Below are 57,671 nucleotides of genomic sequence, written 5' to 3' on the forward strand. Positions count from 1 at the left end.
ACACTCACGTGTTCTCTCAGGACCCAACAGTATGCCGATATAACCAGTTCGATGGTCGACGCAAGGGCCGGCCACACGATGAACAAGTTGGTTGTCAGTGTTCCACCCGTGAGCACCGCCGGATGACGTATGCATCCGAAACGGTTTCTGTCTCACTCCCCCGTCACCTGTGTGACGGTCCGAGTAGAGAAGAGGCTCCTTAGAAAGGAGGTGATCCAGCCGCACCTTCCGGTACGGCTACCTTGTTACGACTTCGTCCCAATCGCCGATCCCACCTTCGACGGCTCCCTCCCACAAGGGGTTAGGCCACCGGCTTCGGGTGTTACCGACTTTCATGACGTGACGGGCGGTGTGTACAAGGCCCGGGAACGTATTCACCGCAGCGTTGCTGATCTGCGATTACTAGCGACTCCGACTTCACGGGGTCGAGTTGCAGACCCCGATCCGAACTGAGACCAGCTTTAAGGGATTCGCTCCACCTCACGGTCTCGCAGCCCTCTGTACTGGCCATTGTAGCATGTGTGAAGCCCTGGACATAAGGGGCATGATGACTTGACGTCGTCCCCACCTTCCTCCGAGTTGACCCCGGCAGTCTCTTACGAGTCCCCGCCATAACGCGCTGGCAACATAAGACAAGGGTTGCGCTCGTTGCGGGACTTAACCCAACATCTCACGACACGAGCTGACGACAGCCATGCACCACCTGTACACCGACCACAAGGGGGGCCACATCTCTGCAGCTTTCCGGTGTATGTCAAACCCAGGTAAGGTTCTTCGCGTTGCATCGAATTAATCCACATGCTCCGCCGCTTGTGCGGGCCCCCGTCAATTCCTTTGAGTTTTAGCCTTGCGGCCGTACTCCCCAGGCGGGGCGCTTAATGCGTTAGCTACGGCACAGATCCCGTGGAAGGAACCCACACCTAGCGCCCACCGTTTACGGCGTGGACTACCAGGGTATCTAATCCTGTTTGCTACCCACGCTTTCGTTCCTCAGCGTCAGTTGTTTCCCAGAGACCCGCCTTCGCCACCGGTGTTCCTCCTGATATCTGCGCATTTCACCGCTACACCAGGAATTCCAGTCTCCCCTGAAACACTCAAGTCTGCCCGTATCGCCTGCAAGCCCGAAGTTGAGCCCCGGGTTTTCACAAACGACGCGACAAACCGCCTACGAACTCTTTACGCCCAGTAATTCCGGACAACGCTCGCACCCTACGTATTACCGCGGCTGCTGGCACGTAGTTAGCCGGTGCTTCTTCTGCAGGTACCGTCACTCACGCTTCGTCCCTGCTGAAAGAGGTTTACAACCCGAAGGCCTTCATCCCTCACGCGGCGTCGCTGCATCAGGCTTCCGCCCATTGTGCAATATTCCCCACTGCTGCCTCCCGTAGGAGTCTGGGCCGTGTCTCAGTCCCAGTGTGGCCGGTCACCCTCTCAGGTCGGCTACCCGTCGTCGCCTTGGTAGGCCATTACCCCACCAACAAGCTGATAGGCCGCGGGCCCATCCTGCACCACAAAAGCTTTCCACCCCAGCACATGCATGCTGAGGTCATATCCAGTATTAGACCCAGTTTCCCAGGCTTATCCCAGAGTGCAGGGCAGATCACCCACGTGTTACTCACCCGTTCGCCGCTCGTGTACCCCGAAAGGCCTTACCGCTCGACTTGCATGTGTTAAGCACGCCGCCAGCGTTCGTCCTGAGCCAGGATCAAACTCTCCGTAAAAGACTCTAGAAACAACAATCCGAAGATCGTGAATCAGTCAAATGACATCAAGTCCAAATCACTAGCAAAAAAACTCAACTAGCATTACAAAAAATCTTCTCACCCCAGACGGGAAGAATGAAGCAAGAAGATGTCACACCCACACCCAAAAGGCATGAGCACCAAAAACATTCGGCACTGACATTCATCGACACACTGTTGAGTTCTCAAAGAACACGCACACACTCTCCACCCGCAGACTCACGCCTACCAGCATCAAGGGCAACTGTTCCAGCCTATCCCAGCTTGGTCTCGGATGCAAGCTCCGACTCTTGGGGGACAAACCAATCAAAAGCTACCGTCCAACCTCGTTGTCTCCGGCCTCTCGGCTGGAGTCGGTGTCCGTGTCGCTCTGACTCGACAAAAGTTACGGCACAGGAAACTGCGCGTCAAATCCCCAGGTCGCCGAGAATCCGAACGACAAACGCCGAGGTGGTGACGCGTACAGAGAGTTATCTACCCACCAAACACTCGAATCACACCTGTGTGACTCGCACCACCTCGACGCCGTAGTGCTAGGAAGCTACGCGCACACCTGCGAAGTTCCGCTTTCCCCGACGTACGACCAACCAACGGCCGTGCAGCAGATCCTCGGGTGACGGCGTCCACTCCTCGTCGGCGATTTTCTGGTTGTTGACCGAGGCACCGCCCTCCTTCACTGCGCGACGTGCTGCGCCCTTGCTCTCGGAGAGACCGGTTGCGACGAGCAAGTCGACGATCGTCGACGGCTCTCCCGGCGCGAGGTCGGCTACCGGCGTCTCACCGAGTGCGGCTGCCAACGTCGACTCGTCGAGATCGGCAAGTTCGGCGCGGCCGAACAGTGCTTGGCTGGCCAGCTCGACTGCACGTGTGTTCGCCTCTCCGTGCACCAATGTCGTCATCTCGGCTGCCAGACGCTTCTGAGCCTCCCGCGCATGCGGACGTTCACGCGTCGCTTCGTCGAGCTGGTCGAGTTCGGCCTGATCGAGAAAGGTGAACCAACGGAGGTACTTGACGACATCGGCATCGCCGGTGTTCACGAAGTACTGGTACCAGGCGTACGGGCTGGTCATTTCCGGGTCGAGCCACAGGCTCCCGCCACCGGTGGACTTTCCGAACTTCTTTCCGTCCGCCGACGTGACCAGGGGCACCGTCAGCGCGTGGACCGACTCACCGTCCTTGCGTCGGTTGAGCTCGACGCCGGCGATGATGTTGCCCCACTGATCCGAACCGCCGATCTGGAGCGTGCACCCGTGCGTGCGACGAAGTTGGACGTAGTCGTTCGCCTGAAGAAGCATGTAGCTGAACTCGGTGTAGGACATTCCGTCGGCCTCGAGACGCGTTTTCACCGTGTCCCGCGCAAGCATCACGTTCACCGAGAAATGCTTGCCGACGTCACGAAGGAAATCGATCGCCGACAGCGGACCGGTCCAGTTCAAGTTGTTCTCGACGATCGCACCCGTCGCGCCGTCGTCGAACTCGACGAATCGCTCGAGCTGGCCGCGGATACGGTCGGCCCAGTCCCGGACGGTGTCGGACGAGTTCATGACCCGCTCCCCCACGTCACGAGGATCGCCGATCAGTCCGGTGGCACCGCCTGCCAGGACAATCGGCCGGTGGCCTGCACGTTGAAAACGCTTGAGCGCCAACAGCGGAACGAGGTGGCCTGCATGAAGGCTGGGACCGGTCGGGTCGAAGCCCGCATAAAGAGTGATCGGCCCGTCGGACGTCGCCTTCTTCAGTTCGTCCACGTCGGTGGACTGCGCGATCAATCCGCGCCAGGTCAATTCGTCGATGATGTTCTCGCTCACGCCTTCGATCTTTCCGCATCCGACGTCGAACAGGAACCTCGCCCTCGTCGGGCTCGGTCAGGACGCCGGCGCCCGCGGGCTCCGGCGATACGCCGACACCGCGTCGGAGCGCGGGATCCAGAACCTCCACGGTCTGTCGGCAGCCTTGCTGACTCCCACCCTCGGGCCTTCGGCCACGTCGGTCGGACGACCGGCCCGCCCAGCGGCGAGAACGATCCGCGACGATCCGTCGAACAGGTCCATTCCGTTGTCCGAGAGCTGGGCGCCGATGGCCTGCCCCAAGTTACCCGGCCCGCTGACCAGCTTCCTGGAAGCAACTCGGTCGCCTCTCCGGCGCCGTACTGCTTCCTCACCGTCCACCAGCTCGGCGGCTCGCAGCAACACTGCGGCGGCTTCACCGTCGGGACCGCAGGTGACGTTCATGCACAGGTGCATGCCGTAGCTCGAATAGACGTACACCCGTCCCGCCGAACCGAACATCACGCGGTTACGCGGAGTCGGGCCGCGATAGGAGTGAGCAGCGGGATCCGGCCAGGGTCCCCCTTCGGGTCCGCCGTACGCCTCGACTTCGACGACTCGCACGCGCACGTTCTCCACTCGAAGTTCGACGCCGAGCAGGTTCCGCGCGGCCTCGACGGGATGGCAGTTCAGATCCTCTGCGTTCACACAGCTGATCTTTCCCTGGCGCTTGGAGCCTTTGACGTCGACCACCCGGAAGGTCTTGAATTCATCACACAGTGATTTCATCAGCCGATGAATTATGGAGGACACCATGACGATCGCACCCGATCCGGCGGTCATCGTCGAGAACCTCGTCGTCCGGCGGGGCAAGCGCACAGTTCTCGACGCGGTGACCATGTCCATCCCCGCCGGCCACATCACCGGCCTGCTCGGCCCGTCCGGATGCGGCAAGACAACACTCATGAGAGCGATCGTCGGTACCCAGGTGGTCGAGTCGGGAACGGTCACCGTGCTGGGTAAACCGGCAGGCTCGAGAGCACTGCGCCGCAAAGTCGGCTACGTGACCCAGGCCCCGAGTGTCTACCGCGACCTCTCGGTCCGCGACAACGTGGCCTACTTCGCCGCGCTGTACGGACGCGATTCCCGTTCGGTCTCGTCCGCGATCGATTCCGTGGGTCTGGGTGAGCATGCGTCGTCGCCGGCGGGAAATCTGTCCGGTGGGCAACTCGGCCGCGTGTCCTTGGCCAGCGCGCTCGTCGCCGAGCCCGAACTACTCGTGTTGGACGAACCCACCGTCGGGCTCGATCCCGTGCTGCGAGCCGAACTGTGGTCACGATTCGAGGACATCGTCCACTCCGGCGCGACGCTGCTGGTATCCAGCCACGTCATGGAAGAAGCCGAGCACTGCTCCGAGCTGGTCCTGATGCGCGACGGTTCGGTACTTGCACAACTCGCGCCCCGGGAGCTGTTGCACCGCACGGGCGAATCGAGCCTCGAACACGCGTTCCTGACCCTCATTCGCACCACGGAAAGCGGTGTCCGATGAATGTGCACATCTACGCAGCCGGGACCACCCGGATTCTGCGTCAGCTCCGCGCCGATCACCGAACCGTCGCGATGATCCTTCTCGTCCCGTCCCTGCTCATGGTTCTGCTGTACTTCCTCTACCAGGATTTTCCCACGGCACCGGGCGCTCCCCCGCTGTTCGATCGCGTCGCCGTCAGCATGCTCGGAATACTGCCGTTCGTAGTGATGTTTCTGATCACCTCGATCGCCATGCAGCGCGAACGCAGCTCCGGGACACTGGAACGGCTGCTCACGACACCGATGTCCAAGCTGGATCTGCTGGCCGGATACGCCTCGGCTTTCTCGTTGGCTGCGATAGTTCAGTCGCTTCTGGCCTGTGCGGTCGTGTTCGGGGCGCTCGGACTCTCCACCGAAGGGTCGCCTGCCTGGGTGCTCCTGATCGCGGTGCTCGGCGCCGTTCTCGGTGTCGCGATCGGACTGCTGTGCAGCGCGTTCGCTCGCACCGAATTCCAGGCCGTGCAGTTCATGCCGGTCGTGGTCGTGCCGCAACTTTTCCTGTGCGGACTACTCGTCCCCCGAAATCAGATGCCGGACTGGCTACACGCCGTCAGCAACGTCATGCCGCTCAGTTACGCAGTCGACGCGCTGAGCCAGATCTCTACCGCCCCGAGCGTCACCGGGCGATTCTTCACCGATGTCGCCGTCGTTCTGGCCTTCACGGTCGCCGCGTTGTGCGCTGCAGCAGCAACTCTGCGGCGGCGGACACCATGACCGGCAGAGCACGGACGGGACGACGACCGGGCCGACCGGACACGCGCGACGAGATACTGAGAGTCGCTCGAACACGTTTCGCCGCTACAGGTTTCGACAAGACTTCGATCCGATCGATCGCCGCGGACGCCGGCGTCGACTCCGCCCTCGTGCACCACTACTTCGGGACCAAGCGAGACCTCTTCGTAGCGTCGATCGCCCTGCCGACCGATCCGACGGTAGTACTTCGTCCAGTCCTGGCCGCCGACACCGATCGGCTCGGTGAGGCGCTACTCACTGCGATTCTTGCCGTCTGGGACTCCGAGAACGGCCAGGCCGTCGTCGCCACGTTTCGTTCACTGATCGCAGGCGCCGACGTAGGCCTGATCAAGACCTTTCTGATGCACGTCGTGCTCGACGACATCGCACACAGAGTCGACGAACCCGTCGGGTCCGGCCCTCTGCGAGTCGCGCTCGTTGCCTCCCAGATGTCCGGTCTACTGCTCACCCGCCACATCCTGAGCATCGAACCGCTCGCCTCGATGCCCGCGCACCGCGTGGTGGCGCTGACAGCACCGACGTTGCAGCACTATCTCGCCGGTGAACTGCCCGACTTCGTCCCCTGACGATCAGGATCGAGCGCGAGCCAGAATCGACTCGTGCTCGGCGTCGTCCACATCCCTCGCGTCGTCGACGAGCAGGACCGGGATACCGTTCTCGATCGGATATGCCCGACGCAGCCGCGGGTTGTAGAGCAGCTCGTCCTCCACCAGCAACAGCGGGCCCTTGTCGACAGGGCACGCGAGGATGCTCAGCAGTGTCTGATCGATTGCCACCGATTTCTCACTTTCGTCTGTCACCGATTCGCACGGGGATCGTCCGAAACCTTACCCACCGCACGTAGCAGAGCTCAGTCCGTTCCGACGTCGGCCACACTGTCGGTGCCGAAGCGTTGCGCGGCAATCGCTTTGGTCAACCGCTTGTAGGTACTGGATTCCTCGTCGTAATACCAGGTCCGAGCACTCGGCGTTGGGATACGAGACTTTCGTAGTTCGGTTTCCCGTGGCCGATACGCCCGCCCCAGCGGAATCGCATCGACGAGATGAACGATGTCCGGACGCTGGCTCGGCAGCAGCACGCCCATGGCGTCGGTGATCGCCTTACCCGGCACCGTGCTGTCCTTCCGCACCGAGATGCCGCAGATCGCGACCTCGTCGGCATGGTCGAGTCGCCGGGACGAATCGGCACTGCCACCGATGTCCACTCCGTACACGACGACGGATCGAACCTGCGGAATCTCCCCGAACGCATCGATGATGGGTTGGGTGAACACCGGCCCGCGAGGTGTCTTCACGACGGTGTCCTTGCGGTCCACCAGCCAGAAATCTCCGTCGGAATCCCGTCGAAACAGGTTCTCGGTGGGAATCCACGAATCACCGGGCTCGAACACGCCCCGCATCAAAGGACTTGTGACCTCGCCCTCGTTGCTCGGACGCCCGAGGAGCAAACCGACCTCGCCGTCCTTGCACAGCCGAACGAAACCGTTGTCGTCCTCCTCCAACCTCCCGGTGATGGGGTCGTAGGCAGCCAGAGCCACCCGTGCACTTCCCGGCAACGGGCGGCCCTTCGATCCGATCTTCGAACCACCCACGTTGGCCAGGATGATGTCGTTCTCGGTGGAGGCATAGAACTCGAGAACACGAGCGGGCGAGAAACGCTCCATCGTTCGTTTCCACAGCCCGACAGGCATTCCCGATCCGATGAACAAACGGACCGCATGCCGGAGGTCGACATCGAGATGATCGTCGTCGAGGATGCTCTGCATCATTGCCCAGGTGTAGCTGATGACGGTCACGCCATAGCGAGAAACCTCACCGGAGAACCGAACCGGGTCGAGACCCCGCGACAGGGCAATACGCGACCCGCCGGCGAGCGCACCACCGACACTCACCAACAATCCCGCCGAATGATGAAGAGGAGCAAGGCAGTACACCGTGTCTCCGGAACTCAGCCCGGCCGCGGTGGCGGTTCCGTACGCCGACAGCGCCCATCTGTGGTTGGTGATGTAGCGAGGCTCGAGGCCCCGATCCGTTGCCGTGAACAGCACCATCGCAAGTTCCCTCGCGCGGCCCGGATTGGGCTCGAACCACGCAGGCAACCGCACCGAATCCGGATCGACGGCTTCGAGGTCGGTGACGTCCGCCCCGGTCGGTACGTCCAGCTGACGAGCGTCACCACCACCCAGAACGAGAACGTTGGCGGCGACGGTCGTCGCAGACTTCAAGTTCTCCGGGTCGGTGACGACGGTGTCGACGTCCACCGCCCTCAGGGCGCTCTCGAGGTTGCCGCCCGGAGGAAGCAGAACTGCTACTGCGCCGATTCTGGACAACGCGGCCACGGCCGCCAGCGCGCTAGGACGGGTCTCCATGAGCACACCGATGCGCGCCGACGGCCGGATGCCGGAGACGACAAGGCCCTTCACGACGTTGTCGATGCGGACGTTGACGGCCTCGTACGTGTGGACTCGATCGTCGAACAGGAAGCACTCACCCGACGGCGACCGACGTCCCTGATCAGCGATGAGCCTGCCCAACGACACCGTCGAATGCGCCTGCATCTGACCGAGACGCGCCAGTCGTGGCAACGTGCGCACAGCCTCCGACGACATCTCGCGGGTACCTCTCACCGCTCCCGTCGCCGCTGCCGCGAGCCCGCGGCCTACTCCGACACCCACCTCCGCGATGGACGCGGCCGTATGAATGATTCGATTGCTGACCGACACACCGCTTTCGGAATCGGGATGTTCGTCGTACACCATCTCGTGCACGCCGGATGGCTGCTCCCCCAGCCCTTCCCGCCACCGTATCCACTCGCCCGTTGTAGGCCACGTCTGCGCCGCGGCGGTGGTGCCGACCACCAACCCGAAGTGACCGGCACGCAAAGTGCTTTCGAAGATCTCCGCACGTGGCGCCGCACGCTTGATGCCGCGCACCGCCAACGGCTGGCCGATGTCGTCGACCTCGCCTACGAACGCGAGAACCGGAACCGACAACTCGGACAGCGTCAGCAACCGATCCTTGATGACGAATCCACCCGTCATCATGCGGTTGTGCACCACGAACTGCTTCAACAACTCGGCCACAGCCGGGCCGGACCACGCAACCCAGCCGTCCATCGCCAGAAAACGCCTCTGCGGCTCGCGAGGCAACAACGCATCACGGTCGTGCAGCTGCCGGAGGAAGTCGAGTCGAGACCGCACCGTCTTCGCCGGATCCAACAATTGGAACCCGGTCCGTGCCATCCACCCGGAGACGTCCATCCGAGTGAACACGTGATCCGCCAGAAACTCGGCACCCTTGGTCGCCACACCGGCCGGAATACCCAGTGGCAACGCCGCCAACGTGTCCACCGGCGCCCCGAACGTGATGAGACTCGCCAGATTTCGGCCACTCCGATACGCCGCAGCCTGGTAACAGAACATCCCGCCCTGCGAGTACCCGCCGAGGTGGACGTCGCGGCCGGTGATCGTGTGGACCTTGTCCACCACCTCGCTGATCGCGACAACATGATCCGCCAGAGTCCGGCTCCACCCGCCTTCCTCCGTGTCGGGCGAACCGAAGTCCACCACCCACGGATCGAGGCCCATGTCGTGAAGAATGCCGGCAGCGCCGTTCTCGGTCGTCACGTCGTACACATCGGCCGACACCATCATCGGCGGCACCAGCACGACCGGAGGCTTCGAACCCTCGTCGGCGTCGTCGGCGAAATACCGACGGAGCCGGTACATCGGCTCACGATCGACGACCTTGAACGGCGACGGATCGACCTCGGTCTCCAGACCGCCGAGACGGATCACTTCGAGGCCGTTCTGTGCAGTCGCCACCGCACGCCGCAACGGCCCGCGGATCGCGTCTGCGTTCAGTCCCACCACAACACACTCCTGCGTTCGACGCTTGTCCCCGCTCGAACCGGCCACTCACCGACCCGTCAGAAGCTTCTCATACCGAACCCCTTCGAATCCGGCGCGCCTGATTTATTTCTCTGTCAGCGAGCAGGAATTCCGTCGGCGAGCCACGCGCGAGCCTTCTCCGCAGTCGACCGCACACCACCGAGCTGGCTCGCCACCTGCACAGCAGCCGTGCCGCCCCGAGAATCTCGCGACGAAATGGAACCCTCGACGGTCAGGACCTCGCGAACCGCCGGCGTCAACGACGGATCGATCGACGACAACTCCTCGTCCGTCAACTCCTCCAACCCGACGCCGCGCCCCTCCGCAACACGAACGCACGCCCCGGCCGCCTCGTGCGCCACCCGGAACGGAACACCCTGCCTCACCATCCACTCGGCGATATCCGTCGCCAACGTGAAGCCTGCGGGCGCGAGCTCGGCCAACCGATCCACATGGAACTCCAGCGTCCCGACCAATCCGGCGAGAGCGGGCAGCAACAGCTCGAGCTGCGCCACCGAATCGAAGACCGGCTCCTTGTCCTCCTGCAGATCCCGGTTGTAAGCCAACGGCTGTGCCTTCAGAGTCGCCAACAGGCCGGTGAGATTACCGATGAGCCGACCCGTCTTTCCGCGCGTCAATTCCGCGACGTCGGGGTTCTTCTTCTGCGGCATGATCGAGCTGCCCGTCGACCACGCGTCGGCGAGCGTCACGTAGCCGTACTCCGGGGTACTCCACGACACGATTTCCTCCGCGAGACGCGACAGATCGACCGCGGTCATCGCGAGCACGAACGACGCTTCCGCCGCGAAGTCACGTGACGAGGTCGCGTCTATCGAATTCTCGGCCGACGAATCGAAGCCCAACTCGGCTGCGATCTTCTCCGGGCTCAGACCAAGCGACGAGCCCGCCAAGGCCCCCGAACCGTACGGCGACACCGCGGCTCGGCGATCGAAATCCTGGAACCTCTGGACGTCACGCAACAGAGGATGGGTGTGCGCCAGGAGATGGTGGGCCAGCAGCACCGGTTGCGCGGCCTGCGAATGCGTCTTGCCCGGCATGACCGCAGCCGGGTGCGCAGCAGCCTGCGTGGCCAACGCGTCGACGACGTCGAGGACCCCTGCCGAGACCCGCCGGACAGCGTCGCGCAGCCACATCCTGAACAGAGTCGCCACCTGGTCGTTGCGCGAGCGTCCGGCCCGAAGCCTCCCTCCGACCTCGGGACCGACCCTGTCGATCAATCCCCGCTCGAGCGCTCCGTGGACATCTTCGTCGGACTCCGCGGCAGCGAACTCACCGGAAGCGACGTCCTCGGCCAACCGAGACAAACCGTCGAGCATCGTCTCGAGGTCCGCCGCCGTCAACAATCCCGCACCGTTCAACACGCGTGCGTGTGCCATCGACGCCCGAATGTCGTACGGGGCCAACACCCAGTCGAAGTGCGTCGACTTGCTCAGTGCCGCCATCGCCTCGGCCGGACCGGACGCGAACCGTCCGCCCCACAGCGATCCTTCGTTGGTTCCGTGCTGTTCGCTCACAGTTCTGCTTTCCACATCGTTCGGATCATTCGGCACGTCGGGCCAATTTCTCGATCTTGTCCGCAAGTTCGCTGCCGGTGATCGGTTCTCGCGCGATCACGAAGATCGTGTCGTCTCCGGCGACGGTCCCGACGATCTCTCGCAGCGACGCCCGGTCGAGCGCGCTCGCCAGGTATCCCGCAGCCCCGGGTGGGGTCCGCAGTACGGCCTGATTGCCGCTCGAATCGGTCGACACGAGCAGCTCACCGAGCAGCCGGGTCAACCTGTCGGTCCCCCCTGAAACCCCGCGCACCGGATTACCGTCCTCGGGCACCACGTACACCCCGACGCCACCGTCGGCCGCACGCAGCTTGACGGCACCCAACTCGTCGAGATCCCTCGACAGCGTCGCCTGGGTGACATCGATGCCCTCCGACGCCAAGAGCGTCGCCAGTTCCGGCTGACTGCGGACCTGGTGGTTCGACAGCAGCGCAACGATCCGCGCCTGCCTCCCCGCCCGAGTCGAAGCAGTCAACGGAACCGACGACACGTCCTCGCTCACGGTCGTCGTGCCTGCTCGAGCAACCAGACCAGCAGCGCCTTCTGTGCGTGCAGACGGTTCTCGGCCTCGTCCCACACCACGCTCTGCGGGCCGTCGAGCACCTCGTCGGTGATCTCCTCGCCGCGATGCGCGGGAAGACAGTGCAGCACAACGGCATCGGACTTGGCTTTGGACAGCAGCTCGGCGTCGATCCGGTACGGCCTGAACGGGGCGACACGGTCGAGACCGTCGTTTTCCTGCCCCATCGACGTCCACGTGTCGGTTACTAGGGCGTCGGCCCCCTCCGCGGCTTCGTACGGGTCCTCGGTGAGCGTGATACGTGCGCCGGTGATCTCGGCGCGCGCACGAGACGCCTCGACCACAGCGGGCAGCGGCGCGAATTCACGAGGCGCAGCGATGGTCACGTCGATACCCGCGGTGACACCACCCAGCAACAGCGAATGCGCCATGTTGTTGGCACCGTCACCGAAATACGCGAGTTCGAGTCCCTTCAATTCGCCCTTCCGCTCGGCCAGAGTCTGCAGATCGGCGAGAACCTGGCACGGATGGAACTCGTTGGACAGCGCATTCACGATCGGCACCGTCGCTCCGGTGGCCATCTGCTCGAGTCGTTTCTGCCCGAACGTGCGCCAGACGACTGCCTCCACGTAACGCGACAGCACACGCCCGGTGTCCTGCAGCGTCTCCTCACGTCCGAGCTGAGTGCTCTGCCCGTCGACGACCACAGCATGACCACCGAGCTGCGCGATTCCGATCTCGAACGAGAAGCGGGTGCGGGTGGAGTTCTTCTCGAAGATGACGCCGACGCCCTGCGGTCCCTCCAACGGCCGCTTGGAGAACGGTGCGCGCTTGAGTTCTGCTGCGAGCGCCAACACCTCGGCCTGCTCCTGCGGCGAGAGATCGTCGTCCTTGAGAAAGTTCTTCAGTGCCATGTCAATCCGTTTCGTCGGCAGTGTCGAGAATTGTGGGCAATGCCGCGACGAACGACGCCGCCTGTTCCTCGGTGAGGACCAGTGGCGGGGCCAAGCGCAGAACGTCGGGCTGGGCGGCATTGATCAGGAAGCCTGCATCACGAGCAGCTGCTTCGGCTTTGGCTGCGACAGCCTTGGTCAGCACCACACCCAGCAGAAGACCGGATCCGCGGACGTGATCGATCAGCGGGTGGTGCAACTCCTCGATGGAATGCGTGATCACCTTTCCCAGCCTGTCGGCGTGGGACACCAGGTCGTCCTCGGCGAGAGTCCGAAGCACGGCGAGCGCGGCCGATGCGCACACCGGATTTCCACCGAAGGTCGTACCGTGCTTGCCCGGATGGAGCAGCGCGGCTGCCTCGCCGATTCCGATGCACGCACCGATCGGCAGTCCCCCGCCGAGCCCCTTCGCCAGCGTGATGACATCGGGGACGATGCCGACGGCCTGATGCGCGTAGAACCATCCGGTCCGCCCGATGCCCGTCTGCACCTCGTCGAGGATCAGCAGTGCTCCGTGCCGCGCCGTGATCTCCCGTGCGGCAAGCAGATAGCCCTCCGGCGGCACCACGACACCGCCCTCGCCCATGATCGGTTCCAGGAAGACTGCCGCAGTGTCCGAATCCACCGCGGCCTCCAGTGCGGCGACATCTCCGTACGGCACGTGCTCCACGCCGGCGGGCATCGGCTCGAACGGCACGCGCTTGTCCGGCTGACCCGTCAAGGCGAGCGCACCCATCGTTCGCCCGTGAAACGCCTTCTCCGCGGCAATGATCTTGGGCCGACCGGTCAATCGCGCAATCTTGAACGCTGCTTCGTTGGCCTCGGTACCGGAATTGCACAGGAACACTCGTCCGTGCACGCTCGCACCCAGATGGGACAGCAACTGCTCGGCGAGCGCGATACCCGGCTCGGTCGCATACAGGTTCGAGGTGTGCCCGAGCGTCGACAGCTGGGTCGTGACCGCGTCGACCACAGCGGGATGCGCATGGCCGAGAATGTTGACGGCGATGCCGGCGAGCAGGTCGAGGTACTGCTTGCCGTCGGCGTCGGTCACCACAGCGCCCTCACCGCGCACCAGAGCAACGCGCGGCACACCGTAGTTGTCCATCAAGGAATTCGACCACCGGGACTGGAGGTCGAGGGTCGTGGTGTGCTCGGTCATGAATGCTCCCCTGATAGTTCCGGCGCCGACACCATCGTGCCGATGCCCTCGCCTGTGAACAGTTCCACCAGTACCGAATGCGGAACCCTACCGTCGATGACGTGTGCAGACGGCACACCACCCTGAACCGCCCGCAGGCATGCCTCCATCTTGGGAACCATCCCGGCATCGAGCGAGGGCAGCAGAGCAGTCAGTGAATCCACGTCGATCTCCGACGTCAACGACGACCGATCCGGCCAATTCGTGTACAGCCCTTCGACATCGGTGAGCACGACGAGCTTCTCCGCGCCGATCGCCTCGGCCAGCGCAGCGGCAGCGGTGTCCGCGTTGATGTTGTGCACGACGCCCTCGGCGTCGGGAGCGATGGTCGACACCACCGGAATCCTTCCTGCCGCAATGAGATCGAGTACCGCGTCGGGATTCACCGACGTGACATCGCCGACGAGTCCGATGTCGGTCGGCGAACCGTCGACCATCACCGAACGCTTGGACGCCGTGAACAGATGCGCATCCTCGCCGGAGATTCCTACGGCGTACGGCCCGTGACTGTTGATCAGACCGACGAGCTCGCGTCCGACCTGGCCGAACAGAACCATCCGAACGATATCCATCACCTCGGGCGTCGTGACGCGGAATCCACCACGGAATTCACCGGTCATGCCCAGCCTGGCCAGCATCGCGTTGATCTGAGGCCCGCCGCCGTGCACCACCACGGGATGCAATCCGACGGTTCGGAGAAAGACCATGTCCTCGGCGAATGCGCGCTTGAGTTCCTCGTCGATCATCGCGTTCCCGCCGTACTTGACGACGACGATCTTGTCGTTGAACTTCTGCAGCCACGGCAAAGCACCGGCCAGCGTGTGCGCCTTCTGCGACGCGGTCAGGTCGAGTTCGGTCACGACGAGTACGCCGAGTTCTCTTCGACATACCCGTGGGAAAGGTCGGTCGTGCGAATCGTGACGACGGAGTCTCCGATTCCGAGATCGATCCGAACCTCGATGTCCTCACCGGACAGATCGACATCACGGGCACCGGGCGCTCCGACACCGTCGACGCAGACCGGACTTCCGTTGAACGACACGGTGATACGGTTCGGGTCCAGCTCGATCGGCGCGATACCGATCGCTGCGAGCACGCGGCCCCAGTTGGGATCGGATCCGAACAGAGCCGTCTTGACCAGGCTGTCCCGTGCCACCGTGCGCGCACCGACCAGAGCATCGTCCTCCGACGCAGCCCCGGAGACCGTGACCTTCACCCGCTTCGTGACGCCTTCGGCATCCGCCATCAACTGATCGGCCAGATCGTCGCACACCGCCAGTACCGCAGCGTTCAGTGCGTCCTGGCTCGGCGCGACACCACTGGCTCCCGACGAGAGCAGCAGAACTGTGTCGTTGGTGGAGGTGGCCCCGTCGACATCGAGGCGGTCGTAGGACAGTCGGGTCGCGTTCCGCAACGCGGTGTCCAACTGCTCGGCCGTTGCGACGGCATCGGTGGTGACAACACTGAGCATCGTCGCCAGGGAAGGAGCAAGCATGCCCGCGCCCTTGGCCATTCCGCCGACGTTCCATTTGTCGACGTGATGGAAGGCAGCCTGCTTGGGCACCGTATCGGTTGTCATGATCGCGTACGCGGCATCCGTTCCGCCCGAGATACCGCCCGCCAACTCGTGCACCACGTCGGTGACACCGGGAATCAACTTGTCCATCGGCAACCGATCGCCGATCAGACCCGTCGAACAGACCGCGACTTCACCGGCACCGGTCTCGGTACCCCAATTGCTCAACGCCGACGCGACCTCTTCGGCCGTCCGGTGCGTGTCCTGGAATCCGCCCGCGCCGGTACAGGCATTGGCCCCACCGGAATTGAGAATCACCGCACGGAGCTTGCCCGCGGTCAGCACCTGCTGGGACCACAGCACCGGCGCAGCCTTCACCTTGTTTCGAGTGAAGACACCCGCCGCAGCCGTGTCGGGCCCTTCGTTGAACACGAGCGCGAGGTCGGACTTGCCACTGACTTTGATACCCGCCGCGATACCGGCGCCCTTGAATCCGGCGGGCGCAGTGACACCCTGATTCCGGACAAGCTTGCCCTGAGGCTCCGCCGCTTCGGTAGAACTGCTCACGGTGCGACTCCTACAGTCGAAAGTCCGTCGGTCTCGGGCAGTCCGAGAGCCAGATTCATGGATTGGACCGCAGCGCCTGCCGTCCCCTTGGTCAGATTGTCGATGGCAGCGATGACGACGAGCAGCCCGGCGTCGGCGTCCACCGACACACTGAGCTGCACCGCGTTGGATCCGATCACCGCGCCCGTTTGCGGCAACCTCCCCGACGAGAGCACATGGACGAACGGCTCTGCAGCATAAGCCTTCTCGTACACCTCGACAGCCTGCGCCTCGGTCGCCGTGGTCCGCGCGGTGCACGTGGCCAGAATTCCCCGCGGCATCGGCGCCAGGACGGGCGTGAACGACACGGACACCGGCTCCGGCGACAGCGCCGACAGGTTCTGCACGATCTCGGGATTGTGCCGGTGCGCACCCGCCACGCCGTACGCCCGAACCGATCCCATCACTTCCGACCCGAGCAGATCCGCCTTGGGGGCACGGCCCGCACCCGACGAGCCGCTGACAGCCACCACGTTCACCCGCGACTCGACGATCCCCGCCGCCACCGCAGGGGCGAGCGCAAGACTCGACACCGTCGGATAGCACCCCGGCACTGCGATCCGGGTAGCTCCGATCAGCTTCTCGCGATGGCCGGGAAGCTCGGGCAACCCGTACGGCCACGTGCCCGCGTGCGGCGACTTGTAGTACTTCTCCCAGGCCGAGGCGTCGGACAACCGGAAATCTGCGCCACAGTCGATGATCACGACGGACTCAGGAAGTTGTTGCGCGATCTCCGCGGACTTGCCGTGCGGCAAGCCCAGGAAGACGACGTCGTGTCCTTCGAGTTCCGACAGCGTGGTCTCACCGAGAACGCGGTCCGCGAGGGGAAGCAGGTGCGGATGGAACTCGCCCAGCGAGGCGCCCGCATTGCCACCCGCGGTGAGAGATCCGATGACGATACGTCCCGACTGCACGCCCGGATGACCGAGCAACAGTCGCAGAATCTCGCCGCCTGCGTATCCACTGGCGCCCGCGACGGCAATCCGCAGAGGCGCACCATTCCGATCGTTCATACGATGATTATGCATCACCATGCAAGCTCATTCAGGAGCGGGGTCACCCGTCCTTCATGGACCGCCGGATCTCGTCCAGCTTCTTCCGACCCGCAGCCTCACGCTCGTTCCACTGCTCGTCGAGCGTGCGACCCGCAGGCGTCCCGTGATCCAACTCCTCGCGACCCAACGCCGTCGTCGAACGACTCTCGACCTTGTCTCGAACACTGTCCCATGTCGGGACACCCTGATCGGTGAAACCCGTCGGCGAATCGTGGTTGGAGAAACCAGAACTCACGCCCCCGCCGATGGCGCCGTCGATAGCGCTGTCGTCCACCAGCTCGGCGTCGATGACGCCCGGCCGAGGAATCTCCGTCGGAGTCCCGCCCAGCGGAGAATCTCCGGGACCGGCCGGGTCGTACCGCGGGCTCGATTCCTGTGGATCCCCCAACGGCTGGTCGATGTGAGGCTTCGTCGTGTGCGGGACATCCACGTCGGGAATGTCACCGGGCGGAACCGTCGACGGGTCCGTGTTCGCTGTATCCAGTTCCGCCAGCAGCGCCGACGCCGCCGCGTGGACGGGTCCAAGTGCCGGGCGCCCGCCCACCGCGGCGAGCACCTCGCGCAGTACCGCTACGTCGGTTCGATCGTCCGTGGTCATACTTCCTCCTGAGCAGTAGGAAAGTCGTACGACACCAGGCTACGGACTCGACACCGCTCAGCCTCGCAGTTCGGCCCCGACTGCATTCTTCGCAGCGGCGACGGCAGCGTCGCGCGCCTCGGTGGCCTGCGCTTCGGTCAACGTTCCGTCGCTACCGCGGAACACCAACGCAAATGCCAAGGACTTCCGGTCCGCACCGACCTGCTCACCTTCGAACACGTCGAACAGTCTGATGCTCTCGAGAAGGTCACCCGCACCTGCGCGCAGCGCAGCTTCGACATCGGCCGACGGGACCGATCGCTCGACGACCACGGCGACATCCTGAAGAACCGCAGGGAACGGCGACACGATCGGAGCCGGAAGAGACTCGACGATCGGGAGAGCATCGAGATTCAACTCGACAGCACACGTGCGCGCCGGCAGGTCCGCTCGTTCGAGCACCGCCGGATGCAACTCACCCGCATGCCCCACCACAACGCCGTCGACCAGTAGTTCAGCACAGCGACCGGGATGCCACGGAAGGTGCTGCGCCGCACGGAACTCCAACTGCACACCGGCGGCCGCCGCGACCGTCCGAGCCGCCGCGAACGCGTCGGACGCATCGGCTGCGCGCCCCGGTCCCCACGGACCCGAAGGATCGCGCTGGCCGGTCAGCACAGCACCGACGAACACAGGCTGGTCCGGAAGCGACCCGCGCAAGTGAGCGATCTCCTCGTCGCTCGGACGCGCGTGCACCTCTAGCGCATCGACCGGAACCGTGTGATCACCGGGGCGAACGACCTGAGCGATGCCGAACAACGCCAGATCCCGCTGCCCACGGTTGACGTTGCGCGCCAATATCTCCAACAAGCCGGGCAACACCGTCGTCGCGAGCTCGGGACGGTCCGCTTCCAGCGGGTTCAGAACCGAGGTGGTCCGGCGACGAACATCGTCGGCGGGCAGTCCCCACGTGTCGAACACCCCGGTCGGCAGGAAGACCGTCGGCAGCACCTCGACGAAGCCGGCGAACGCGAGCGACTTGCCGACAGCGCGTTTGCGCTTCTGAGTGGCCGTCAGACCGCGCCCGGCCGGAGCCGTCGGGAGCACCGACGGGATCTGCTCCAGCCCCTCCAGACGCAGGACCTCCTCGACGAGATCGGCAGGTTGCTGCAGGTCCGGACGCCACGTCGGCGGAGTCACGACCAGCTCGCCGTGGCCCGACGCGCTGACACCGACCTCGACATCGCACCCGATCTGGGTCAGACGTCGAGCGGCCGTGCCGTTCGGGTACGCGACCCCAGCGACACGATCAGGTAGATCGAGATCCATACGAACGGCGTCGAACGTGTGCGGCTCCCCGATATCGGTCAACACCGACTCGACGCGACCTCCGGCGATCTCGACGAGCAACTGCGCCGCACGATCCAACGCAGCCACGGGCAGCGCCGAGTCGACAGTGCGCTCGAAGCGCTTGCTCGCTTCACTGGACAGTTTGTGCCTGCGACCCGTACGGAACACCGCGAGAGGATCGAACGTCGCTGCCTCGAGAATCACGTCGACAGTGTTGTCGTCGACCTCTGTGGACGCACCACCCATGACACCTGCAAGAGAAATCGCACCTGAATCGTCGGCAATCACGACGTCCTCGGCGTCGAGAGTGCGCTCCACGTCGTCGAGCGTGGTCAGCTTCTCCCCTGCCTCGGCCCGCCGGACGACGATTCCGCCGCTCAGCTTGTTCGCGTCGAACGCATGCAGCGGCTGACCCAACTCGTGCAGCACGTAGTTGGTGACGTCCACCGCAGCCGAGATCGGCCTGATGCCCGCCAGCAGCAGCCTGCGCTGCAACCACCACGGAGTCGTCGCGTTCGGATCGATGCCGCTGACCTTGCGCAGCGCGAATCGGGTCGCCCCGGAATCGGCCTCGACCGTAGTGGGCCACGTATCGGCCTCGTTGTTCTGTACCGGCCCAGCTGCTGGATCCGCGAACTCCAGATCGAAGCTGCTCGCGAGCTCCCGAGCCAGCCCTCGGACGGAGAAGGCGTATCCGCGGTCGGGTGTCACGTTCAACTCGATCACCGCGTCGTCGAGCCCCAGCACGGCCTTGGCGTCGTCACCGGGAGCTGCGGTGCCTTCCGGCAACACCAGGATTCCCGACGAGTCACGCCCCAACCCGAGTTCCGCCGTCGAACAGATCATGCCGTTGGACGTCTTGCCGTACGTCTTACGGGCCGCGATCGCGAATCCTCCGGGCAGCACACTTCCCGGCAGGGCTGCGACGATAAGGTCGCCTTCGGCGAAGTTCCGTGCACCGCAGACGATTTCCTGCAGTTCCTCGGCGCCGACGTCGACATGACAGAACCGAATCGGCTTCTTGAACTCCGTCAACTCCTCGATCGACGAGACACGACCGACCACGAGTGGACCGGTGACGTTGTCCAGCGATTCCAACTCCTCGACCTCGAAGCCGACGCGAACGAAGCCTTCGTCGAGTTCTTCGGGGGTCACCTTCCACTGCGGCGCGGTGCGCTGCAGAACCTCGGTCAGCCAGGATTGTGGAACTCGCACGTCTGCTCAGCTCTTTCTACGGATCGAAACTCGGTAAGGGCAGTTCTCGAGATCAGGCGTCGACGCCGAAGGGGATGGTGAAACGAATGTCACCCTCGACGATGTCCCGCATGTCGGGAATGTCGTTGCGGAACTGCAGCGTTCGCTCCAGACCCATACCGAAGGCGAAGCCCGAGTACACCTCCGGGTCGATACCGCTGGCCCGCAGCACCTTCGGGTTGACCATTCCGCAGCCGCCCCACTCGACCCAGCCCGGCCCGCCCTTCTTCTTCGGGAACCAGACATCGACCTCGGCGGACGGCTCGGTGAACGGAAAGTAGTTGGGCCGCATACGAGTACGAGTCTCCTCGCCGAACAGCGCCCGAGCGAAAGCATCGAGCGTGCCGCGTAGGTTCGCCATCGTCAGACCCTTGTCGATTGCGAGGCCCTCGACCTGATGGAACACCGGGGTATGCGTTGTGTCCAGTTCGTCGGTGCGGAACGTCCGCCCAGGGCAGACGACGTAGATGGGCACCTCACGCGACAACATCGACCGCACCTGCACCGGCGACGTATGCGTACGAAGAACCTGGCGCGACCCCTCCGGTGCGATGTGGAACGTGTCCTGCATCGTTCGAGCAGGATGGTCCGGCAAGAAGTTCAAGGCGTCGAAATTGAAATGCTCGGTCTCGACCTCCGGGCCTTCCTCGACCTCCCACCCCATCGCAACGAACACGTCGGCAACTTGATCGGCAATGATCGTGATCGGGTGCCGAGCACCGACCGGACGACGCGTCGACGGCAGGGTCACGTCGATGGTCTCGGCGACGAGGATCGCGGCATCGCGCTCGGCGAGCAGAACCTCGCGGCGAGCATCGAAAGCCTTCTGTACGCGATCGCGCGCGACCTTCACTCGCTTACCGGCATCGGCCTTCCGATCACCCGGGATCGATCCCAGAGCACGCTGCGCCAACGCGAGCGGCGCCCGGTTGCCGATGTGCTCGATCTTCACCTGCGTCAACTCGTCCAGATCACGAGCAGCGGCAAAAGCCTTCTCGGCCCCGTCGGCGGCGGCATCGAGCGCAGCCGGCTCGAGCACGCTCGGATCTACCGGCTGGGCGTTGTCGGCTTCTTTCTTCGCCACGAGTGCTGCAACTCCTTGATGGTGTGGATTGATGTCCCTGAAGGACGATTCTAGGCGAGCGACAAAGTCATTTATGCCCGGACCTGCGCTGAGCTCGCGCGCTGGCGTAGAGGCAGATCGCCGCCGCCGTCGCCAGGTTCAGGCTTTCGGCTCGGCCGTGAATCGGAATTCTGACGCGATTGTCCGCAGCCGCTGCAACCGCGGGCGCCAACCCGTGCGCCTCGTTGCCGAACAACCACGCCGTCGGTCGGCTCAGGAGCTCGTCCGCATCGTCGAGGTCCACATCACCGTCGGCTGCCGTCGCGAGAATCGTGACGCCGGCCGCACGCAGCGCATCGAGCCCGACGTTCACCGACCGCTCGCGAGCGATCGGGAGATGGAACACACTGCCCGCCGACGCACGAACGCACTTGCCGTTGTGCGGATCGACGGCATCTCCGAGCAGAATCACCGAGTCCGCACCCACTGCGTCGGCGACCCGTATGACAGTTCCGGCGTTGCCCGGTTCGGACACCTCCACAGGAACAGCCACCAGCTGCGGGGTTCCGGCGAGAGCCACCCGGACATCCACATCGACGGTGCGGCACACCGCAACCACCCCAGGCGGAGTCACCGTGTCCGACAGGCCCTTGGCGGCGCGTTCGGTGATCGCGTGAACCGGAACGCCCGTCGTGCGCGCGAGGTCGAGCACGACACCGTTGCGGTCTGCCGAGTCCTCGCGAAAGAACACCTCGCGCGCGACGCCGGCGTGCAACGCCTCGGCGACGGAGTTGGTGCCCTCAGCGAGGAAAAGACCCGTCTTCTTTCGCTCGGAGGCGCGAAGGAGCTTCACAGCCGAAACGACCCGTGGCGTTCGCTCGGTGAGCGTGTCCACGGGTCGTTTCGGATCGAGATCGTCGTGCGTCAACCTACTCAGGCTGCTTCTCCGGCAGGAGCGTTGACGTCGGCAGGCAGTGCAGCCTTGGCGATCTCCACCAAGGAAGCGAATGCAGCAGCGTCCGAGACTGCGAGCTCGGCGAGGATCTTGCGATCGACCTCGACGCCTGCGGCCTTCAGACCCTGAACGAAGCGGTTGTACGTGATGTCGTTGGCGCGAGCTGCGGCGTTGATACGCGTGATCCACAGCTTGCGGAAGTCACCCTTGCGAGCCTTGCGGTCGCGGTATGCGTAGGTGAGCGAGTGGAGCTGCTGCTCCTTGGCCTTGGTGTACAGACGTGAGCGCTGTCCGCGGTAGCCCTTGGACGCTTCGAGAATCGAACGGCGCTTCTTCTGGGCGTTGACCGCCCTTTTTACGCGTGCCACTGGTAAATCCTGTCGATCTGGGGGCTAGTCACACAACCCCGAATGGTATGGGATGACGCCGGCGAAGTGCGCCGACTACGAAGTCCAGATCAGATGCCGAGCAGGCGCTTGATCCGCGGCTCGTCAGCCTTCGTGACGACTGCAACGCCGTCGAGACGGCGGGTCACCTTGGTGGCCTTGTGCTCCAGCAGGTGGCGACGGCCGGCCTTCTGACGCAGGATCTTGCCGCTGCCGGACACCTTGAATCGCTTCTTGGCGCCACTGTGGGTCTTCTGCTTGGGCATGGAGTCCTCAGTTCTGTGTTGCTCTTCGGTCTTGCTCGGCACGATCCGTGCCGGTGATCACCGGCACGGATCGTCTTACTGGTCGTGCTTGGTTCAGGAGCTCGGCGGCGTCGCCGCAGCCGGAGCATCTCCCGCTGCAGGCTCGGCAGGTGCGGGCTCGGCGGCCGGAGCCGGAGCTGCCGCACGCTGAGCCGGCGGAGCTGCCGCGCTCTCCTGCGCCTTGACGCGAGTCTTGGCACCCTTGTGAGGGGCAAGGACCATCGTCATGTTGCGTCCGTCCTGCTTCGCGGACGTTTCCACGAAGCCGAGATCAGCTACATCCGCTCCCAAACGCTGGAGCAGGCGGAAGCCGAGCTCGGGACGCGACTGCTCGCGTCCGCGGAACATGATGGTGACCTTGACCTTCGAGCCGGCTTCGAGGAAGCGAACGACGTTTCGCTTCTTGGTCTCGTAGTCGTGTGCGTCGATCTTCGGGCGGAGCTTCTGCTCCTTGATCACCGTCAGAGTCTGGTTCTTGCGCGATTCACGCGCCTTCTGTGCTGCCTCGTACTTGAACTTCCCGTAGTCCATGATCTTGCAGACCGGCGGACGAGCGTCGGGAGCCACTTCTACGAGATCGAGATCGGCTTCGAGAGCCAAGCGGAGTGCATCTTCAACACGCACGATGCCAACCTGTTCACCGCCCGGTCCGACTAGACGAACCTCGCGAACACGGATGTTGTCGTTAATGCGAGTCTCAGTGCTGATGGGGCCTCCTAGGTAGTGCGATGTGGGGTCGAGCCGACCGCCTGGCACAGCCCGCCTGCCCGCTTGTCCTACGACGACGGCGCCGCCGGGACGTCCATGCCTTGCGGCACTGACCCGTACAACGCAAAAACCCTGCTCAGCATTTCCGCTGAAGCAGGGCCCGAAGTCGACCGGCCGGACGAACACCGCACGCGATGCACATCCCCTCTCGCGAGGAAGCTCGGCACTGCGCCTTTACGGCGCCTGTCCGAGTGACCGGACCGGAATCAACCTGAGCTGAAAGCCGGTGGGAGTCGGGCTCCACTTGCTGCCTTCGAGTAACAATCCCCAGCTGGAGAACGCGTCGAAGACGGTCGTTGAAGAACTGTACCAGCCGACCAGGCTGTTCGCCGAATCGGCGCTGGCGGACGCTGTTCACCATCGCCGTGACATCCTCATAGACATGAGCAACCCCGAACATGCCGACGAGCCGGACGTCCGCGAACTCGCCGACGTCCCCGCCGTCGAGGTGATCAGCCGCGCCGCCGTGATGCTGATGAGCTCCGCAGCCGAAAAACTCGGACTGTCCGAAGCCGACCCCGCCTCCAGCCCCCACCTCGACCTCGACGAAGCCCGACGAGTCATCACCGCCCTCGCAGGACTCGTCACCTCCTCGGTCGAATACCTCGGACCCCACGCAGGCCCCATCCGCGAAGGACTCCAGGCACTGCAGAAAGCCTTCCGCGAAAACTCCGCCTACCCCGACGAGCCCGGCAAGGGTCCCGGCGAGAAATACACGGGGCCGGTGTACTGATCACCCGCTCCCCTGTCGGACCGAACGTGCCGTCTGGTCACTTGAAGGGACTGAACGTGCCGTCTGGTCACTTGGAGGGACCGAATGTGCCGTTCGGTCACTTGAAGTGACTGAACGGCACATTCGCTCCGGAAAGAGCGGGAAGAACCGGAGCGAATGTGACGTTCGGTGCAGAGACGGTCGGGGAGGTCAGACGGCTGCGGCTTTGCGGGGACGCCGCTTCTTGACCGGTGCCTTCTTGGTTTCCTTCACAGGCTCGCGGGTGAGAGCCTCCTGCAGGAACTTGCCGGTGTAGCTCTCCGGCACTGCAGCGACCTCTTCGGGGTTGCCCTGGGCCACGACGGTGCCTCCGCCGGAACCGCCTTCCGGACCCATGTCGATGATCCAGTCCGACACCTTGATGACGTCGAGATTGTGCTCGATGACGATGACGGTGTTGCCTTTGTCCACCAGTCCGTTGACGACGCCGAGCAGTTTGCGGATGTCCTCGAAATGCAGGCCGGTCGTCGGTTCGTCGAGAATGTAGACGGTCCGACCGGTGGAGCGTTTCTGCAGCTCGGACGCCAGCTTCACTCGCTGCGCTTCACCACCGGACAGCGTGGTCGCCGGCTGACCGAGCCGGACGTAACCGAGGCCGACCTCGACCAAGGTCTTGAGGTAACGGTGGATGGACGTGATGGGCTCGAAGAACTCGGCTGCCTCTTCGATCGGCATGTCCAGTACCTCGGAGATGGTCTTTCCCTTGTAGTGCACTTCGAGTGTCTCGCGGTTGTAGCGAGCTCCGTTGCACACCTCGCACGGGACGTACACGTCGGGAAGGAAGTTCATCTCGATCTTCAGCGTCCCGTCGCCCGAGCATGCCTCGCACCGACCGCCCTTGACGTTGAACGAGAATCGGCCTGGTTGGTACCCGCGCACCTTCGCCTCGGTAGTGGCCGCGAACAACGTTCGGATCTTGTCGAACACACCGGTGTACGTGGCCGCATTGGAGCGGGGCGTGCGCCCGATGGGCGACTGGTCGACTCGCACCAGCTTGTCCAGCTGGTCGAGTCCGTTGATTCGCGTGTGCCGTCCGGGGACCTGTCGAGCACCGTTGAGCTTGTTCGCCATGACCGTCGCGAGAATGTCGTTCACGAGCGTCGACTTTCCCGATCCCGATACGCCGGTGACCGAGGTGAGCACACCGAGCGGGAAACTGACGTCGATGCCCTTGAGGTTGTGCTCGCGAGCACCGACGACGGTGACCTGACGCTTCTTGTCCACCACACGCCGGAGGTCGGGCAGCGGGATCTCGAGGCGACCCGCGAGGTAGGCACCCGTCAGGGACTCCTCGTTCTTCAGCAGGTCCTGGTAGGACCCGCTGTGTACGACGCGTCCGCCGTGCTCGCCCGCCTGCGGTCCGATGTCGACGACCCAGTCGGACGTACGGATGGTGTCCTCGTCGTGCTCGACGACGATCAGGGTGTTCCCGAGATCTCGTAGTCGTGTGAGGGTGTCGATGAGTCGACGGTTGTCCCGTTGGTGCAGGCCGATGGACGGCTCGTCGAGGACGTACAGGACGCCGACGAGACCGGATCCGATCTGCGTGGCGAGCCTGATGCGTTGAGCCTCTCCGCCGGAGAGGGAACCGGCTGCGCGGGACAGCGAGAGGTATTCGAGGCCGACGTCGAGCAGGAACCCGAGCCTGGCCTGGACCTCCCGAAGGACCTGACCTGCAATGGCCTCTTCCTTGGCCCCGAGGGTGAGGCTGTTCAGGAAGTCGGCGGTGTCGGAAATGGACAGACGGCAGACGTCGGCGATGGACTTCGCCCCGAATCCCCCGGCCTCGATGGTGACCGAGAGGATTTCCGGCCGAAGACGATCGCCACCGCACGCCGGGCACGGGACGTCACGCATGTACCCGTCGTAGCGTTCCTTCATCTGCTCGGATTCTGTCTGTTCCAGCCGGCGATGCAGGAAGGGCATGACGCCCTCGAACTCCGCGTAGTAAGAACGGGTACGCCCGTACCGGTTCTTGTACTTGACGTGCACTTGGTGCTCGCTGCCCTCCAGGACAGCGCGCTTCACCTTCGCGGGCAGCTTGTTCCAGGGCGCGTCCAGGTCGAAGCCCATTGCGTCCGACAACCCGGACAGCAGCCGACCGAAGTACTCCGATGTCTGGCCCATCGACCACGGCGCAATGGCACCGTCGGCCAGGGACAGATCCGGGTCCGGTACCACCAGATCCGGGTCGACCTCTTTGCGCACACCGAGCCCGAGGCACTCCGAACACGCGCCGTAGGGCGAGTTGAACGAGAACGACCGGGGCTCGAGATCGTCGATCGACAGCGGATGCGCGTTGGGGCAGGCCAATTTCTCGGAGAAGCGACGCTCGCGATCGGGCGAGTTCTCGTCGATGTCGACGAAATCCAGGACGACGATCCCGTCGGCGAGGCGTAGCGCCGTCTCGACCGAGTCCGTCAACCGCTGCTTCGAACTGGCTTTCACCGTGAGGCGGTCGACCACGACCTCGATGTCGTGCTTTTCTTGCTTCTTGAGCTTGGGGGGATCGGTCAACTGGTGCACCACGCCGTCGACGCGGACTCGCGAGTAGCCCTGAGTGTTCAGCGACTCGAACAGGTCGACGAATTCGCCCTTGCGCGTACGGACAACCGGAGCGAGCACCTGGAACTTGATGCCCTCCTCCATCGCGAGCACCTGGTCCACGATTTGCTGAGGTGTCTGCTTGGCGATCTTCTCCCCACACACCGGGCAGTGAGCCGTGCCGGCGCGCGCGAAGAGCAGACGTAGATAGTCGTACACCTCGGTGATGGTGCCGACGGTCGAGCGCGGGTTGCGGTTGGTCGACTTCTGATCGATGGACACTGCGGGCGACAGACCCTCGATGAAATCGACGTCCGGCTTGTCCATCTGACCGAGGAACTGACGGGCATAGGCAGACAGCGATTCGACGTAGCGTCGCTGACCTTCCGCGAAAATGGTGTCGAACGCCAGCGACGACTTACCCGAACCCGAGAGCCCGGTGAAGACCACGAGACTGTTGCGCGGCAGGTCGATATCGACCCCCCGCAGGTTGTGTTCCCGCGCACCTCGAACGACCAGGCGATCCGCCACAATTTTCCCTTCTTTTCGGAAGTCTTCGAACATCGGACGCCGATACCGACGACTCTCGGGTACCACCGACCGAACCGATCCAACCGATGCTGTTGTGATGCACACGTGAAGATCCAGTTCACGCACGAGCAATGCTAGGCCGACCCACCGACACGTTTGCTCGGCGCCGCAGCACTCGGTGGCTACGCAAGGCCCAGGACTTACACAGGGTCGAACAGGCAACGTGCTCGCGCCGACGGTAGCCTCCTCGCAATGGACGAGCACCTCATGGTCATCGACGACCAGTACACCGGCGCGGTTTCCCCGGGATCGACGCCTCAGCGACGGCAGATCTCCGGCGGCACGATCACGAAGATGTCGGTCGGCCCGATGGACAACAACTCCTACCTCGTCGTTTGTTCCACCAGCGGCGAGTCGCTTCTCATCGACGCCGCCAACGAGGCCGAGCGCCTGTCACAGCTCATCGACGAGAACGCGCCGACCCTGAGCTTGATCGTCACGACTCACCAGCATGCGGATCACTGGCAGGCGCTCGAGGACATCGCAGGCGGAACGGCGTCGCCCACGGCTGCACACACCTTGGATGCGGAACCGCTGCCGGTCGCCCCGGACCGCCTGTTGGCCGACGGCGACACCATCGAGGTGGGCAGCCTCACACTGAAAGCGATTCACCTGCGTGGTCACACACCCGGGTCCATCGCGCTCGCTCTCACGGACGGCAAGTCCGGTGTCACGCATCTCTTCACCGGCGACTCGTTGTTCCCCGGCGGTGTCGGAAAGACCTCCACACCCGAGGATTTCACGCAGTTGCTCGACGACGTCTCGTCGAAACTGTTCGACGAGTACGGGGACGACACCGTCGTCTATCCAGGGCACGGCAAGGACACCACGCTCGGCGCCGAGCGTGGATCGCTGGACGAGTGGCGCTCGCGCGGCTGGTGATCTTCTCGGCGCGCTTGAGATGCCCGAACCCCGGGTATGGATACGGTGGAGCGGCGCAGGCACCTGTCCTCGGAGGGGTGTCCGCGTCGAACATCGACGTTCATCGACCCATCCAGGAGGCTGTCAATGCTGGTCCGCCGTATCGCTCGTCCGCTGATGTCGACCATCTTCATCGCCGGAGGGATCGACGCGCTGCGTAACCCCGCCGGAAAGGCGAAGGTTGCGGCACCCCTGATCGAGCAGGGGCAGGACACACTTCCTGACAGCGTCACATCGAACGTGCCGAGCGATCCCGAGACCCTCGTCCGCATCAACGGCGCGATTCAGGTCGGCGGTGGAATCCTCCTGGCGACGGGCAAGGCCCCGCGGATCGCGTCGCTCGCTCTGGCAGGCAGCCTCGTGCCCACCACTGTCGCGGGCCACGCCTTCTGGAACGAAACCGATCCCGCCGCGAAGGCCGCACAGCGCACCCAGTTCTTCAAGAACGTCAGCTTGCTCGGTGGTCTTCTGATCGCCGCCGTCGACACCGAGGGCAAGCCGTCTCTCGCATGGCGTGGACGTAGGGCTGCACGCAAGGCGCAGGAATCCGTCGTCTCGGCATTGCCGGGGACTCACGACACCGCCGACCACCTCGGTGCCGCCACCGGCCGCATCCGCGAGATCGCTTCGGTGGCTGCGAGCCGTAGCGCGGACCTCGCCGAGGCAGCACAGCCGGTCGTCTCGAAGTGGGCCGACGTCGCTGCCGAGAAGAGTTCCGATCTCGCCGAGGCAGCACAGCCCGTCGTGTCGCACTGGGCCGACGTCGCGGCGGACAAGGGATCCGACTTCGCCGACGCCGCCCAGCCGGTCATCTCACGATGGGCCCACAAGGCCGCAGACCGGGGCCACGACCTCGCCGAGGTCGCGCAGAAGCGCGGCTCGAAGCTCGCCGAGGAAGCAGCCGATCGTGGACAGGATCTGGCGAAGGTCGCGCAGAAGCGCGGTTCCAAGTGGGCCGAGACGGCCGCCGATCGCAGCGAGGAACTGACCGAACTCGCTCAGAAGCGTGGCTCGAAACTCGCGAAGAAGGCACAGAAGCGTGGTTCGCAGCTGGCCGAGGAAGCCGCGGACCGCGGCGCAGAGCTGGCCGAGCTGGCCCAGAAGCGCGGCTCCAAGTGGGCCGAGACCGCCGCCGATCGCGGTGCAGACCTCGTCGATGCCGCCCAGGACCGAAGCGGAAAATGGGCCGACGTGGCGTCGGCGCGTGCGGCGGAGTTCGCCGACGTCGCTCAGGAACGCGGAAGCAAACTGGCGGAGCTGGCTGCGGACCGCACGGAGACCCTGAGCAACCGCGCACGCAAGCGCGCGGAGAAGCAGAGCCGTGAGTTCGACAAGGCAACCGAGAAGGCTCGCGCGAAGCTGGACAAGAAGGTCGAGAAGGCACGCAAGGAGCTCGACAAGCGCGTGCAGAAGTACTCCAAGTAGGTCCAACCGACCCGAGAGCCCCATCCGCGAGCAGCAGTTCTGCGGTGGGGCTCTCGTTCGTCGTAGACTACTTGGGCGATTTTCGCGCATCTATTCGCCGAACTCCCGAGGAGAACCTTTGCCGGACGACGGCCTTTCGGTCACCAGCGATCAGCACATGACCGACCAGGATCGCGAGCAGTCCTACGTCACAATGCTCTACGACCAACTCGACGCCCTACGGAAGTACGCACAGAATCGGCTCAGCACCGTCCTGCTCGAAACCGGGGGCACACCGCAGGCGCGAAGTGAACGGGAATCGTTCACGCATCTCTACACCGACGACATCGCGAAGTACGACGCCGCCGAGAACGGCCTGTGCTTCGGACGGATCGACCTGTCCACCGACGGTGACGACTCGCCGGTCCGCTACGTCGGCCGCGTCGGGATTCTCGACGAGGCCAACGACTACGAAACCCTGCTGCTCGACTGGCGTGCGCCCATGGCCCGCCCGTTCTACCTCGCCACGCCTGCTGCGCCGGAGAACGTGCTTCGTCGGCGCCACATCCGCACGAGGAGTCGTCGGGTCACGTCTTTGGCCGACGAGTACCTCGATCTCGCCGCCGCGCAGGAAGTCGGCCTGAGTTCCGATTCCACCGGTGTCGCCGGCGAGAGCGCGTTGTTGTCGGCTCTGGACGCGGCCCGCACGGGGCAGATGAACGACATCGTCGAGACGATTCAGAGCGAACAGGACGCCATCATTCGCTCCGAGCACCGCAGTGTGCTGGTGGTGCAGGGAGGGCCCGGTACCGGTAAGACCGCCGTGGCACTTCACCGTGCCGCGTACTTGCTCTACACCTATCGTCAGCAGCTCGCCAAGAGCGGTGTGCTGATCATCGGGCCGAACGCCACATTCCTGGACTACATCGGCCAAGTACTCCCCTCGCTCGGCGAGACCGGAGTGCTGCTCTCCACCATCGGCAACCTCTACCCGGGGGTGCGGGCGACGCTCGAGGACTCCACACTCGCTGCACAGGTCAAGGGATCGACGTCGATGGTCGCGGTGCTCACCAAGGCGGTACGCGATCGCCAAGAGGTGCCGTCGGAACCGAAGCGACTGCGTTTCGACACCTACGACATCACCCTCGACCGCAAGATCGTCACCCGTGCTCGGGGCCGGGCCAGATCGTCTCGGCGGCCCCACAACCTGGCGCGGCCGCTGTTCGTGGCGTCCGTCGTGGACGGGCTCGCACAACAACTGGCGGCGAAGTTGGGTGAGAACGTGGTCGACGGTGGCAGCCTTCTCAGCCGGGACGACATCGCCGACATGCGGGACGAGATGAAGGAAGACGCCGACGTCATGGCGGCGATCGACGAGCTGTGGCCGGATCTCACTCCCCAGCAAGTACTCCGAGACCTGTTCGCTTCCCCGGACCGGATCGCGTCGGCTGCGCCGGACCTCACCCCCGCGGAGCGTGACGCATTGGTCCGACGCGGACGCGGATTCTCGTCCGCCGACGCACCGTTGCTGGACGAACTCGCCGAATTGCTCGGCATCGACGACAACGCGGAACGCGAACAAGCAAATCGTCAGTGGCGCAACCAAATCGCCGACGCGCAGGGAGCACTGGACATCCTCACGGGGTCCGCACCGCAGGATCTCGAAGACGAGCTCGACCCCGAAATTCTGATGGCATACGACCTGATCGACGCGAGTCAGCTCGCCAGCCGACAGGACTCCGGGGCACGTCTCACCACGGCCGAACGCGCCGCCGGTGACCGCACCTGGACGTACGGGCACGTCATCGTCGACGAGGCTCAGGAACTGTCCGACATGGCGTGGCGAATGGTCATGCGGCGCATACCGAATCGGTGGATGACCCTCGTCGGAGACGTAGCTCAGACCGGCGACCCCGCCGGTACCACGTCGTGGGCTCGAGTACTGGAACCGTATGTCGCACAGCGGTGGAAGAAGACGGAGCTGACGGTCAACTACCGAACGCCGTCGGAAATCATGACCGTCGCCCGTGACGTTCTCGCGGCCATCGACCCGGTTCAGTCGGTGCCACGATCGGTACGAGATTCCGGCAACGTGCCGTGGGCGCAGGAAGTCGCCGAGACCTCGTTGCCGCGCACCGTCGAACAGCGTCTTGCCGAGCACCCACGCCCAGGCATCAGCGTCGTGCTGGCACCCCACGACAGAGTCGACACGTTCGCGCATCTGAGATCGGACACCGTGACGGTGTCGACGGTCAAGGACGCGAAGGGACTGGAATTCGACTCGGTTCTCATCGTCGAGCCCTCGGACATCGTCGACGAATCCCCCATGGGCATGAGTGATCTCTACGTCGCTCTGACGCGCGCGACGCAGCGTCTGGGTGTCGTGCACAGCCGTCCGCTGCCCGTCGAACTCCGCTCGCTCGCACCGTTCGAGGCCCTCGTCCACTGACCCACGCAGTACCTGACCGCACGACTGTGGCCCGGCGGGCAGTCCGCCGGGCCACAGTGATCTCGTCTACCTGACGGTGTGAACGATGAGGACGTCGCTGGTGGACTTCCTCGCTGCGTCGGACGGGACGGAACCCAGCAACCGACCGGTCAGCGAATTGAGTCCGCGGTTTCCGACGACGAGCAGATCCCCCTTCACATCGTCGACCAGCTGAAGCAAGGACTCGACGGGGGCGCCGACGATCGCACGCTCGTCGATGTTCTTCGCGCCTGCCTTGACCGCATGCTCACGCGCTGTCCGGAGGATGTCGTGCGTCGGAGCGGAACCGGTGATCTGGTACGCATCCTCGCGCAACGCATCGGCTGCCTTGCCTGTGTCCTTGGGATCGGCCGGATAGTAAGCGCAGGCGATCACCAGCGTCGCGTCCGCGTCGCCGGCGATCGACGCAGCCTTCTCCACTGCGCGCAATGACGACTCGGACCCATCGGTTCCGACGACGACGGTGCGATAGGCACTCATTCATTCCTCCAGTTGTAGGTGTTCTGTCACACATTCGACGATGCTTCTACGGGTGCGGTCGTGGTCGATCACAAGCCGATCTGCCCGTCCCCGTACCCGTTTCGATGACCCTATCTGCATCCGCCGGATGTGAGGCGGAGTTCGCCGACAACACGACTCTCGCGCCTCACATACATTGGTTCACATGCACATCCCCCGGCCGCTTCGGTCGCCCGGAACCGCCGCGTTCGCCGTACTTCTCGTTGCGATCGTTCTGGCTGTCTCGATCTTCTTCGTATTCCGCTCCCCCGCCTCCCAGGATGCGGCGTCCACCCTCGACACGAGGATCACCGTACCGGAGGCCCTGGGCAGTGCCGAGACGATCGATCTGGATGCCCGCCTGTACGTGCCCGAGGTGACGCCCGCGCCTGCCGTGTTGCTGGCCCACGGATTCGGCGGCGACAAACTGTCGGTCGACGGCCAAGCTCGCTCGCTTGCCGCTGACGGTTTTCTCGTGCTCACCTACAGTGCACGCGGCTTCGGTGACAGCGGAGGAGCAATTTCCCTCAACGACCCGGACGGTGAAGTCGCGGACGGCCGCGCATTGATCGACTGGCTCGCCGAGCGGCCCGAAACTCTCCTCGATGGCCCCGGCGATCCACGTGTCGGTGTCGCGGGAGGCTCGTACGGTGGCGCGCTCGCCCTGAGTGTCGCCGGAACCGATCCACGCATCGACGCGGTCGCCGCAGCCATCACTTGGAACGACCTCGGCCAGGCCCTGTTCCCCAACTACGGCGTCACCAGCGACGAAGCACGCGCCTCACTGGCCGCGATCGACTCACCCGCCGGATCCGTGTACGGAGGACCCGGTGTCCTCAAACGAGGATGGGCGGGCGTGTTCTTCGGCGCCGGAAGCACGCCGCCGCCGGACACCAGCGGCGGCGCCGACGCGACCTCGACGGGCTGCGGCCGTTTCGCGCCCGAATTCTGTGCCGCGTACGCGCAGTCTGCGGTGACCGGAGAGCCGACACCCGAACTACTCGCTCTCCTCAGCGCGCACTCACCCACAGCCGTCGCGTCGAACATCACAGCCCCGACGCTTCTCGTGCAGGGTCTGCAGGACACGCTGTTCGGACTCGACCAGGCCGACACGACCGCCCGCCAGATTTCGGAGGCCGGCGGTGACGTGGAGGTCCGGTGGTTCGGCGGTGGGCACGACGGGGGCGGAACCAACGGCGGCTCCGACAACGCGATGAAGGACTTCCTCGACGCGAAGCTCCGCGGCACGGACGCCGCCGAGAGCAGCGAACAACCGTTCAACTATGCCGTACAAGGATCCGCCGTCGAACAGGAACGAGCGCGGAACCGCCGGATGACCGCCCCGGACTACCCAGGCCTCGCGGGCGACCCGAAGCCGTCGTCGGCACAATTCGTCGATGTCGATCTGTCCCCGAAATCCGCGGCCACCGCGGACGGCGCGCAGGAGGATCCTTCGGCGCAGGCCCCTCCTCCGGCCGAGCAGACCATCGTGAGGCCACCGGGCGCATCCCCGTCGGCGATCTCGTCCGTCCCCGGTCTCGGTTCGGCTCTGTCCGCCCTGACCGCTACTCCGGCGGGTGCTGCGCTGTCGGCCGACATTCCCGGTCAGTCGGCCACGTTCGAGGGCACGCCACTCGCCGAACCACTCAACATCACAGGCTCGTCGCGTGTGAATCTCCGCATCGGTGCATTCGCTCAGCCCCAGGAAGCAGTTGTCTTCGTCAAGCTCTACGACGTCGCGCCCGACGGTCGCCGCACGCTTCCCGGTGGCGGCGTCGCTGCCGTGAGACTGCCGAGTACCGCCACGGAAGGGTCGATCCCCGTCACCGTCACGCTGCCGGGCATCAGCTATGCAGTTCCACAGGGCCACCACATCGAGATCTCCGTGTCGACGACCGATCAGGCCTACGCGGTCCCGCTCGAGCCGGCCCAATTCGTCGTGTCCCTCGATGACCCGACCCTGTCGGTCCCGTCCGTCGAAGGCACGTCGACGAGCAGCAGTTCCGTGCCGACGGCTCCGCTCGTCGGTATCGGTGTGATCGCACTCGCGGTGGCCGCGCTGATCGGCGTCAACGTCGTTCGGGGACGCCGCAGGATCGTCGCCGAGGTCGACGAGTCACTCGTCGAGACACCTCTTGTCATCACCGGACTCGAGAAGACCTACTCCAACGGTTTCAAAGCCGTGAACGGCGTGGGCTTCGAGGTGAAGAAGGGCCAGGTGCTGGGTCTCCTCGGTCCGAACGGGGCAGGCAAGACGACGACACTGCGCATGCTCATGGGTCTCATTACTCCGACCGCGGGTGAAATCCGGGTGTTCGGACACAAGGTGTCACCAGGATCGCCGGTGTTGTCCCGCCTCGGATCCTTCGTCGAAGGATCCGGCTTCCTCCCACACCTCAGCGGCAAGGAGAACCTGCGGCTGTACTGGCAGGCGACCGGTAGACCGCCCGAGGACGCCCACCTGGAGGAGGCGTTGGAGATCGCCGATCTCGGCGCCGCCATCGAACGCAAGGTGAAGTCCTACAGCCAAGGCATGCGGCAACGTCTGGCCATCGCGCAGGCGATGCTGGGACTACCGGACCTGATGGTCCTCGACGAACCCACCAACGGTCTCGATCCGCCCCAGATCCGCACGATGCGTGACGTCCTGATCAACTACGCGAAGACAGGACGTACCGTGCTGGTTTCGAGCCACCTGCTGGCCGAGGTCGAACAGACATGCACCCACGTCGTGGTCATGAACCGCGGCTCGGTCATCAGCTCCGGCACCGTCCGCGAACTGACCGAAGCCAAAGGCCAGACCGAAGTGCGCGTCGACGACGCAGAGCGCGGCGCGCGCGTTCTCGAACGGCTCGACCTGCACCCAGCCGTCGTCGACGACACGACACTCCGAGTCGACCTCGGCGCGCTCGACCCTGCACGGGTCACCCGGGCGCTGTTCGACGACGGGCTGCAGCTTCGCAGCCTCTCGCAGTCGACGCGACTCGAAGACGTGTTCCTCGACCTCGTCCACAACGACGCCCTGCCCGCGGCGTCGACCAAGGAGACCCCATGAGCGCGCATTCGGATGGACGAGTGGACGGCTACTCGGCTGGAAAGACGCTCCCGTTCCGGACCGAACTGCGACGCCAGTTCGGGCGACGTCGGACACAGCTCTCGATCGGATTTCTCGCCCTGCTCCCGGTGATCCTGGCGATCGCGTTCGCGGTGGGCAGCAACTCGGCGGACTCCGATGCAGGCGGCCTCATCGAGCTCGGCACGCGCGGAGGCGTCAACTTCACCGTGTTCGCACTGTTCATGTCCGTCGGATTTCTGCTCATCGTCGTCGTCGCGCTGTTCTTCGGCGATTCGGTGGCCAGCGAGGCGTCCTGGTCGTCACTCCGATATCTGCTGGCGATCCCGGTTCCGCGCACACGCCTGCTGATGCAGAAAGCATTGGTGTCCGCAACGCTGTCCATCGCGGCGATCGTCACGCTGGTAGTGGTGTCCCTAGCCCTCGGCACGGTGCTGTACGGCGCCGAACCACTGGTGACACCGTTCGGCGACGGCTTGTCCTACACCGAGGCTCTGGGCCGCTTGGCGATTGCCGTGCTCTACATCTGCATCAACCTGTCGTGGGTCGCGGGCCTGGCGATGTTGCTCTCGGTCCTGACCGATGCACCGCTCGGAGCCGTCGGCGGCGCGGTGATGACCTCCATCCTGATGCAGATCCTCGACCAGATCACCGCCCTCGGCTCGCTGCGCAATTACCTGCCGGGTCATTACGCGAACACGTGGATCGACGCATTGTCGCCCACGATCGAATGGAACGACATGGTCGTCGGATCCTTCTCGGCCCTTGCCTACGCGGCGGTCTTCGGAGTTGCGGCCTGGCAGCGATTCTCGACGAAGGACATCACCAGCTGACCGACACCTGGCCTACTTCTTGTTGAACACACCGTTCGGGAACACGCCCTGATCGATGACCGTGTCCCGCCACGGTGTCGCGAGCTCTACGAGGCGCGCTGCGCCCTCCTCACCGAGAGCAGCCCAGGGCGCGAGGGCCAAGTCGTTGGTGATGTCCTCCACCAGCTCGCGGAGGTCGTTGCCGTGTTCGGTGAGCGCACCGTCCGCGTCTACGATCTCACGGTCCCGAAGAGAGTCCAGGCCGTCGTTCCACTGTTCGGTCGACCACCCGCGACGCTTCCGAGCGAATTCCTTCTCGAACCCCTTGCCCGTTGCAGTGTGCGTGATGAGCGCCTGAATTCCGCTCAACTCGGCTGTCTGCAGTGCCGCGATATGTCCGTCGCCCCGGTGCTCACGGAGAAGCGTCAACGCGTGCCAGAAACGAAGGTGGGGCACCTCGGGCCAGTCGAGCTCGGCGTACGCGGCGTACAGGGGACGTCCGTCGTCGCCGGGAATGTGGCTCGCCGCGATCGATGCCAACTCGGCGGCCTCGGCCATGGCATGTGACGACACCACGTCTTGCCCCAACAGACGGGTGTAGGCGTCACCGACAGCTCGGTAACGGATCTCGACGACTCGTTCCGGCGACACCGCTTTCCACGCCGCGGGTACCAACGGCTCGATCAGTTCACGATTGAAGTTGTAGAACGTTGCGGCCACCACGCCCGCACCGACAGCCCCCAGCGGAGCCGCACGACCGGCGAAGTACGGCGCACGCCCCTCCAGGCCTGCCCCCGACAAGGCGTCCTGGGTCTCCGGGACGAAATAGCTCAACGAGTGCAGAAGTTCGAGTGCGCGGGCACTCCGGCCGGCAGTGGAAGCATCCATGGGTTGAACCGTAGCGAAAGCCGGTTACTTCAACCCGGCCGCGTCCATTCCGCGCAGCTCCTTCTTCAGATCCTGGATCTCGTCGCGCAGTCGTCCGGCAAGCTCGAACTGCAACTCGCGGGCGGCGTTCATCATCTGATCGGTGAGATTCTGGACCAAGGCCGCAAGCTCTGCACGCGGCATCGACTTGACGTCCTGGCCCTCGTAGACACCCGAGCTGACGGCCCTGCCCTTCTCCCCCTGCGCACGGCGCCCACGACTCGCGTTACGCCCGGAGCCGCCGATCTCGACCGACTCCTCGGTGTCCTCGGCTTCCTCGTACACCTGATCCAGGATGTCGGCGATCTTCTTGCGCAGTGGCTGAGGATCGACACCCTTCTCGAGGTTGTACGCGATCTGCTTCTCACGTCGCCGCTCGGTCTCCTCGATGGCATACGTCATCGAGTCCGTCATCTTGTCCGCGTACATGTGGACTTCGCCCGAGACGTTACGTGCCGCACGACCGATGGTCTGGACCAAGCTGGTGCCGCTCCGCAGGAACCCTTCCTTGTCCGCGTCGAGAATCGCGACCAAGGACACCTCGGGAAGGTCGAGTCCCTCACGAAGCAAGTTGATTCCGATCAGAACGTCGTACTCGCCCAGGCGGAGCTGACGGAGAAGCTCGACGCGCCGGAGGGTGTCGATGTCCGAGTGGAGGTACCGGACGCGGATGCCGAGCTCGAGCAGATAATCCGTCAGGTCCTCGGCCATCTTCTTGGTCAACGTGGTGACGAGGATGCGCTCGTCCTTGTCCGCGCGCTCGCGGATCTCGTGAACCAAGTCGTCGATCTGCCCCTTGGTGGGCTTGACCACGACCTTGGGATCGACGAGACCGGTGGGCCTGATGACCTGCTCGACGAACTCTCCGCCCGTCTGCCCCAACTCGTATTTGCCGGGCGTCGCCGACAGATACACCGTCTGACCGATACGCTGCGTGAACTCTTCCCAGGTCAACGGTCGATTGTCCGTTGCCGAGGGAAGCCGGAACCCGAACTCCACCAAGTTGCGCTTCCTCGACATGTCGCCCTCGTACATCGCGCCGATCTGCGGCACCGTCACGTGGGACTCGTCGATGACGAGAAGAAAATCCTCCGGGAAGTAATCGATCAACGTCGCCGGAGCGGTACCCGGTCCGCGGCCGTCGATGTGACGCGAGTAGTTCTCGATGCCCGAACAGAACCCGACCTGCTTGATCATCTCCAGGTCGTACTGCGTGCGCATGCGAAGTCGCTGGGCCTCGAGCAATTTGCCCTTGTTCTCCAACTCGGCGAGGCGCTCCTCCAACTCCAATTCGATGTTCGCGACCGCCTTCTCCATCCGCTCCGGACCGGCAACGTAGTGCGTCGCCGGGAAAATACGGACGGAATCGACCTGGCGGACGGTGTCACCGGTCAACGGATGCAAGTAGTACAGCGCCTCGATCTCGTCCCCGAAGAACTCGATGCGAACCGCCAGCTCCTCGTAGGACGGGATGATCTCGACCGTATCGCCGCGCACCCGGAACGATCCGCGTGTGAACGCCATGTCGTTGCGCGTGTACTGAACATCCACGAGGAGCCTCAGCAGTGCGTCCCGGGGCACCTCGACGCCGACCTGCAATTCGATGGAGCGATCCACGTACGACTGCGGGGTACCGAGGCCGTAGATGCACGACACCGACGCGACCACGACGACGTCCCGCCTGGACAACAGGTTTGCCGTCGCGGAATGCCGCAGCCGCTCGACGTCGTCGTTGATCGACGAGTCCTTCTCGATGTAGGTGTCCGTCTGAGCGATGTACGCCTCGGGTTGGTAGTAGTCGTAGTAGGAGACGAAGTACTCGACCGCATTGTTCGGCAGCATGTCGCGAAGCTCGTTGGCCAGCTGCGCCGCCAACGTCTTGTTGGGCGCCATCACCAACGTCGGCCGCTGCAACTTCTCGATCAACCACGCCGTGGTCGCCGACTTACCCGTTCCGGTGGCACCGAGGAGGACCACGTCCTTCTCGTCGGCCTTGATCCTGCGTTCCAGCTCGGCGATAGCCGTCGGCTGGTCACCGGCAGGCTTGTGCTCACTGACAACCTCGAACGCCGGACCCGTCCGTTCGATCTCTCCGACCGGACGGTGTTCGGAATGAGCCACCACGGGATGTTCGGATGCAAACGCCATGAAACCAGGGTAGACGCGACCACCGACAGGTTCCTTTCGAGCCGCGTCCAGGTAATTTGTTCACCCATGGACGCACCCGCCGCGGCACCACACGTACACGTCCACCCACCGAAGGTCGAGTACTTCGACGTCGTCGGTCTCACCAACACCGACCCGAAGGGATTCGTGCGCCCGGTGGACGAGTACCGCGTCGAACCGTGGGGCCTCTACATGGCGCGGCCGTCCGACCACCCACAATTCGACTACCTGCAGTCCTGGCTACTGCCCAGCCTCGGGCTGCGCGCCTCGATCTTCCACTACACCCCAGGAAGCGAACGCGACCAGGACTACTACATCGACATCGGCGAGTTCACACCCGGCGTCGACGCCTGGACCTCCGTCGACCACTACCTCGACCTCAGCGTCCGCACCGGACGAGGATTCGACTACCTCGACGCCGACGAACTCCTCGAAGCCAGAGTCGAGGGCCACCTCGACACCGCAACCGCCGACCTCGCAGTCAACCGCTCCGTCCTCGCCGTCGCCGGCCTCGCCTCCCACGACTACGACCTCGACGCCTGGCTCGACTCCCTGGGCATGCCCACGACCTGGCGTCCACGCAACACTTGAGGTCACGCAGAAGTCGAGGTCTCACGTACGAGGGTTCGGTCCCCTACCGCTCGAACGGATCATCCACACGACTGGAGTGCTTCGGAGGTTCGCTCCAGCGCGGGACGCCATCGCTTGAAAGTTCCATTCATACGGTCTGCCGGCTTGCATGGTCCATTCATGCGGCAGCGGGGAACGAGCTCGCTCTCAGGCCTTCCAACCCGTGCGCTCCGCCCATTCCCAGGCGCGCACGTAGGCTCGGTCGAACCAGGGCTCCTTCACGCCGACGTAAGCCTCGATCGCGGACTGGTAATCGGACCGATCCTTGGCCGCGAAATCAGCGGCGCGCTTGATTTCCAGATACTCGGCGGTCGCGTCGACATCGGCGATCAGCCAGTCACGGAAGACGAGCGCGAACTGCTGCCCTGGCCACCCGTCGACGCGGATGTGGATGTTGGCCGTCCGGCCCGGGTCCGCCGAACCGTGGAAACGCTTGGTCCACAACGCAGGATCAGCCTCACCGCCGATTCCGTAGGCGGGCTTGGGGTTGTCCGCGGTGATGTTGGCGTTGCGGGGAAACCCTATCCGACGCAACGGTTCCGCGAGTGCATCCGCGTCGTCGAGACTCGCGACGGTGACCTGGATGTCGATGACGTCCTTGGCGTCGAGACCGGGCACCGCCGTCGAGCCGATGTGATCGATTCTCACAGCTGAACTTCCAGCCGCAACCGCGATGCGCGCCTTGATGCGCTCGGCCTGAGCTGCCCACCGAGGATCTGCCGGAACGAGTTCAGGATGTGTTCTGACGATCACGCCGTCTCTGATGTTCCTCTCGAACGGCACCAGGCGCTCGGTCCACAGATCACGCACCACGTCGTCGAGATCATCCGGAGCGCCGCTGTTGTCGATCCAGATATCCGCCGCCGCGCGGCGTTGTTCGTCCGTTGCCTGAGCAGCAATCCTGGCCCGCGCATCCGTCTCCGGCATCTTCCGCTGGCCTACAAGTCGTTCCACCCGCTCCTCGGCATCGGCGAACACGACAGCGACGAGTTGGAACAGCGCACCCATCTTGCCTTCCACCAGAAGTGGGATGTCCTGAATCACGACGGCATCGTCCGCGGCGCCCTCGATGATTTCGGCAGTACGCTTCCCGACGAGCGGATGGACGATCGAGTTCAACGTCGCGCGAGAGGCATCGTCACCGAATGCCTTGGCCGCCAACGCCGGCCGATCGAGCGAGCCATCGGCAGCCAGAATGTCGTCGCCGAACGCCTCCACCAACTCCTGCAGACCCACAGTCCCGGGCTCGACGACTTCCCGAGCGATCACGTCGGCGTCGACGAGCACCCCGCCCAACTCCGCCAGCCTCTTCGACACGGTCGACTTCCCTGCTCCGATGCCTCCGGTGAGGCCGAGTCTCAACATGTCCCCAGTCTCTCACCGAAACACGCCGAAGCACACCAGCCTCAAATGCACCAGGTTCGGCTCCGTGTCCGTTATCTTCGTCGTGCGAGATAAGTATTTGCCGACCCACTGCTAGCGAAAAGGACTTTCGATGCGAAGCAATCAGATCCAACCGGGTCGGCACCGTCTCGGCATGGAATCGGGAGTTCACGTCATTCTGATCCCCGAGGTTGCCCTGGCGTTGGCCGACCATCGGCGCAACTGGTTCACCAACCTGCTCAGCCCGGCTCGTCACAGCTTCGCGTCCATGCGCAAGCGGACAGGCGCCGTCGCTCAGTGGAGTCCCGCCGTCGCAGGCTGAGCCACCCCGTCGAAACGACGATGGACCCGTATTCCCTCGCGGAATCGGGTCCATTCTTGTTTTCCCGGATGCACCACCTCCCGCCCCTTCGGTGACCGAACGGAACATTCGGTCACTTCAAGTGACCGAACGGCACATTCGGTCTCGAAGGAGGTGGGGCGAACGACGAAGCCCCGGCCCTCGAAGGGAGGGCCGGGGCTGTGGTCACACCCCTAGGGGTGGACAGTGTCTATCAGGCGTTGCCCGACAGCTTCTCACGCAGTGCAGCGAGCTGTGCGTCGCTGGCGAGTGATCCGCCGGTCGATGCCGGAGCGGATGCTGCGGGAGCATCACCTTCGGCGTCGGCAACCTGACCCGACTCGGAGGAGTAGTTGGTGTTGGCGGCTTCGGCAGCTTCGTCCTTGGCCGTCTTCTCCATCTGAGCGGTGTGCATCTTGTGGCGACGCTCTGCCTCGGCGTAGCGGCCTTCCCACTCTTCACGCTGCTTTTCGTAGCCTTCGAGCCATTCGTTGGTCTCGGAGTCGAAGCCCTCGGGGAAGATGTAGTTGCCCTGCTCGTCGTACGAGTCGGCCATTCCGTACTTGGACGGGTCGAACTCTTCTGCGTAGTCCTCGTTGGCCTGCTTGAGGCTCAGCGAGATACGACGACGCTCGAGATCGATGTCGATGACCTTGACGAGTGCATCGTCGCCGACGCCGACGACCTGGTCCGGGACCTCCACGTGGCGCTCGGCCAGCTCGGAGATGTGCACGAGGCCCTCGATGCCCTCTTCGACGCGAACGAATGCGCCGAACGGAACGAGCTTGGTGACCTTGCCGGGCACGATCTGGCCGATCGCGTGGGTGCGAGCGAACTGGCGCCACGGATCTTCCTGCGTTGCCTTGAGCGACAGTGACACGCGCTCGCGGTCCAGGTCGACGTCGAGAACCTCGACGGTGACCTCGGTGCCGACCTCGACAACCTCGGAGGGGTGATCGATGTGCTTCCAGGACAGTTCGGAGACGTGCACGAGTCCGTCGACGCCACCCAGGTCCACGAAGGCACCGAAGTTGACGATGGAGGACACGACGCCCTTGCGGACCTGGCCCTTCTGGAGCTGGTGCAGGAACTCGCTGCGAACCTCGGACTGGGTCTGCTCGAGCCATGCGCGGCGCGACAGGACCACGTTGTTGCGGTTCTTGTCGAGCTCGATGATCTTGGCCTCGATCTCCTTGCCGACGTACGGCTGGAGGTCGCGGACGCGACGCATCTCGACGAGCGAGGCGGGAAGGAAGCCACGGAGACCGATGTCGAGGATGAGTCCACCCTTGACGACCTCGATGACGGTGCCCTTGACGGCCTCGTCCTTCTCCTTGAGCTCTTCGATCGTGCCCCAGGCGCGCTCGTACTGCGCACGCTTCTTGGACAGGATCAGGCGGCCTTCCTTGTCCTCCTTGGTGAGGACGAGAGCTTCGACCTCATCGCCTACGGAGACGACCTCGTTGGGGTCGACGTCGTGCTTGATGGAGAGCTCACGGGAAGGGATGACGCCTTCGGTCTTGTAACCGATGTCGAGCAGAACCTCGTCGCGGTCGACCTTGACGATGGTGCCTTCGACGATGTCACCATCGTTGAAGTACTTGATCGTGGCGTCGATAGCGGCGAGAAAATCCTCTGCGGAGCCGATGTCGTTGACGGCTACCTGCGGTGAGGTTGTGGTTGAGGGCATGTGTTGAGTTGCTCCGGACGGGTTGGGTATCGGTTGATGGATGTTCGGTCGGACTGTAGAACGTAGTTCTGAACAGAACGAGAACCGTATGCGTCGAAAGACACCTACTGCTCGTGATGCAAGAACAGATCGAGAACGAAAATGTTCCCGCGCACCCTCGAACCTCGACGGATCAGGGGCAGCGTGAACACACTCGCGTCAGTAAGGGTACTCGACCAGGTCACAGGTGGGCAAACGCGACAGCACCACGTTCGAGCAATCCAGCTAACGTGTTTCCGGTGACCGACACCCCGCAGTCTCCCGCCGTCCCGGGCCGTGCGCGTATCGACTCCGAGGCAAGCGACCGAGCCAGCCGATCGTGGTGGGATTCCGACGCCGACGAGTACCACCGCACTCACGGGGAGTTTCTGGGTGTCGGGTCCGAACGTGGAGAGTTCGTCTGGTGCCCCGAAGGTCTTCACGAGGGCGACGTGCACCTGCTCGGCGACGTGTCCGGACGAGATGTCCTCGAAGTGGGCTGCGGGTCCGCGCCGTGTGCTCGGTGGCTCGGCGCCCAGGGGGCCCGCGCCGTCGGCCTGGATATTTCGGCAGGGATGCTGCGCACCGGCGTCGATGCCATGGCCGCCGCGGGCGATCACGTTCCGCTGGTGCAGGCGAGCGCCGAGGCGCTTCCGTTCCTCGATTCGAGTTTCGACATCGCATGCTCGGCTTTCGGTGCCGTGCCGTTCGTGGCGAACTCCGCCGGGGTGATGAAGGAAGTCGCGCGCGTACTTCGTCCCGGCGGAATCTGGGTGTTCGCGGTGAACCACCCGATGAGGTGGATCTTCCCCGACGATCCGGGACCGGTCGGACTGACAGCGACGATCCCCTACTTCGACCGAACTCCGTACGTCGAGTTCGATGCCGACGGCGTGCCGACGTACGTCGAGCACCATCGCACGATCGGAGACCGGGTCCGCGAGATCGTCGGCGCCGGACTCGAGGTCGTGGACATCGTCGAACCGGACTGGCCGGAGTGGCTGGACCGCGAGTGGGGTCAGTGGAGCCCACTCCGCGGTCAGCTCTTCCCCGGAACCGCGATCTTCAGCGCTCGGAAACCGAGCTAGAGCAGCTTCGACAGGAACGCCTGCGTCCGCTCGTGCTGCGGGTTGGACAGAACAGATCTCGGGTCGCCCGATTCGACGACGACGCCGCCGTCCATGAACACCAGTTGGTCCGCAACTTCACGGGCGAAGCCCATCTCGTGCGTCACCACGACCATGGTCATTCCGTCGCGCGCGAGTTCTTTCATGACTCCCAGGACTTCGCCGACCAGCTCGGGGTCGAGTGCGGACGTCGGCTCGTCGAACAACATGAGCTTGGGGTCCATCGCCAGTGCCCGCGCTATCGCTACCCGCTGTTGCTGGCCGCCGGACAGCTGGGCCGGGTAGGCGTCGGCCTTGTCCGCGAGACCCACCCGGTCGAGTAGTTCCTTCGCTCGGGCCGTCGCATCCTTTTTCTTGATGCCCTTGACCTGCGTCGGCGCCTCGACGATGTTGTCCAAAGCCGTTCGGTGCGGGAACAGGTTGAAGTGCTGGAAGACCATTCCGATGTCACGGCGCTGCTGTGCTGCCCTCTTCGGGTGCAGTTCGTAGAGCTTGCCGTTCTTCTCCTCGTACCCGACGAGCTCGTCGTCGACGTACAACCGGCCGGCATTGACCTGCTCGAGGTGATTGATGCACCGCAGGAACGTCGACTTGCCCGATCCCGACGGTCCGACCATGCACAGGACCTGGCCCTTGTCGACCTCGAGGGTGATCCCCTTGAGAACCTGCAGCGCGCCGAAGTTCTTGCACACCTGCTGCGCTTTGACCATCGGACTCACGACGGGCCGCCTTCGCTGGAGCGCTGCACGGGCAACGGCTTGCCACCCTGCGCATCCGCGAGGGCCTGCAACTGGCGACCGGTCAACTTACGAGACACACCTTTCGAGTAATAGCGTTCGAGGTAGAACTGCCCGACCATCAGGATGCTCGTCATCACCAGGTACCACGTGGACGCCACGAGCAGCAGCGGCACAGGCTCGAAGTTCACTCCCGAGATATCACGGGCGCGCCCGTACAGCTCACCCGTGAACGGCACAGCGATGACCAGCGAGGTGGTCTTCAGCATGCTGATCACTTCGTTACCGGTGGGAGGAATGATCACCCTCATCGCCTGCGGCAACACCGTCCGACGCATCGTCTGGGACCAGGACATGCCGAGTGCCGTCGACGCCTCGACCTGACCTTCACCGACCGAGTTGATGCCGGCGCGCACGATCTCGGCCATGTAGGCGGCCTCGTTGAGGGCCAGCCCGATCACCGCGAACCAGAACGCCGAGTACAGCGACTGCAGATCGAACGTCGCCAACTGAACGGTGAACGGGATTCCGAGCGCCACCTCGCGGTAGATGACCGGAACCAGTCCCCAGAACGTGAGCTGGACGTAGATCGGGGTCCCGCGAAAGATCCAGAGGTAGATCCACGCGGCACTGCGCAGCACCGGGTTGGGAGACAATCGCATGACCGCGACGACGACGCCCAACACGATCGCGATGACCATCGAGTAGACCAACAGTTGCACGGTGATCCAGACACCGTTGCCGATCCGGCTGTCGAACAGGTAGCGCCCGTACGTGCCCCAACCATAGGCAGGGTTGGTTGCAGCCCCGTACACGAACAGCCCGAACAACACGATGACGATGACCGCGGTGATCCAGCGTCCCGGGTGGCGCAGCGGAATCGCCTTGATCGGCGCCGGATCCGTGCTCGAACCGTCCGAGGATCCGGAACGGCCGGCGCCGGGCGAAGCCGAGGAGGTCACACTAAGTCCTTTCGACGAGTGAGTGCAGCAGACCGCGGATCAGTTGACCGCACCGTTGATCTGCGACTCCTCGATGACGCCCGCCTCGACGCCCCAGTTCTCCGCGATGGTCTGGTACTGACCGTTGTCGATCAGGTGCTGCACTGCCTGCTGCAGGGTTGCCGCCAACGGCGATCCCTTGGCGACCGGGTAACCGTACGGAGCAGAGTCGAACACGTCACCGGCCGCCTCCAGCTTGTCGCCGGTCTGCTTGATGGCGTACGCGGTGACCGGTGAATCGGCGGACATCGCGTCGACACGCCCGAGTACGAGTGCGTTGACGGCATCGTCCTGGCTGTCGTACTTCTCGATCTGGATGGCGGGCTTGCCTGCGGCGACACACGCTTCGCTCTTCGCAGGAACTTCCTCCTGATCCTGGATCGTGGTGGTCTGCACGGCGACCTTCAGCCCGCAGGCGTCCGTCGGGTCGACGCTTCCGCCCGTCTGCTGCGCCCACTGCGTACCCGCGTTGAAGTACGTGGCGAAGTCGACGGTCTGCTCACGCTCCCTGGTGTCGGTGAACGACGACATCCCGACGTCGTACGTACCGCCCTGGATCGACGGAATGATCCGATCGAAGTCGGCTTCCTCGTACTGTGCCGTCACGCCCAACACGCCTGCCACTGCATTCATCAGGTCCACGTCGAAACCGACGATCTTGCCCGAGGAATCCTTGAACTCGTTGGGCGAGTAAGGCACGTTGACACCGACGACGAGAGTCCCTGACGACACGTTCTTCTCCGGCAGGGTCGCCGCGATCTCGTCGACCTTGGTCACCTCGACAGCTGTCGTCTCGTCGGTTGCGGGTGAAGCACCTTCTTCGGTGTTCTGGGCGCAGCCCGAGAGCAACAGCGCCCCGGCGCCGCCCACTGCCAACAACACCCGAGCGGTCTTCGAGTACGAGCGATCAAACACGAGAAATCCTCCGAAATCCAAACACGATGCAACGCGACAGTCCTGCACGGCCGCACCACGTCGAGCGGTGAGCCGGACCTACGAACCCTAGGCGACGTTCGTCGCCCGTGCTGTCCGGGTAATCGAACAGTAACGCGGGCGCGTCGAACCTCAGGGCATTTTCGTACCTTCGGCGGCCTCGGCACGCGGGGCGCAGTCAGATCCGCAGCGCTCTCGCGAGAACGGTCTCGGTGAACTCACCGGTCGACGCGGTGCCGCCGAGGTCGGCTGTGGCCACTCCGGATTCGAGGGCACCGTCGACGGCGTGCCGGATCCGCCCGGCAGCGTGCGCCAGCCGCGTGTCGCCGTGTCGGGTCGCCAGGCATTCGAGAAGCATTGCGGCAGAGAGGAACAACGCCGTCGGATTGGCTCTGTTCGTTCCGGCGATATCCGGTGCGGATCCGTGCGCTGCCTGCGCCATCACCTTGTTCTCGGACGTGTTCACCGACGGTGCCATTCCCAGCGATCCGGACAGCTCACCTGCGAGGTCGGACAGAATGTCGCCGAACATGTTCTCCGCGACGATGACGTCGAAATCCTCTCCCCGCCGAACGAGGTGGGCAGTCAGAGCGTCGATGTGGTGCTCGTCCACGCTCACATCGGGAAAGCTCGCGGCCACGCCGCGACAGACGTCGCGAAACAACCCCGTGGTCAACGACAGGACGTTGGTCTTGTGCACGATGGTGACGTGCCGCGACCGCGTTCGTGCCAGCACGAATGCTTCTCGGGCGATCCGTTCGCACGCGGCCCGGGTGAACACGCCGACTGCCAGAGCGACGTCCGGCGTCGGCATGAATTCCCCGCTGCCGACGAACATGTTGCGGTCTGCGTAGAACCCTTCCGTGTTCTCGCGGACCACGACGAGGTCCATCCCGTTCGACACCGCCCGGACACCGGGATGAGCCTTGGCAGGGCGGATGTTCGCGTACAGATCGAATCGCTTGCGAATCACACCGCCCGGCGTCAACTGAGACCTGAAAGGCTCCGGATACGACGCGCTGTCGTGCGGGCCGAGTACCCAGGCATCGAGCGCATCGAGTTCCGCGAGCGTGGACTCCGGAACCGGCGTTCCGTGCGACTCGATCGCCGCGTGCCCCAGCGGCAACTCGACCCACTCCACGGCCAGGGCGTGCTCCGCCCCCACAGCGGCGTCGACGACGCGCTGGGTCGCCGGAACGATCTCGTGCCCGATGCCGTCGCCGAGCATCGAGCCGATTCTCACCTTCGTGACTCCGTCGTGTGCCATATCGGCAATCATGACTGACTATGGTTCAGTCTCTCGAATTGCTTCTCGACGAATCCCTCGATGCCGCGGTCCGGCGCGAGTGGCAGATCCTGCTCGACGCCGACCTGCCCAGCCAGGCGCGACACACCGGCGAGTCCAACAGGCCACATGTGACCCTGGCGGTCGCCGACGAAATGGAGGGGTTGGACGCGCGCATCGCGGACGAGTACCTCGCTGTGGAGTTCCCGATTCGGCTCGGGGCTTACGTGCTGTTCCGGGGCAAGCACATCACCCTCGCGCGTGCAGTCGTCCCCTCGAGGAAGCTGCTCGACCTGCACTCTCGAGCGGCAACGATTCTGGGGGACGCCGACGGCAACAGATCCCACACTCAGCCCGGTAAGTGGTCACCACACGTCACGCTTGCACGACGGATGACGCGGGTCGAGCTGGCCGAAGCGCTCGTGCGCCTGGACTCGGCACAACCGGACCTCGTCGGACACACGGTGGCACTGCGTCGATGGGACGGTGACGGCAAGCGTGAGTGGCTCGCGACGCGGCCCGGTCATCAGAACTTGTAGTCACCGAACTGAGTCACCTCGGCATGGGTGTCGGGGGCGTAACCGAGCATCGTCGCGAGGTACACCAGGCTGATCGTGGCCAGGAAAATCAGTGCGATGGTCATGGATGCAAGCCTGCTAGCAGGGGTTCCACACCAACAGTGGCAGATACGACACAGTTCCACGTTTTTCTGCCATACTTGCCGACATGTTGAAACGCGTCGTCGTTCCACTGCTGCCACTGACCGAGCAATTCGAGATGGGTGTCGCCTGCGAGGTGTTCGGCTTCGACAGGTCCGACGAGGGACTGCCCACCTACGACTTCTCTCTGATCGCAGGCGTGGCGGAACCCGTCAGATCCCGGTTCGGCTACACCATAGACGTTCCGTACGACCTGTCCCAGCTGGACGACGCCGATCTCATCGTGATTCCGGCGGGAGGTACCCACCTGGCCTCCGACGGCTCCGCGCTGTGCAACTCGGAACTCGACGACACACTGGAGCCCCTGCTCGGCAAGTTACGCGCCGCTGTTGCTCGGGGCGCCAAGGTCGCGAGCCTGTGCAACGGCGCTTTTCTTCTCGGCAAAGCAGGATTGCTCGACGGACGGCGATGCACGACGCACTGGCGACACTCGGACCGACTGGCCGCGGAATATCCTCTCGCCGAGGTCGACCGCAACGTGCTCTACGTCGACGACGGAAATGTCCTGACCAGCGCGGGAACGGCTGCCGGCATTGATCTGTGTCTTCATATCGTCCGCAAGGAGCAGGGAAGCGTCGTGGCGAACGGTATCGCGCGACGGATGGTCGTACCGCCGCATCGGGACGGCGGCCAGGCCCAGTTCGTGACCACGCCCCTCCCCGCCGTCGAGGTCGATACCCTTGCGCCACTGCTGGATTGGATGACGGAAAACCTGCATACCGAACTGTCGGTCCAGACATTATCCGCGAGGGTCAACATGTCCGCACGCACGTTCGCGCGCCGGTTCCAGGCCGAAACCGGGACCACGCCCGCCCGCTGGTTGAACGACCAGCGGGTACTGGCGGCGCAACAGCTACTGGAGAACTCGGACCTGTCGATGGATGTCATCGCCGAACGCGTGGGCTTCGGAAATGCCGCTGTGCTGCGGCAACACTTCGTCCGGCTGCGCTGTACGACGCCGAACTCGTACCGACGTACGTTCCGGGCGGCGCCGCAACCTGCATGACCCGGGATGATTTCGAGCCCGGGGCGCGTTGAGGGATCCAGAGAAGCAAACATCGACGAAAGGGCAGGCGTGGCAACACAGACTTTGACTCAGCAGAACTTCGACGAGATCGTCGGCGGCAACGACGTGGTGCTCGTGGACTTCTGGGCGTCGTGGTGTGGACCGTGCCGCCAGTTCGCGCCCACGTTCGAGAAGTCCTCGGAATCCCACCCGGATGTTGTGCACGCCAAGGTCGACACCGAGGCGGAGCAGGGATTGGCGGCCGCTGCCAACATCCAGTCGATCCCCACGATCATGGCGTTCCGTGAGGGCGTCCTGGTCTTCGCGCAGCCCGGCGCACTCCCCGCCGCGGCACTCGAGGATCTGGTGGGACAGGTCAAGGCACTCGACATGGACGAGGTGCGCAAGCAGATCGCCGAGCAGCCTGCCGCCGCTGACAGCGAATAATTCGGACGGCATTGCCGCGTTCAGGGCCGGTCGCAACTGCGACCGGCCCTGAACTGTGTGGTCGAGCGGTGTCCTTGTCGGATGGGGCCGGATAGCGCCTAGTGCGCGGCCTTGTCCCAACTACGCCCCGTACCGACCGACACTTCGAGCGGAACCGACAACGAAATGGCCGACGCCATCTTGTCGCGAACCAGTGCCTCGACCTCGTCGCGCTCGGATTCGACCACCTCGAGCACCAACTCGTCGTGAACCTGAAGCAGCATGCGCGACTTCAGATTCGACGCGCTCAACGACTTGTGCACGTCGATCATCGCAACCTTGATGATGTCCGCAGCCGTGCCTTGGATGGGAGCGTTCAACGCGGCACGCTCGGCAACCTCACGCCGCTGACGGTTGTCGCTGTTGAGGTCCGGCAAGTAGCGGCGACGGCCGTACAACGTGGATGTGTATCCGACCTTCCTGGACTCCTCCACCGCGTTCCGCAGGTAATCACGCACGCCGCCGAAGCGAGCGAAGTACGCCTCCATCTGCTGCTTGGCTTCGTCCGTGGAGATCTTGAGTTGCGCAGCCAACCCGAAGGCGCTGAGCCCGTAGGCGAGCCCGTACGACATGGCCTTGACCCGACGACGCAGCTCCGGGGTGACCTCTTCGATGGGAACACCGAAGGCTCGCGCTCCGACGAAACTGTGCAGATCCTCGCCGGTGTTGAACGCCTCGATCAGACCTTCGTCGCCGGACAGGTGGGCCATGATGCGCATCTCGATCTGGCTGTAGTCGGCCGTCAGCAGCATGTCGTAGCCTTCGCCGACGACGAACCCGTCGCGGATGTGGCGCCCGGCCTCGTTACGAACCGGAATGTTCTGCAGGTTCGGCTCCGTCGAGGACAGGCGGCCCGTCGCTGCGACCGTCTGATTGAACGTCGTGTGGATACGCCCGTCGTCGGAGATGGACTTGAGCAACCCGTCGACGGTCACTTTCATGCGCGTCGCATCACGGTGGTCCAGCAGGAACTTCAGGAACGGATGCTCGGTCTTCTCGAACAAGCCCTGCAGTGCGTCTGCATCGGTGGTGTAACCGGTCTTGGTCTTCTTCGTCTTCGGCATGTCGAGTTCTTCGAACAGCACGACCTGCAGCTGCTTCGGCGAACCCAGGTTGATCTGCTTGCCGATCACCTCGTAGGCGGCATTGGCGGCGTCGGACACCTGCCCGGCGAAGCGGCTCTGGAGTTCCTCGAGGTGGGTGCGATCGACGGCGATGCCCGTCGCTTCGATGTCCGCGAGAACTCCGAGGAGCGGTAGCTCCATCTCGGACAGCAACGACGTCGATTCGATGTCGGTCAGTTCCGAGTCCAGTGCAGCCGCCAGATCGAGTATGGCCTGCGCTCGCAGGATCTCGCCCTCGGCCACCGCGGCTTCGGCGACGTCCTCGGTGTCCAGTAGGGACATCTGCCCTTCGACGGAGTCCTCGGCCCGAAGCTCACGCTTGAGGTAGCGCAGGCACAGATCGTCCAGGTTGAAGCTTCGCTGCCCCGGACGAACGAGGTATGCAGCGAGTGCGGTATCGCTCGTCAACCCGCCCAGAGTCCATCCCCGACCGCGGAGTGCATGGATGGCCCACTTGGCCTCGTGAAGGGCTTTGGGCTGCGTTTCGTCGGCCAACCATGCCGCGAGCGCTGTCTCGTCCGACGGATCGAGTGAGCTCGTCGTGACGAATCCGCCCTCACCGTCGGACGCGGCGATCGCGATGGACACGGCATCACTGTCGAACGGGCGACGAGGACCGACGACCGACAGTCCGTGGCGCTCACCCGTCGACGCGTGAGCGGCAAGCCACGAGGCGAGCTCTCCGACGGGGACGGCGCCACCCTTGACGTCGAAGCCCTCCTCCGCCTCCGGTTCGGCCGAGGACAACGTGTCGAAAAGGCGGTCACGGAGAACCCTGAACTCCAGGTCGTCGAACAAGCCGTGGATCTTCTCGCGATCCCACGGTGCCAGTTCGAGTTGGTCCGGGGTGTACGGCAACGGCACGTCGCGCACCATTTCGGTGAGCTCGCGGTTGAGGACGACCGAGGACAGGTTGGCGCGCAGTGCGTCACCGACCTTGCCCTTCACCTTGTCGACGTTGTTGACCAGTTCTTCCAGAGAGCCGTACTGCACGATCCACTTGGTCGCCGTCTTCTCGCCGACGCCGGGGATTCCGGGCAGGTTGTCGCTCGGGTCGCCTCGCAGCGCCGCGAAGTCGGGGTACTGGGACGGCGACAACCCGTACTTCGTGGTCACTTCCTCCGGGGTGAACCGGGTGAGCTCCGAAACCCCCTTCTTGGGGTAGAGCACGGTCACGTTGTCGGTGACGAGCTGCAGCGAGTCGCGGTCACCGGTCACGACGAGAACGCGGTAGCCGAGCGCTTCGGCCTGAGTGACCAACGTGGCGATGATGTCGTCGGCCTCGAAACCCGGCTCGGCCATGACCGGGATACCCATTGCGCCCAGGACGTCCTTCGTGATGTCCACCTGGCCGGCGAACTCGTCGGGGGTCTTGCTGCGGTTGGCCTTGTAGTCCGGGAATCGCTCGGCGCGAAACGTCTGCCGAGAGACGTCGAAGGCTGCGGCGATGTGCGTCGGCTTCTCGTCCCGGAGGAGGTTGATCAGCATGGAGGTGAACCCGTAGACCGCGTTGGTCGACTGGCCGCTCGTGGTCTTGAAGTTCTCCACGGGCAGGGCGAAGAACGCGCGGAACGCGATCGAGTGACCGTCGATGAGCAACAGCGTCGGTTGCTGACCGTCGGCTGATTTGCCGGTCGAGGGTGCGGATGCGGCACTGGCGTCGGTTACGGGGCTCACGGTTGCCCAGTCTAGGTAGAGGGTCCGACAGCGGCGGGCGCGGATGGGAATCTGCTGCGATTTCGCCTGTTCACGTAGTTCGAAACACAAATGATACTTATCGGAAATTCGAGACGCCGATTTCGTGCGGTTCCAACGGTTAGAGTCCGACAATTGCAAGCAGCCGAGCCCGATCCTGGGCTCACCCCGACAACCGTCCGGAGGACGTGCGTGGCTCCAAATGTTCGATGGACCCGAAGGAAGATCCGAATTCGGTACACAGACCGACGTTCGTTCCGCCTTCTGAGACAGATCCTCATGTTGGCGATACTCGGATCCATAGCAGCAGTGACGTTCGGTGGCACTGCCGCAGCTCAAGAACCGACCCCTACTCCCCCGCCCACCGCGATCTCGGACGCACCGCCCGCCGACGCGGTCGCCGTGAGCGGAAGCCTCAACAACGGCGGTGAACGCCTTGCCGACGTCGATGTGAAGGCACTGGACTCCTCCGGTGACGAGGTGGTTCGCACCACCTCTCAGGACGGAGGCCGCTGGACACTCCAGTTGTCGCCCGGCACATACACATTCGAAGTCGACTCCGAAACCCTCCCGGACGGAGTCAGCGTCCAGGGCTCGGTGGAACGCGACGTGCAGGCCGGACGCGCCAACACCGTCATCTTCTCCTTCGGTGAAGCCAGAACGGCCACGGAAGTGCCGTTCTACGAGAAATTCATCAGGACCACCGTCGACGGCCTTCGCTTCGGTCTGGTCATCGCACTGGCAGCCGTCGGCCTCAGCCTGATCTTCGGCACCACGGGCCTGACCAACTTCGCGCACGGCGAGTTGGTGACGCTCGGCGCCGTGGCCGCGTGGGTCTTCAACGTCAGCATGGGCATACAGCTGATCTGGGCGACGATCCTGGCGATCATCGTCGGCATCGCGATCGGCTGGCTGAACAACACAGTGATCTGGCGCCCGTTGCGAAAACGGAAGACCGGCTTGATCGCTCAACTCGTGGTGTCGATCGGATTGGCCATCGCACTGCGATACCTCATCCTGATCTTCTTCTCCGATCGCGCCGAACCGTTCGCCGACTACCAGGCGCAGACCCAGAACGAATGGGGACCGCTGGCGATCACCAATGTCAACCTCGCCTGCATCGTCATCAGCATCGTCGTCCTCGTCGGCGTCGCGGTGATGCTGCAGCGCACCCGAATCGGCAAGGCGATGCGCGCCGTTGCCGACAATCGTGACCTCGCCGCCTCGTCGGGAATCAATGTCGAGCGCGTCGTCACCTTCGTCTGGTGCATGGGTGGTGGCCTCGCCGCCCTGGGCGGCGTCCTGTTCGGGCTCTCCGAGCTCGGTGGCCGCGTTCAGTGGGAGATGGGCTTCAAGCTGCTGCTCCTGATGTTCGCAGGAATCACACTGGGCGGCTTGGGAACTGCGTACGGAGCCCTCCTCGGCTGCGTCATCGTCGGACTGCTGGTCCAGTGGTCGACGATGATCATCAATCCCGATCTCAAATACATCGGAGGACTGCTCGTCTTGATTCTCATCCTCGTCGTCAGACCCCAGGGCATACTCGGCTCGCGGCAAAGGATCGGGTGACAACGTGGATATTCTCGGAGCACTCCAGGTCTCGCTCGCCCAACTGGTCGGGCCGTCGGCAATTTTCTACGCACTGCTCGCAATCGGCTTGAATCTGCACTTCGGCTACGCCGGGCTGCTCAACTTCGGTCAGATCGGCTTCGCGCTGCTCGGCGGCTACGGCGTCGGCATCATGACGATCACCTACCAGCAGCCTCTGTGGCTGGGCATTCTCGTCGGCCTCGGCGCCGCAGGCTTGCTGGCACTCGTCCTCGGCATCCCGACGCTACGGCTGCGCGCCGACTATCTCGCGATCGTCACGATCGCCGCATCGGAGATCCTCAGACTCGTCTTCAGATCGACGGCGTCCGATCCGATCACCAAGTCCACCAACGGTATTTTCGGCTTCGCCGACCCGTTCACCTCTCTCAGCCCGTTCGACTCCGGTAAGCAGTACGCGTTCCTCGGCGTGAAGTTCTACGGTGACGACCTGTGGGCCATGGTGGTCGGATGGTCGCTCGTACTGATCCTCTGCGGATTCATCTATCTGCTCACGCACAGCCCATGGGGCCGCGTTCTCAAGGCCGTCCGCGAGGACGAGGATGCAGCGCGATCGCTCGGCAAGAACGTCTTCGTCTACAAGATGCAGGCTCTGGTCCTCGGCGGCGTCATCGGAGGCATGGGCGGCGTGTTCAACGCCCTGCAGACCAAGTCCATCAACCCGGACTTCTACTCCACCGCGCAGACGTTCTTCGCCTTCGGTGCGTTGATTCTCGGCGGTGCCGCAACAGTGTTCGGCCCGGTACTCGGCGCCATGCTGTTCTGGTTCCTTCTCTCCATCCCCGACGCCATCCTGCGGCAAGCCATTTCGGGTCCCGATCCCCTGCTCAACCTGACCGAACAGCAGGTCGGCGCCACTCGATTCGTACTCCTCGGCATTCTGATCGCCGTGATGATGGTGTTCAGGCCGCAAGGCATTCTCGGCAACAAGCGAGAGGTACAGCTCAATGCCTGACAAGACAACAGCGGACGCACGGCGGCCACTGAGCGCTCAGGAGAGGTCATCGCTGTTCGCCGGAGTCCCCCAGACTCCCGGTGCGGCAAAACCGGATCCGACGCTCGTCGTCGACGGAGTGTCCCGAACCTTCGGCGGCCTTAAAGCAGTCGACGTCGCACACCTCGAGATCCAGCGAGGCTGCATCACCGGCCTCATCGGCCCCAACGGTGCCGGTAAAACCACCTTGTTCAACCTGCTCACCGGATTCGACCGCCCCGACACGGGAACCTGGTCGATGGACGGACAGTCACTGGGCCGGATGCACCCCCACCAAGTCGCGCGCAAGGGCGTCGTACGCACGTTCCAGTTGACCAAAGCATTGTCCAAACTCACTGTGCTGGACAACGTTCGTCTCGGCGCCACCGGCCAGCGCGGCGAACGGATCGTCAACACACTGATGCCCTGGACGTGGAAGAAGCAGGAGAAGGAGATCACCGACCGGGCCTACCAACTGCTCGAGCGATTCAAGCTCGACGCGAAGGCCGACGACCTCGCCGGCTCCATGTCCGGCGGGCAACGCAAACTACTCGAAATGGCGCGCGCCCTCATGACCGATCCGGCCGTGGTCATGCTCGACGAACCCATGGCAGGCGTCAATCCCGCACTGACACAGAGCCTTCTGGGTCACATCAAGTCGCTGCGCGACGACGGGATGACGGTGGTGTTCGTCGAACACGACATGGACGTCATTCGCGACATCAGCGACTGGGTCGTCGTGATGGCGCAGGGCAGCGTCATTGCCGAATCCACCCCGGAAGACCTGTCCAACAACGGTGCTGTCGTCGACGCCTACCTCGGAAGCCATCACGACCAGGCCCTCGAATTCGACGAGAACGGCAATCCCGTCGGCGCCACAGCCGAACTGGCCGAAGCGCT

General features: G+C 64.1%; 47 protein-coding genes and 1 rRNA gene (1 of these 48 running past the window's edge). 18 read left to right on the plus strand and 30 right to left on the minus strand.

Annotated features, from left to right (window positions below; genetic code table 11):
• Window positions 1–203: 203 nt before the first annotated feature.
• The 3 genes from BH95_RS01010 to BH95_RS01020 form a co-directional block, all read right to left on the minus strand.
• Window positions 204–1,721: ribosomal RNA gene (locus tag BH95_RS01010) — 16S ribosomal RNA — on the minus strand.
• A gap of 554 nt (window positions 1,722–2,275) precedes the next feature.
• The gene (tyrS, locus tag BH95_RS01015) at window positions 2,276–3,550 is read right to left on the minus strand and encodes a tyrosine--tRNA ligase (RefSeq protein ID WP_037180682.1); all 1,275 of its coding nucleotides are present in this window, start codon (window positions 3,548–3,550) and stop codon (window positions 2,276–2,278) included.
• Window positions 3,551–3,607: 57 nt separating this feature from the next.
• Window positions 3,608–4,297, minus strand: a complete 690-nt coding sequence (locus tag BH95_RS01020) for a DNA-3-methyladenine glycosylase (protein ID WP_037180684.1) — start codon at window positions 4,295–4,297, stop codon at window positions 3,608–3,610.
• A 13-nt stretch (window positions 4,298–4,310) separates the two neighbouring features.
• On the opposite strand from BH95_RS01020, the gene BH95_RS01025 reads away from it, so the two are divergent.
• From BH95_RS01025 to BH95_RS01035, 3 genes are read left to right on the plus strand one after another with little or no spacing between them, the layout of a single operon-like run.
• Entirely contained in the window at window positions 4,311–5,057 is a 747-nt protein-coding gene (locus BH95_RS01025; protein ID WP_019665792.1) for an ABC transporter ATP-binding protein, read from the plus strand.
• Window positions 5,054–5,809 carry an ABC transporter permease gene (locus BH95_RS01030; RefSeq protein WP_037142005.1) on the plus strand — a complete coding sequence of 252 codons (756 nt, stop codon included), beginning with the start codon at window positions 5,054–5,056 and terminating at the stop codon, window positions 5,807–5,809. The genes BH95_RS01025 and BH95_RS01030 overlap by 4 nt, the downstream gene beginning before the upstream one ends.
• Window positions 5,806–6,414, plus strand: coding sequence for a TetR/AcrR family transcriptional regulator (locus BH95_RS01035; RefSeq protein WP_027498867.1), 609 nt, complete (start codon window positions 5,806–5,808; stop codon window positions 6,412–6,414). The genes BH95_RS01030 and BH95_RS01035 overlap by 4 nt, the downstream gene beginning before the upstream one ends.
• Window positions 6,415–6,417: 3 nt before the next feature.
• Here the strand turns inward: BH95_RS01035 and BH95_RS01040 are convergent, their stop codons facing one another.
• The 16 genes from BH95_RS01040 to infC form a co-directional block, all read right to left on the minus strand.
• Window positions 6,418–6,624: a Trm112 family protein gene (locus BH95_RS01040; protein ID WP_026347891.1), complete on the minus strand. Its 207-nt coding sequence runs from the start codon at window positions 6,622–6,624 to the stop codon at window positions 6,418–6,420.
• Window positions 6,625–6,698: 74 nt separating this feature from the next.
• Window positions 6,699–9,719, minus strand: a complete 3,021-nt coding sequence (locus BH95_RS01045) for an AMP-binding protein (protein WP_019665796.1) — start codon at window positions 9,717–9,719, stop codon at window positions 6,699–6,701.
• A gap of 113 nt (window positions 9,720–9,832) precedes the next feature.
• Window positions 9,833–11,272, minus strand: coding sequence for an argininosuccinate lyase (gene argH, locus BH95_RS01050; RefSeq protein ID WP_027498866.1), 1,440 nt, complete (start codon window positions 11,270–11,272; stop codon window positions 9,833–9,835).
• A 25-nt stretch (window positions 11,273–11,297) separates the two neighbouring features.
• Window positions 11,298–11,813 carry an arginine repressor gene (locus tag BH95_RS01055; protein ID WP_019665798.1) on the minus strand — a complete coding sequence of 172 codons (516 nt, stop codon included), beginning with the start codon at window positions 11,811–11,813 and terminating at the stop codon, window positions 11,298–11,300.
• Complete coding sequence (gene argF / locus BH95_RS01060; RefSeq protein ID WP_019665799.1) at window positions 11,810–12,745, minus strand: ornithine carbamoyltransferase; 936 nt, start codon at window positions 12,743–12,745, stop codon at window positions 11,810–11,812. Before argF ends, BH95_RS01055 begins: the two co-directional genes overlap by 4 nt.
• A gap of 1 nt (window position 12,746) precedes the next feature.
• Window positions 12,747–13,946, minus strand: coding sequence for an acetylornithine transaminase (locus BH95_RS01065; RefSeq protein WP_020112054.1), 1,200 nt, complete (start codon window positions 13,944–13,946; stop codon window positions 12,747–12,749).
• Window positions 13,943–14,845: an acetylglutamate kinase gene (argB, locus tag BH95_RS01070; RefSeq protein WP_037180686.1), complete on the minus strand. Its 903-nt coding sequence runs from the start codon at window positions 14,843–14,845 to the stop codon at window positions 13,943–13,945. The genes BH95_RS01065 and argB overlap by 4 nt, the downstream gene beginning before the upstream one ends.
• Window positions 14,842–16,068 (minus strand): bifunctional glutamate N-acetyltransferase/amino-acid acetyltransferase ArgJ, encoded by a 1,227-nt coding sequence (gene argJ, locus BH95_RS01075; protein ID WP_019665802.1) that lies wholly within the window; start codon window positions 16,066–16,068, stop codon window positions 14,842–14,844. Before argJ ends, argB begins: the two co-directional genes overlap by 4 nt.
• Complete coding sequence (gene argC / locus BH95_RS01080; RefSeq protein ID WP_037180687.1) at window positions 16,065–17,120, minus strand: N-acetyl-gamma-glutamyl-phosphate reductase; 1,056 nt, start codon at window positions 17,118–17,120, stop codon at window positions 16,065–16,067. Before argC ends, argJ begins: the two co-directional genes overlap by 4 nt.
• A gap of 43 nt (window positions 17,121–17,163) precedes the next feature.
• The gene (locus BH95_RS01085; RefSeq protein ID WP_037180689.1) at window positions 17,164–17,760 is read right to left on the minus strand and encodes a hypothetical protein; all 597 of its coding nucleotides are present in this window, start codon (window positions 17,758–17,760) and stop codon (window positions 17,164–17,166) included.
• 57 nt (window positions 17,761–17,817) lie between these two features.
• Window positions 17,818–20,304, minus strand: a complete 2,487-nt coding sequence (pheT, locus tag BH95_RS01090; RefSeq protein ID WP_037180691.1) for a phenylalanine--tRNA ligase subunit beta — start codon at window positions 20,302–20,304, stop codon at window positions 17,818–17,820.
• A gap of 52 nt (window positions 20,305–20,356) precedes the next feature.
• Window positions 20,357–21,427: a phenylalanine--tRNA ligase subunit alpha gene (pheS, locus tag BH95_RS01095; protein WP_020112048.1), complete on the minus strand. Its 1,071-nt coding sequence runs from the start codon at window positions 21,425–21,427 to the stop codon at window positions 20,357–20,359.
• Window positions 21,428–21,494: 67 nt separating this feature from the next.
• On the minus strand, window positions 21,495–22,301 hold the full coding sequence (locus tag BH95_RS01100) for a TrmH family RNA methyltransferase (RefSeq protein ID WP_037181038.1): 807 nt from the start codon (window positions 22,299–22,301) through the stop codon (window positions 21,495–21,497).
• A 38-nt stretch (window positions 22,302–22,339) separates the two neighbouring features.
• Window positions 22,340–22,729: a 50S ribosomal protein L20 gene (rplT, locus tag BH95_RS01105; RefSeq protein WP_019665808.1), complete on the minus strand. Its 390-nt coding sequence runs from the start codon at window positions 22,727–22,729 to the stop codon at window positions 22,340–22,342.
• 89 nt (window positions 22,730–22,818) lie between these two features.
• Entirely contained in the window at window positions 22,819–23,013 is a 195-nt protein-coding gene (gene rpmI / locus BH95_RS01110; protein ID WP_019665809.1) for a 50S ribosomal protein L35, read from the minus strand.
• 93 nt (window positions 23,014–23,106) lie between these two features.
• Entirely contained in the window at window positions 23,107–23,808 is a 702-nt protein-coding gene (infC, locus tag BH95_RS01115) for a translation initiation factor IF-3 (RefSeq protein ID WP_020112045.1), read from the minus strand.
• Between the two features lie 394 nt (window positions 23,809–24,202).
• On the opposite strand from infC, the gene BH95_RS01120 reads away from it, so the two are divergent.
• The gene (locus BH95_RS01120; RefSeq protein ID WP_037181041.1) at window positions 24,203–24,553 is read left to right on the plus strand and encodes a DUF1844 domain-containing protein; all 351 of its coding nucleotides are present in this window, start codon (window positions 24,203–24,205) and stop codon (window positions 24,551–24,553) included.
• A 189-nt stretch (window positions 24,554–24,742) separates the two neighbouring features.
• Here the strand turns inward: BH95_RS01120 and uvrA are convergent, their stop codons facing one another.
• Window positions 24,743–27,667 carry an excinuclease ABC subunit UvrA gene (gene uvrA / locus BH95_RS01125; RefSeq protein ID WP_019665812.1) on the minus strand — a complete coding sequence of 975 codons (2,925 nt, stop codon included), beginning with the start codon at window positions 27,665–27,667 and terminating at the stop codon, window positions 24,743–24,745.
• 252 nt (window positions 27,668–27,919) lie between these two features.
• Here uvrA and BH95_RS01130 point away from each other — a divergent pair, with 252 nt between their 5' ends.
• The 3 genes from BH95_RS01130 to BH95_RS01140 all read left to right on the plus strand — a co-directional run bounded on the left by BH95_RS01130 (window position 27,920) and on the right by BH95_RS01140 (window position 32,501).
• The gene (locus tag BH95_RS01130) at window positions 27,920–28,609 is read left to right on the plus strand and encodes an MBL fold metallo-hydrolase (protein ID WP_020112044.1); all 690 of its coding nucleotides are present in this window, start codon (window positions 27,920–27,922) and stop codon (window positions 28,607–28,609) included.
• 126 nt (window positions 28,610–28,735) lie between these two features.
• Entirely contained in the window at window positions 28,736–30,073 is a 1,338-nt protein-coding gene (locus BH95_RS01135; RefSeq protein WP_019665814.1) for a DoxX family protein, read from the plus strand.
• Between the two features lie 118 nt (window positions 30,074–30,191).
• Window positions 30,192–32,501, plus strand: a complete 2,310-nt coding sequence (locus BH95_RS01140; RefSeq protein ID WP_020112043.1) for a HelD family protein — start codon at window positions 30,192–30,194, stop codon at window positions 32,499–32,501.
• 66 nt (window positions 32,502–32,567) lie between these two features.
• Here BH95_RS01140 and BH95_RS01145 read toward each other — a convergent pair whose 3' ends face one another.
• Window positions 32,568–33,020 carry a universal stress protein gene (locus BH95_RS01145; protein WP_020112042.1) on the minus strand — a complete coding sequence of 151 codons (453 nt, stop codon included), beginning with the start codon at window positions 33,018–33,020 and terminating at the stop codon, window positions 32,568–32,570.
• Window positions 33,021–33,204: 184 nt separating this feature from the next.
• Between BH95_RS01145 and BH95_RS01150 the strand changes: the two genes are divergently transcribed.
• Together BH95_RS01150 and BH95_RS01155 are read left to right on the plus strand one after the other, a co-directional pair.
• The gene (locus BH95_RS01150) at window positions 33,205–36,093 is read left to right on the plus strand and encodes an alpha/beta fold hydrolase (RefSeq protein ID WP_020112041.1); all 2,889 of its coding nucleotides are present in this window, start codon (window positions 33,205–33,207) and stop codon (window positions 36,091–36,093) included.
• On the plus strand, window positions 36,090–36,944 hold the full coding sequence (locus BH95_RS01155) for an ABC transporter permease (protein ID WP_020112040.1): 855 nt from the start codon (window positions 36,090–36,092) through the stop codon (window positions 36,942–36,944). The genes BH95_RS01150 and BH95_RS01155 overlap by 4 nt, the downstream gene beginning before the upstream one ends.
• Before the next feature lie 12 nt (window positions 36,945–36,956).
• On the opposite strand, the gene BH95_RS01160 is transcribed toward BH95_RS01155, so the two are convergent.
• Together BH95_RS01160 and uvrB are read right to left on the minus strand one after the other, a co-directional pair.
• A complete protein-coding gene (locus tag BH95_RS01160; RefSeq protein WP_020112039.1) occupies window positions 36,957–37,811 on the minus strand; it encodes an SCO6745 family protein in 855 nt (284 codons plus the stop codon).
• A 24-nt stretch (window positions 37,812–37,835) separates the two neighbouring features.
• Window positions 37,836–39,998, minus strand: coding sequence for an excinuclease ABC subunit UvrB (uvrB, locus tag BH95_RS01165; RefSeq protein ID WP_019665820.1), 2,163 nt, complete (start codon window positions 39,996–39,998; stop codon window positions 37,836–37,838).
• Between the two features lie 66 nt (window positions 39,999–40,064).
• Between uvrB and BH95_RS01170 the strand changes: the two genes are divergently transcribed.
• Window positions 40,065–40,607 carry a DUF402 domain-containing protein gene (locus BH95_RS01170; protein ID WP_020112038.1) on the plus strand — a complete coding sequence of 181 codons (543 nt, stop codon included), beginning with the start codon at window positions 40,065–40,067 and terminating at the stop codon, window positions 40,605–40,607.
• Between the two features lie 186 nt (window positions 40,608–40,793).
• Here BH95_RS01170 and coaE read toward each other — a convergent pair whose 3' ends face one another.
• Window positions 40,794–42,011 (minus strand): dephospho-CoA kinase, encoded by a 1,218-nt coding sequence (coaE, locus tag BH95_RS01175; RefSeq protein WP_019665822.1) that lies wholly within the window; start codon window positions 42,009–42,011, stop codon window positions 40,794–40,796.
• Window positions 42,012–42,141: 130 nt separating this feature from the next.
• On the opposite strand from coaE, the gene BH95_RS01180 reads away from it, so the two are divergent.
• A complete protein-coding gene (locus BH95_RS01180) occupies window positions 42,142–42,351 on the plus strand; it encodes a hypothetical protein (protein ID WP_019665823.1) in 210 nt (69 codons plus the stop codon).
• A 232-nt stretch (window positions 42,352–42,583) separates the two neighbouring features.
• Here the strand turns inward: BH95_RS01180 and rpsA are convergent, their stop codons facing one another.
• Complete coding sequence (rpsA, locus tag BH95_RS01185; RefSeq protein ID WP_019665824.1) at window positions 42,584–44,059, minus strand: 30S ribosomal protein S1; 1,476 nt, start codon at window positions 44,057–44,059, stop codon at window positions 42,584–42,586.
• 269 nt (window positions 44,060–44,328) lie between these two features.
• Between rpsA and BH95_RS01190 the strand changes: the two genes are divergently transcribed.
• Window positions 44,329–45,165, plus strand: a complete 837-nt coding sequence (locus BH95_RS01190) for a class I SAM-dependent methyltransferase (RefSeq protein WP_019665825.1) — start codon at window positions 44,329–44,331, stop codon at window positions 45,163–45,165.
• Here the strand turns inward: BH95_RS01190 and BH95_RS01195 are convergent.
• From BH95_RS01195 to BH95_RS01210, 4 genes are all read right to left on the minus strand, one after another.
• Entirely contained in the window at window positions 45,162–45,914 is a 753-nt protein-coding gene (locus BH95_RS01195) for an amino acid ABC transporter ATP-binding protein (RefSeq protein WP_019665826.1), read from the minus strand. The two genes, BH95_RS01190 and BH95_RS01195, sit on opposite strands and share 4 nt — an antisense overlap.
• Window positions 45,915–45,919: 5 nt before the next feature.
• Entirely contained in the window at window positions 45,920–46,903 is a 984-nt protein-coding gene (locus BH95_RS01200; RefSeq protein ID WP_020112037.1) for an amino acid ABC transporter permease, read from the minus strand.
• Window positions 46,904–46,942: 39 nt separating this feature from the next.
• Window positions 46,943–47,857 carry an ABC transporter substrate-binding protein gene (locus BH95_RS01205; protein ID WP_052059961.1) on the minus strand — a complete coding sequence of 305 codons (915 nt, stop codon included), beginning with the start codon at window positions 47,855–47,857 and terminating at the stop codon, window positions 46,943–46,945.
• Window positions 47,858–48,053: 196 nt separating this feature from the next.
• Window positions 48,054–49,142: an isocitrate/isopropylmalate dehydrogenase family protein gene (locus BH95_RS01210; RefSeq protein ID WP_037180693.1), complete on the minus strand. Its 1,089-nt coding sequence runs from the start codon at window positions 49,140–49,142 to the stop codon at window positions 48,054–48,056.
• Window positions 49,143–49,162: 20 nt separating this feature from the next.
• On the opposite strand from BH95_RS01210, the gene BH95_RS01215 reads away from it, so the two are divergent.
• From BH95_RS01215 to trxA, 3 genes are all read left to right on the plus strand, one after another.
• On the plus strand, window positions 49,163–49,699 hold the full coding sequence (locus BH95_RS01215; protein ID WP_020112034.1) for a 2'-5' RNA ligase family protein: 537 nt from the start codon (window positions 49,163–49,165) through the stop codon (window positions 49,697–49,699).
• A 187-nt stretch (window positions 49,700–49,886) separates the two neighbouring features.
• Window positions 49,887–50,885: a helix-turn-helix domain-containing protein gene (locus BH95_RS01220; protein ID WP_037180695.1), complete on the plus strand. Its 999-nt coding sequence runs from the start codon at window positions 49,887–49,889 to the stop codon at window positions 50,883–50,885.
• A 69-nt stretch (window positions 50,886–50,954) separates the two neighbouring features.
• Window positions 50,955–51,332, plus strand: a complete 378-nt coding sequence (gene trxA, locus BH95_RS01225) for a thioredoxin (RefSeq protein ID WP_019665833.1) — start codon at window positions 50,955–50,957, stop codon at window positions 51,330–51,332.
• 98 nt (window positions 51,333–51,430) lie between these two features.
• On the opposite strand, the gene polA is transcribed toward trxA, so the two are convergent.
• Window positions 51,431–54,172 (minus strand): DNA polymerase I, encoded by a 2,742-nt coding sequence (polA, locus tag BH95_RS01230; RefSeq protein ID WP_020112031.1) that lies wholly within the window; start codon window positions 54,170–54,172, stop codon window positions 51,431–51,433.
• A gap of 297 nt (window positions 54,173–54,469) precedes the next feature.
• Between polA and BH95_RS01235 the strand changes: the two genes are divergently transcribed.
• The 3 genes in view from BH95_RS01235 to BH95_RS01245 are tightly spaced (at most 4 nt apart) and all read left to right on the plus strand, a layout consistent with a single transcriptional unit that may run on beyond the window.
• Window positions 54,470–55,759 (plus strand): branched-chain amino acid ABC transporter permease, encoded by a 1,290-nt coding sequence (locus BH95_RS01235; RefSeq protein WP_019665835.1) that lies wholly within the window; start codon window positions 54,470–54,472, stop codon window positions 55,757–55,759.
• Between the two features lie 4 nt (window positions 55,760–55,763).
• Window positions 55,764–56,753 carry a branched-chain amino acid ABC transporter permease gene (locus BH95_RS01240; protein WP_019665836.1) on the plus strand — a complete coding sequence of 330 codons (990 nt, stop codon included), beginning with the start codon at window positions 55,764–55,766 and terminating at the stop codon, window positions 56,751–56,753.
• Window positions 56,746–57,671: the 5' portion of an ABC transporter ATP-binding protein gene (locus BH95_RS01245; protein WP_020112030.1), read on the plus strand. Its footprint extends 115 nt past the window's final position; 926 of the gene's 1,041 nt are visible here — the first part of the coding sequence; the start codon lies at window positions 56,746–56,748; its stop codon lies beyond the right edge, outside the window. Before BH95_RS01240 ends, BH95_RS01245 begins: the two co-directional genes overlap by 8 nt.

The organism is Rhodococcoides fascians A44A (assembly GCF_000760735.1).
Classification (GTDB): domain Bacteria; phylum Actinomycetota; class Actinomycetes; order Mycobacteriales; family Mycobacteriaceae; genus Rhodococcoides; species Rhodococcoides fascians_E.

Coding starts and splice junctions, on each gene's coding strand:
- BH95_RS01020 (WP_037180684.1), bottom strand. CDS start 4,297: ATGAAATCACTGTGTGATGAATTCAAGACCTTCCGGGTGGTCGACGTC.
- BH95_RS01025 (WP_019665792.1), top strand. CDS start 4,311: ATGGAGGACACCATGACGATCGCACCCGATCCGGCGGTCATCGTCGAG.
- BH95_RS01030 (WP_037142005.1), top strand. CDS start 5,054: ATGAATGTGCACATCTACGCAGCCGGGACCACCCGGATTCTGCGTCAG.
- BH95_RS01035 (WP_027498867.1), top strand. CDS start 5,806: ATGACCGGCAGAGCACGGACGGGACGACGACCGGGCCGACCGGACACG.
- argF (WP_019665799.1), bottom strand. CDS start 12,745: ATGGCACTGAAGAACTTTCTCAAGGACGACGATCTCTCGCCGCAGGAG.
- BH95_RS01065 (WP_020112054.1), bottom strand. CDS start 13,946: ATGACCGAGCACACCACGACCCTCGACCTCCAGTCCCGGTGGTCGAAT.
- argC (WP_037180687.1), bottom strand. CDS start 17,120: ATGAACGATCGGAATGGTGCGCCTCTGCGGATTGCCGTCGCGGGCGCC.
- BH95_RS01085 (WP_037180689.1), bottom strand. CDS start 17,760: ATGACCACGGACGATCGAACCGACGTAGCGGTACTGCGCGAGGTGCTC.
- rpmI (WP_019665809.1), bottom strand. CDS start 23,013: ATGCCCAAGCAGAAGACCCACAGTGGCGCCAAGAAGCGATTCAAGGTG.
- BH95_RS01120 (WP_037181041.1), top strand. CDS start 24,203: ATGAGCAACCCCGAACATGCCGACGAGCCGGACGTCCGCGAACTCGCC.
- BH95_RS01130 (WP_020112044.1), top strand. CDS start 27,920: ATGGACGAGCACCTCATGGTCATCGACGACCAGTACACCGGCGCGGTT.
- BH95_RS01135 (WP_019665814.1), top strand. CDS start 28,736: ATGCTGGTCCGCCGTATCGCTCGTCCGCTGATGTCGACCATCTTCATC.
- BH95_RS01145 (WP_020112042.1), bottom strand. CDS start 33,020: ATGAGTGCCTATCGCACCGTCGTCGTCGGAACCGATGGGTCCGAGTCG.
- BH95_RS01150 (WP_020112041.1), top strand. CDS start 33,205: ATGCACATCCCCCGGCCGCTTCGGTCGCCCGGAACCGCCGCGTTCGCC.
- BH95_RS01155 (WP_020112040.1), top strand. CDS start 36,090: ATGAGCGCGCATTCGGATGGACGAGTGGACGGCTACTCGGCTGGAAAG.
- BH95_RS01160 (WP_020112039.1), bottom strand. CDS start 37,811: ATGGATGCTTCCACTGCCGGCCGGAGTGCCCGCGCACTCGAACTTCTG.
- uvrB (WP_019665820.1), bottom strand. CDS start 39,998: ATGGCGTTTGCATCCGAACATCCCGTGGTGGCTCATTCCGAACACCGT.
- BH95_RS01170 (WP_020112038.1), top strand. CDS start 40,065: ATGGACGCACCCGCCGCGGCACCACACGTACACGTCCACCCACCGAAG.
- coaE (WP_019665822.1), bottom strand. CDS start 42,011: ATGTTGAGACTCGGCCTCACCGGAGGCATCGGAGCAGGGAAGTCGACC.
- BH95_RS01180 (WP_019665823.1), top strand. CDS start 42,142: ATGCGAAGCAATCAGATCCAACCGGGTCGGCACCGTCTCGGCATGGAA.
- rpsA (WP_019665824.1), bottom strand. CDS start 44,059: ATGCCCTCAACCACAACCTCACCGCAGGTAGCCGTCAACGACATCGGC.
- BH95_RS01195 (WP_019665826.1), bottom strand. CDS start 45,914: ATGGTCAAAGCGCAGCAGGTGTGCAAGAACTTCGGCGCGCTGCAGGTT.
- BH95_RS01210 (WP_037180693.1), bottom strand. CDS start 49,142: ATGGCACACGACGGAGTCACGAAGGTGAGAATCGGCTCGATGCTCGGC.
- BH95_RS01215 (WP_020112034.1), top strand. CDS start 49,163: ATGGTTCAGTCTCTCGAATTGCTTCTCGACGAATCCCTCGATGCCGCG.
- BH95_RS01220 (WP_037180695.1), top strand. CDS start 49,887: ATGTTGAAACGCGTCGTCGTTCCACTGCTGCCACTGACCGAGCAATTC.
- BH95_RS01235 (WP_019665835.1), top strand. CDS start 54,470: ATGTTGGCGATACTCGGATCCATAGCAGCAGTGACGTTCGGTGGCACT.